The sequence below is a fragment of the Chelativorans sp. M5D2P16 genome (genome assembly GCF_034427935.1).
In the GTDB taxonomy this organism is placed as follows: domain Bacteria; phylum Pseudomonadota; class Alphaproteobacteria; order Rhizobiales; family Rhizobiaceae; genus Chelativorans.
Map to the genome: position 1 here is coordinate 109869 of NZ_JAXQNM010000003.1, position 55632 is coordinate 165500.

The 55632-nt window shown below is 65.7% G+C and carries 55 protein-coding genes (2 of these 55 running past the window's edge); 29 read left to right on the forward strand and 26 right to left on the reverse strand.

The window, feature by feature from the left end; all coding sequences use genetic code 11:
* Together SIN08_RS01355 and SIN08_RS01360 are read left to right on the forward strand one after the other, a co-directional pair.
* On the forward strand, window positions 1-247 hold the final stretch of the coding sequence (locus tag SIN08_RS01355) for a zinc-dependent alcohol dehydrogenase (RefSeq protein ID WP_322449683.1). Its footprint begins 947 nt before the window's first position; the window shows 247 of its 1194 coding nt (coding positions 948-1194); the start codon falls outside the window, past its left edge; the stop codon is at window positions 245-247.
* An 88-nt stretch (window positions 248-335) separates the two neighbouring features.
* A complete protein-coding gene (locus SIN08_RS01360) occupies window positions 336-536 on the forward strand; it encodes a DUF2905 domain-containing protein (protein WP_322449685.1) in 201 nt (66 codons plus the stop codon).
* 443 nt (window positions 537-979) lie between these two features.
* Here the strand turns inward: SIN08_RS01360 and SIN08_RS01365 are convergent, their stop codons facing one another.
* The 8 genes from SIN08_RS01365 to SIN08_RS01400 form a co-directional block, all read right to left on the reverse strand.
* Window positions 980-1984, reverse strand: coding sequence for a YeiH family protein (locus SIN08_RS01365; RefSeq protein ID WP_322449686.1), 1005 nt, complete (start codon window positions 1982-1984; stop codon window positions 980-982).
* Window positions 1985-2024: 40 nt separating this feature from the next.
* Window positions 2025-3026: an Ldh family oxidoreductase gene (locus SIN08_RS01370; protein WP_322449687.1), complete on the reverse strand. Its 1002-nt coding sequence runs from the start codon at window positions 3024-3026 to the stop codon at window positions 2025-2027.
* The gene (locus SIN08_RS01375) at window positions 3023-3955 is read right to left on the reverse strand and encodes a hydroxyacid dehydrogenase (protein ID WP_322449688.1); all 933 of its coding nucleotides are present in this window, start codon (window positions 3953-3955) and stop codon (window positions 3023-3025) included. The genes SIN08_RS01370 and SIN08_RS01375 overlap by 4 nt, the downstream gene beginning before the upstream one ends.
* 15 nt (window positions 3956-3970) lie before the next feature.
* Window positions 3971-4468 carry a tripartite tricarboxylate transporter TctB family protein gene (locus SIN08_RS01380; protein ID WP_322449689.1) on the reverse strand — a complete coding sequence of 166 codons (498 nt, stop codon included), beginning with the start codon at window positions 4466-4468 and terminating at the stop codon, window positions 3971-3973.
* Window positions 4465-5985, reverse strand: coding sequence for a tripartite tricarboxylate transporter permease (locus SIN08_RS01385; protein WP_322449690.1), 1521 nt, complete (start codon window positions 5983-5985; stop codon window positions 4465-4467). The genes SIN08_RS01380 and SIN08_RS01385 overlap by 4 nt, the downstream gene beginning before the upstream one ends.
* Before the next feature lie 66 nt (window positions 5986-6051).
* Complete coding sequence (locus SIN08_RS01390) at window positions 6052-7002, reverse strand: tripartite tricarboxylate transporter substrate binding protein (RefSeq protein WP_322449691.1); 951 nt, start codon at window positions 7000-7002, stop codon at window positions 6052-6054.
* A gap of 42 nt (window positions 7003-7044) precedes the next feature.
* Window positions 7045-8226 carry a UxaA family hydrolase gene (locus SIN08_RS01395; RefSeq protein WP_322449692.1) on the reverse strand — a complete coding sequence of 394 codons (1182 nt, stop codon included), beginning with the start codon at window positions 8224-8226 and terminating at the stop codon, window positions 7045-7047.
* Between the two features lie 19 nt (window positions 8227-8245).
* Window positions 8246-8533, reverse strand: a complete 288-nt coding sequence (locus SIN08_RS01400) for a UxaA family hydrolase (RefSeq protein ID WP_322449694.1) — start codon at window positions 8531-8533, stop codon at window positions 8246-8248.
* Between the two features lie 129 nt (window positions 8534-8662).
* On the opposite strand from SIN08_RS01400, the gene SIN08_RS01405 reads away from it, so the two are divergent.
* Window positions 8663-9397 (forward strand): GntR family transcriptional regulator, encoded by a 735-nt coding sequence (locus tag SIN08_RS01405; protein WP_322449695.1) that lies wholly within the window; start codon window positions 8663-8665, stop codon window positions 9395-9397.
* Between the two features lie 40 nt (window positions 9398-9437).
* On the opposite strand, the gene SIN08_RS01410 is transcribed toward SIN08_RS01405, so the two are convergent.
* Window positions 9438-10571, reverse strand: coding sequence for a mandelate racemase/muconate lactonizing enzyme family protein (locus SIN08_RS01410; protein WP_322449696.1), 1134 nt, complete (start codon window positions 10569-10571; stop codon window positions 9438-9440).
* 12 nt (window positions 10572-10583) lie between these two features.
* Window positions 10584-11573, reverse strand: coding sequence for a LacI family DNA-binding transcriptional regulator (locus SIN08_RS01415; RefSeq protein WP_322449697.1), 990 nt, complete (start codon window positions 11571-11573; stop codon window positions 10584-10586).
* A 278-nt stretch (window positions 11574-11851) separates the two neighbouring features.
* Between SIN08_RS01415 and SIN08_RS01420 the strand changes: the two genes are divergently transcribed.
* Genes SIN08_RS01420 through SIN08_RS01460 form a run of 9 tightly spaced genes read left to right on the forward strand, consistent with a single transcriptional unit; the run spans window position 11852 to window position 21196 of the window.
* Window positions 11852-13156 (forward strand): sugar ABC transporter substrate-binding protein, encoded by a 1305-nt coding sequence (locus tag SIN08_RS01420; protein WP_322449698.1) that lies wholly within the window; start codon window positions 11852-11854, stop codon window positions 13154-13156.
* Window positions 13157-13215: 59 nt separating this feature from the next.
* Window positions 13216-13953 (forward strand): SDR family NAD(P)-dependent oxidoreductase, encoded by a 738-nt coding sequence (locus tag SIN08_RS01425; RefSeq protein ID WP_322449699.1) that lies wholly within the window; start codon window positions 13216-13218, stop codon window positions 13951-13953.
* 14 nt (window positions 13954-13967) lie between these two features.
* A complete protein-coding gene (locus SIN08_RS01430) occupies window positions 13968-14837 on the forward strand; it encodes a sugar ABC transporter permease (protein WP_322449700.1) in 870 nt (289 codons plus the stop codon).
* Between the two features lie 10 nt (window positions 14838-14847).
* Window positions 14848-15675 (forward strand): carbohydrate ABC transporter permease, encoded by an 828-nt coding sequence (locus SIN08_RS01435; protein ID WP_322449701.1) that lies wholly within the window; start codon window positions 14848-14850, stop codon window positions 15673-15675.
* Between the two features lie 4 nt (window positions 15676-15679).
* Window positions 15680-16681 (forward strand): alcohol dehydrogenase catalytic domain-containing protein, encoded by a 1002-nt coding sequence (locus SIN08_RS01440; protein ID WP_322449702.1) that lies wholly within the window; start codon window positions 15680-15682, stop codon window positions 16679-16681.
* Window positions 16681-17760 carry a sn-glycerol-3-phosphate ABC transporter ATP-binding protein UgpC gene (locus SIN08_RS01445; protein ID WP_322449704.1) on the forward strand — a complete coding sequence of 360 codons (1080 nt, stop codon included), beginning with the start codon at window positions 16681-16683 and terminating at the stop codon, window positions 17758-17760. The genes SIN08_RS01440 and SIN08_RS01445 overlap by 1 nt, the downstream gene beginning before the upstream one ends.
* A 15-nt stretch (window positions 17761-17775) precedes the next feature.
* The gene (locus tag SIN08_RS01450; RefSeq protein ID WP_322449705.1) at window positions 17776-19236 is read left to right on the forward strand and encodes an NAD-dependent succinate-semialdehyde dehydrogenase; all 1461 of its coding nucleotides are present in this window, start codon (window positions 17776-17778) and stop codon (window positions 19234-19236) included.
* Window positions 19233-20162, forward strand: coding sequence for a PfkB family carbohydrate kinase (locus tag SIN08_RS01455; protein ID WP_322449706.1), 930 nt, complete (start codon window positions 19233-19235; stop codon window positions 20160-20162). Before SIN08_RS01450 ends, SIN08_RS01455 begins: the two co-directional genes overlap by 4 nt.
* Window positions 20159-21196: a tagatose 1,6-diphosphate aldolase gene (locus tag SIN08_RS01460; RefSeq protein WP_322449707.1), complete on the forward strand. Its 1038-nt coding sequence runs from the start codon at window positions 20159-20161 to the stop codon at window positions 21194-21196. Before SIN08_RS01455 ends, SIN08_RS01460 begins: the two co-directional genes overlap by 4 nt.
* 243 nt (window positions 21197-21439) lie before the next feature.
* Here the strand turns inward: SIN08_RS01460 and SIN08_RS01465 are convergent, their stop codons facing one another.
* Genes SIN08_RS01465 through SIN08_RS01485 form a run of 5 tightly spaced genes read right to left on the reverse strand, consistent with a single transcriptional unit; the run spans window position 21440 to window position 26298 of the window.
* A complete protein-coding gene (locus SIN08_RS01465; protein ID WP_322449708.1) occupies window positions 21440-22489 on the reverse strand; it encodes a DctP family TRAP transporter solute-binding subunit in 1050 nt (349 codons plus the stop codon).
* 47 nt (window positions 22490-22536) lie between these two features.
* Window positions 22537-23817 (reverse strand): TRAP transporter large permease, encoded by a 1281-nt coding sequence (locus SIN08_RS01470; RefSeq protein ID WP_322449709.1) that lies wholly within the window; start codon window positions 23815-23817, stop codon window positions 22537-22539.
* Window positions 23818-23820: 3 nt separating this feature from the next.
* The gene (locus SIN08_RS01475; RefSeq protein ID WP_322449710.1) at window positions 23821-24321 is read right to left on the reverse strand and encodes a TRAP transporter small permease; all 501 of its coding nucleotides are present in this window, start codon (window positions 24319-24321) and stop codon (window positions 23821-23823) included.
* A 25-nt stretch (window positions 24322-24346) separates the two neighbouring features.
* Entirely contained in the window at window positions 24347-25405 is a 1059-nt protein-coding gene (locus tag SIN08_RS01480) for a D-TA family PLP-dependent enzyme (protein WP_322449711.1), read from the reverse strand.
* A gap of 14 nt (window positions 25406-25419) precedes the next feature.
* A complete protein-coding gene (locus SIN08_RS01485; protein WP_322449712.1) occupies window positions 25420-26298 on the reverse strand; it encodes a MurR/RpiR family transcriptional regulator in 879 nt (292 codons plus the stop codon).
* A 169-nt stretch (window positions 26299-26467) separates the two neighbouring features.
* Here SIN08_RS01485 and SIN08_RS01490 point away from each other — a divergent pair, with 169 nt between their 5' ends.
* The 4 genes from SIN08_RS01490 to SIN08_RS01505 all read left to right on the forward strand — a co-directional run bounded on the left by SIN08_RS01490 (window position 26468) and on the right by SIN08_RS01505 (window position 30030).
* Window positions 26468-26830, forward strand: a complete 363-nt coding sequence (locus SIN08_RS01490) for a RidA family protein (protein WP_322449713.1) — start codon at window positions 26468-26470, stop codon at window positions 26828-26830.
* 61 nt (window positions 26831-26891) lie between these two features.
* A complete protein-coding gene (locus tag SIN08_RS01495) occupies window positions 26892-28028 on the forward strand; it encodes an amidohydrolase/deacetylase family metallohydrolase (protein ID WP_322449715.1) in 1137 nt (378 codons plus the stop codon).
* Window positions 28025-28819: a creatininase family protein gene (locus SIN08_RS01500; RefSeq protein ID WP_322449716.1), complete on the forward strand. Its 795-nt coding sequence runs from the start codon at window positions 28025-28027 to the stop codon at window positions 28817-28819. Before SIN08_RS01495 ends, SIN08_RS01500 begins: the two co-directional genes overlap by 4 nt.
* Window positions 28816-30030, forward strand: coding sequence for a threonine synthase (locus tag SIN08_RS01505; RefSeq protein WP_322449717.1), 1215 nt, complete (start codon window positions 28816-28818; stop codon window positions 30028-30030). Before SIN08_RS01500 ends, SIN08_RS01505 begins: the two co-directional genes overlap by 4 nt.
* 35 nt (window positions 30031-30065) lie before the next feature.
* On the opposite strand, the gene SIN08_RS01510 is transcribed toward SIN08_RS01505, so the two are convergent.
* The gene (locus SIN08_RS01510; protein ID WP_322449718.1) at window positions 30066-31229 is read right to left on the reverse strand and encodes a fumarylacetoacetate hydrolase family protein; all 1164 of its coding nucleotides are present in this window, start codon (window positions 31227-31229) and stop codon (window positions 30066-30068) included.
* A gap of 143 nt (window positions 31230-31372) precedes the next feature.
* Between SIN08_RS01510 and SIN08_RS01515 the strand changes: the two genes are divergently transcribed.
* Together SIN08_RS01515 and SIN08_RS01520 are read left to right on the forward strand one after the other, a co-directional pair.
* Window positions 31373-31498, forward strand: coding sequence for a hypothetical protein (locus SIN08_RS01515; protein ID WP_322449719.1), 126 nt, complete (start codon window positions 31373-31375; stop codon window positions 31496-31498).
* Window positions 31499-31631: 133 nt separating this feature from the next.
* Complete coding sequence (locus tag SIN08_RS01520) at window positions 31632-33179, forward strand: phospholipase D-like domain-containing protein (protein ID WP_322449720.1); 1548 nt, start codon at window positions 31632-31634, stop codon at window positions 33177-33179.
* Here the strand turns inward: SIN08_RS01520 and SIN08_RS01525 are convergent.
* Window positions 33095-34063, reverse strand: coding sequence for a lysylphosphatidylglycerol synthase domain-containing protein (locus SIN08_RS01525; RefSeq protein ID WP_322449721.1), 969 nt, complete (start codon window positions 34061-34063; stop codon window positions 33095-33097). The two genes, SIN08_RS01520 and SIN08_RS01525, sit on opposite strands and share 85 nt — an antisense overlap.
* 110 nt (window positions 34064-34173) lie before the next feature.
* On the opposite strand from SIN08_RS01525, the gene SIN08_RS01530 reads away from it, so the two are divergent.
* From SIN08_RS01530 to SIN08_RS01540, 3 genes are all read left to right on the forward strand, one after another.
* A complete protein-coding gene (locus SIN08_RS01530; RefSeq protein ID WP_322449722.1) occupies window positions 34174-34920 on the forward strand; it encodes an endonuclease/exonuclease/phosphatase family protein in 747 nt (248 codons plus the stop codon).
* Window positions 34921-35022: 102 nt separating this feature from the next.
* Window positions 35023-36573, forward strand: a complete 1551-nt coding sequence (locus tag SIN08_RS01535) for a CHAD domain-containing protein (RefSeq protein ID WP_322449723.1) — start codon at window positions 35023-35025, stop codon at window positions 36571-36573.
* A gap of 336 nt (window positions 36574-36909) precedes the next feature.
* Window positions 36910-37455 (forward strand): cytochrome P460 family protein, encoded by a 546-nt coding sequence (locus tag SIN08_RS01540; RefSeq protein WP_322449725.1) that lies wholly within the window; start codon window positions 36910-36912, stop codon window positions 37453-37455.
* Between the two features lie 34 nt (window positions 37456-37489).
* Here SIN08_RS01540 and SIN08_RS01545 read toward each other — a convergent pair whose 3' ends face one another.
* Window positions 37490-38848 carry an aspartate aminotransferase family protein gene (locus SIN08_RS01545; protein WP_322449726.1) on the reverse strand — a complete coding sequence of 453 codons (1359 nt, stop codon included), beginning with the start codon at window positions 38846-38848 and terminating at the stop codon, window positions 37490-37492.
* 1 nt (window position 38849) lies between these two features.
* Window positions 38850-39092 carry a hypothetical protein gene (locus SIN08_RS01550; protein ID WP_322449727.1) on the reverse strand — a complete coding sequence of 81 codons (243 nt, stop codon included), beginning with the start codon at window positions 39090-39092 and terminating at the stop codon, window positions 38850-38852.
* A gap of 304 nt (window positions 39093-39396) precedes the next feature.
* On the opposite strand from SIN08_RS01550, the gene SIN08_RS01555 reads away from it, so the two are divergent.
* From SIN08_RS01555 to SIN08_RS01565, 3 genes are read left to right on the forward strand one after another with little or no spacing between them, the layout of a single operon-like run.
* The gene (locus SIN08_RS01555; RefSeq protein ID WP_322449728.1) at window positions 39397-40137 is read left to right on the forward strand and encodes an ATP-binding cassette domain-containing protein; all 741 of its coding nucleotides are present in this window, start codon (window positions 39397-39399) and stop codon (window positions 40135-40137) included.
* 10 nt (window positions 40138-40147) lie between these two features.
* Window positions 40148-41164, forward strand: coding sequence for an ABC transporter permease (locus SIN08_RS01560; protein WP_322449729.1), 1017 nt, complete (start codon window positions 40148-40150; stop codon window positions 41162-41164).
* A 35-nt stretch (window positions 41165-41199) separates the two neighbouring features.
* Entirely contained in the window at window positions 41200-42198 is a 999-nt protein-coding gene (locus SIN08_RS01565) for a sugar-binding protein (protein WP_322449730.1), read from the forward strand.
* 146 nt (window positions 42199-42344) lie between these two features.
* On the opposite strand, the gene SIN08_RS01570 is transcribed toward SIN08_RS01565, so the two are convergent.
* The 4 genes from SIN08_RS01570 to SIN08_RS01585 form a co-directional block, all read right to left on the reverse strand.
* Complete coding sequence (locus SIN08_RS01570; RefSeq protein WP_322449731.1) at window positions 42345-42932, reverse strand: hypothetical protein; 588 nt, start codon at window positions 42930-42932, stop codon at window positions 42345-42347.
* A 172-nt stretch (window positions 42933-43104) separates the two neighbouring features.
* Window positions 43105-44142 (reverse strand): aldo/keto reductase, encoded by a 1038-nt coding sequence (locus tag SIN08_RS01575; RefSeq protein WP_322449732.1) that lies wholly within the window; start codon window positions 44140-44142, stop codon window positions 43105-43107.
* A 143-nt stretch (window positions 44143-44285) separates the two neighbouring features.
* The gene (locus SIN08_RS01580; RefSeq protein ID WP_322449733.1) at window positions 44286-46460 is read right to left on the reverse strand and encodes a TRAP transporter fused permease subunit; all 2175 of its coding nucleotides are present in this window, start codon (window positions 46458-46460) and stop codon (window positions 44286-44288) included.
* A gap of 89 nt (window positions 46461-46549) precedes the next feature.
* A complete protein-coding gene (locus tag SIN08_RS01585) occupies window positions 46550-47524 on the reverse strand; it encodes a TAXI family TRAP transporter solute-binding subunit (RefSeq protein WP_322449734.1) in 975 nt (324 codons plus the stop codon).
* Window positions 47525-47710: 186 nt separating this feature from the next.
* Between SIN08_RS01585 and SIN08_RS01590 the strand changes: the two genes are divergently transcribed.
* On the forward strand, window positions 47711-47965 hold the full coding sequence (locus tag SIN08_RS01590) for a glyoxalase superfamily protein (protein ID WP_322449735.1): 255 nt from the start codon (window positions 47711-47713) through the stop codon (window positions 47963-47965).
* 57 nt (window positions 47966-48022) lie between these two features.
* Here the strand turns inward: SIN08_RS01590 and SIN08_RS01595 are convergent, their stop codons facing one another.
* Window positions 48023-48805: a slipin family protein gene (locus SIN08_RS01595; protein WP_322449736.1), complete on the reverse strand. Its 783-nt coding sequence runs from the start codon at window positions 48803-48805 to the stop codon at window positions 48023-48025.
* Window positions 48802-50244, reverse strand: a complete 1443-nt coding sequence (locus SIN08_RS01600; RefSeq protein ID WP_416207993.1) for an NfeD family protein — start codon at window positions 50242-50244, stop codon at window positions 48802-48804. The genes SIN08_RS01595 and SIN08_RS01600 overlap by 4 nt, the downstream gene beginning before the upstream one ends.
* 190 nt (window positions 50245-50434) lie before the next feature.
* On the opposite strand from SIN08_RS01600, the gene SIN08_RS01605 reads away from it, so the two are divergent.
* On the forward strand, window positions 50435-50677 hold the full coding sequence (locus SIN08_RS01605) for a WGR domain-containing protein (RefSeq protein ID WP_322449737.1): 243 nt from the start codon (window positions 50435-50437) through the stop codon (window positions 50675-50677).
* Between the two features lie 72 nt (window positions 50678-50749).
* Here the strand turns inward: SIN08_RS01605 and SIN08_RS01610 are convergent, their stop codons facing one another.
* Window positions 50750-52234 (reverse strand): alanine/glycine:cation symporter family protein, encoded by a 1485-nt coding sequence (locus tag SIN08_RS01610; RefSeq protein ID WP_322449738.1) that lies wholly within the window; start codon window positions 52232-52234, stop codon window positions 50750-50752.
* 540 nt (window positions 52235-52774) lie between these two features.
* On the opposite strand from SIN08_RS01610, the gene SIN08_RS01615 reads away from it, so the two are divergent.
* The 3 genes from SIN08_RS01615 to SIN08_RS01625 all read left to right on the forward strand — a co-directional run.
* Window positions 52775-54403 (forward strand): ABC transporter substrate-binding protein, encoded by a 1629-nt coding sequence (locus SIN08_RS01615; protein WP_322449739.1) that lies wholly within the window; start codon window positions 52775-52777, stop codon window positions 54401-54403.
* A 106-nt stretch (window positions 54404-54509) separates the two neighbouring features.
* On the forward strand, window positions 54510-55523 hold the full coding sequence (locus tag SIN08_RS01620; protein WP_322449740.1) for an ABC transporter ATP-binding protein: 1014 nt from the start codon (window positions 54510-54512) through the stop codon (window positions 55521-55523).
* Window positions 55520-55632, forward strand: the beginning of a protein-coding gene (locus SIN08_RS01625) for an oligopeptide/dipeptide ABC transporter ATP-binding protein (protein WP_322449741.1). 868 nt of this gene lie beyond the right edge of the window; only the first 113 of its 981 coding nucleotides appear in the window; its start codon is at window positions 55520-55522; its stop codon lies beyond the right edge, outside the window. The genes SIN08_RS01620 and SIN08_RS01625 overlap by 4 nt, the downstream gene beginning before the upstream one ends.

Here is a 55632-nt window from a genome sequence, read left to right on the forward strand (position 1 = left end):
CGACAAGTTCCCCGTCGGCGCCTTCATGCAGAAGGGGCTCACCATGCGCACCGGCCAGACGCATGTGCAGAAATATCTGCCGATGCTGCTCGACATGATCCGCGAGGGCAAGATCGACACGACCTTCCTCATCAGCCATCGCATGCCGCTCGAAGACGCGGCGGAGGCCTACCGCAAGTTCGCCTATGAGCAGAACGAGACCACCAAGGTCATACTGAAACCGCGTTGGGAGCAGGAACATGGCTGACTGGCGCGGGCTGGTGCAGCGCCGTTCTTGAAATGGTCTTTCGACCGCTTACATCGCTGCTTGCAACTCGCACAGCGGCGGGACGGAGATGAGCAGGCTTCTGATCATTTTCGGTGTCATCTTGATCGCGGTCGGTCTCCTGTGGCCGTTCCTGCAGAAGATGGGCCTCGGCCGCCTGCCCGGCGACCTAGTCCTGGGACGCGAGAATTTCCGCGTCTACATCCCCATCACGACCTCGATCCTCGTCAGCATCGTGCTCAGCCTGATCCTGTGGCTGTTCAACCGCTGACCCGGAGCAGTTCCCGAAAGTGATATGAGCGGACTGATTCTTGACCGATGGGCAGCGCGTCGATCTTCAGGCATGGATCCTCGGGTCAAGCCCGAGGATGACGAAGTGGAGATGCCACTGCAACTCTCCAACGTCGGCGAAAGGCAGGCATGATCCATGCCTGAACGGTGCCCCTGCCCCGGCGGACAATGTTAAGCCGCGCGACCTCCCGAACCGGAACGCTGCTCGGCGCGCGTGGCGTCCTGCACGTCCCTGAGCTCATCGCGCTTGTTCTCGGGATAGGAATCCGGATCCGCTTCCTGTCGAGGAAGTCCACGAGCCTTTCCTTCGCATTGTCTGCCATCGTTGCCTCTTCTTTCGGGTTCGCATTCAAGGGTCCCAATCATCCGTGTCCCGGGAGGTGCCGGCCGAGCACCGCAGATTGCAAAGCGGTTCCCGGCGCGTCAGACAAGCACGGAGAGGCCGAGGGCGAGTGCCATCAGGAAGAGGGTGATGGAGACGACCACGTTGATGTGGCCGGCGCCCAGCGCGAACATTTCCTTCAGCGCCGTCTTCATGCCGAGCGCGGAGATCGCCACCACCAGCAGCCAGCGCGATATCTCCGACAACGCGGCGGCAGCCACTGCCGGGATGGCACCGATACTGTTGGCCACGACGAGAGCGGCGAACAGCACCACGAACGACGGCAGAGACACGCCCCTTGCGCCCTCCCCGCGTCTGGCGAAAAGCATGATCGAGATCACCACGACCGGGAGCAATGACACGCGCAGGAGCTTCACGAAGGTCGCCGTGTCGCCCGCCTCCTCGGAGACGGCGTAGCCCGCGCCGACCACCTGCGCGACATCATGGATGGTGGCGCCGATCATGACGCCGATCTCCCGGTCGTCGAAGCCGAGCGCGGTAAACAGGATCGGGTAGGCGATCATCGCGATAGTGGAAAGCCCGGTCACCGCGATGACGGTGAAGAGCGTGTCCTTTTCACGCTCCGGCCGGTTCGGCAGCACGGCAGAAATGGCGAGCGCGGCCGAAGCGCCGCAGATCGCCACCGCGCCGCCGGTCAACATGCCGAACGTCCAGTGCCTGCGAAAAAGCCGCGCCATGAGGAGGCCGAAGCCGATCGTGGCAGTGACGGAAACGAGCACCAAGAGGATCGGCCCGAAGCCGAGCGCGCCGATCTTCTCGAAGGTAATGCGGGCGCCCAGAAGCCCGACGCCGAGGCGCAGCAGCGTTTTCGAGGCGAAGTCGATTCCGGCGGCACAGCGCGGCTCGTCCCAGAGGAAATGAAAGGCCATGCCCAGCAGAAGCGCGAACAGCATGACCGGCGCACCGTAGTGCTCGGACAGAAAGGTCGCCGCAAGCGCGATGAGGACCGCCAGCATGACGCCGGGCGCCAGGCCCTTCAGCCTGTCCGGCTGCAGCAGACGGATCGCCGGCAGGAATGTGCTCATGGCAGCGCGGTGAATAACAGCAATGCGGGGATCACGTCTTTCACCGGCCGATCGCCTCGATCTCACGCAGGAGCTTCGGATCGGCGGGAATGCCCCCGTGCGCCAGCTCCCGTTTCAGGGCCTGGCGGCGGCGGCCGGGCAGGCGCACGCCCTCCATGTCCTCGATGAGCCGGGCCATCTCGGCAAAGCGTGCGCCCGCGCCCGGACCGAACGCCGCCGGATCGACGGCGATCAGCGTCTGTCCGGTGCCGGGGGGCGTGCCCTCGGCCTCGAAGAAGGAGGTGGCCTCATAGGCATAGTTGGCACCGGTGAGCCCGGCGCACAGCATCTCCACCATCAGCGCGAGCGCGGTGCCCTTGACGTCGCCCATGGGCACCATGGTGCCGGCGAGCGCGGCCTCGGGATCCGTCGTGGGGCGGCCCTCGGCGTCCAGCGCCCAGCCTTCCGGAATCGCCTCCCCCTTCTGCTTGGCCGCCATGATCTTGCCGCGCGCCACCTTGGAGAGGGAGATGTCGATGACGAGCGGTTCGGCCCCTACCAATGGTGCCGCAAATGCGATCGGGTTGGTGCCGAAGAGCGCCCGCTTTCCACCCCAGGGCGCCATGGCCGCCGGCGAGTTCGCGACCATCAGGCCGATGATGCCGGCCTCCGCCAGCCGTTCCACGAACAGGCCGGTCACGCCGCAATGGTGCGAGCGGCGAAGGCCGGCAATGGCCACGCCTTGCCTGCGCGCCGCATCCGGCAGCCAGTCGAGCGCCAGCTCGAGAGCGGGATAGGCAAAGCCATGGGCGGCATCGACCGCCAGCGCGCCCGGCCTCGTCTCGGCGGCTTGCGGCACCGCCATGCCGTCAACCTTGCCGCTCAGCGCCTGCGCGCAATAAGACGGCATGCGCCGCAGGCCGTGACCCGCCTGACCGGCCAACTCGGCGCCGACGAGCGCGCGGGCCACGGCCTCGGCGTTGGGCCGCGACGTCTTGCAGCGCAGGAGGGTTTCGACGACGAGGGCGGTCGCCTCTTCGATCGACAATCGGGTGTCGCTCATGCCTTGGCTCTCAGATGCTTCAGAACGGTGTGCGCCGTCTTGTGGCTGACGCGCACGTTGGATTCACGGGTCACGCCGGCGATGTGGGGCGTCAGCACGAGGTTCTTGAGCCCCTGGAACCGGGCGCCCGTCTCGGCGCCGAGCGGCTCTTCCTCGAAAACGTCGAGTGCGGCGCCGGCGATCCGCTCCTCGCGCAGCGCCGCGCAGAGCGCCTCCTCGTCGACAATGCCGCCGCGCGCCGCATTGACGAGCACGGCGTCCTTCTTCATGCGGCCGATGGCGGCGGCATCGATCATGTGGCGCGTGTCCGGCGTCAGCGGCGTGTGCAGGCTGACGACATCCGCCTCGGCCAGGAGCCGGTCGAGCGTGACGCTGCGCGCACCGTTCCAGGCGGGATGATCGGTCGGCAGGAAGGGATCGTAGGCGATCACGGCCATGCCGAGCGCTTCGGCCCTTTGTGCCACCTCACGGGCAATGGCGCCAAAGCCGACGAGCCCCAGCGTCCTGCCGGAGGCCTCGCCGCCGATCAGGGCCTGCCGTGGCCATTCGCCCGCGGCGACGGCGGTGCTGGAGACATAGGCGCCGCGCAGGAGAACGAGCGCCGTCGTGATCACATATTCGGCGACGGCGAGATCGTTGGCTCCGGTGGCGGGATAGACCGCGACGTCGCGTGCCGCGCAGGCCTCCGTGTCGATGTTGTCGAGGCCGACGCCGAGGCGGCCGATGCACTCGAGCGCCGGCGCGGCATCCAGCAGGGGCGCCCTCACCTGCGTGCGGTTGCGCACGACGAGCGCGCGCGCCTTCTGCAGGGCGTCCGCCAGATCCGCCGGCCGGTCCACGAGCGACGGGTCATAGAGCGTGTCGAAGTTCTCGCGCAGGCGCGCGACGGCGGCTTCGTCCATGAACTCGCTGATGACGATATCGGGCATGTGAATCGTGTTTCCTTAGAAGGTCAAACCGCGCGGCATGGGAATGTTCAGCACGTTGGACATGAGAAGGTAGAAGAAGACCACCATGACGAAGACCACCGCCAGATAGATCGACAGGCGCAGGGACGTCGGACGCCCGAAGGTGCCGGTGAACATGAGGCCGATGCAGGCCAGAAAGCTGGTCACGAAGATCCCGATCACGGGAAACAGGAACGCCCAGCCAACCATGATGGCGACGAGAGAGAGGCGCCGGCCGAGCCCGTCGGCCTGCGCGCGCACGCCGTCGCCCGCCTCCAAGGATCTGCCGCTGCGGCCGGTCAGGGAAGCCACGACCTGCAGGACGGAAAGGACTGCCATCGCCGCACCGATCGTGCGCGGGAACATAGCAGCCATCGGCGACATGGCGAAGCTGGTGAGGAAAACATAAACGCCGACGGCCGCGAACAGCACGGAGCCGGCGGCACCGGCCCAGTCCCGCCCGCCCCGCACGGCCGGTTCGGAATTCTGGCTCATGGACGGGCCTCCTTCGGCTTGCGGGCGCCGGCGCGCAGCTGCCTGATGATCGGCACGCAAAGGGTGATCAGGATCAGGGCGACGATGCCCCAGCTGATCGGCCGGTCGAAAAGAAGCTGGCCGCCGAAATTGTCCTGCGCCCTGCCGATGAGATAGGCCCGCATGAAGCCCTGCTCGGCGATCTGCCCGAGGACGAGGCCTAGCACGATCGGCGACGGCCCGTAGCCGGCGAGCCCCAGCAGCCAGCCGACGACGCCCATGATGACCATGATCGCCACGTCGTGGGGATTGGCATGGATGGCATAGCTGCCGACCACCGTCATGTAGGCGATGAGCGGCACCAGCAGCGCCTTGGGCGTGTTGACGATGAAGCGGTAGGCGTAGCGCCCGATCAGGAGCCCCACGGGCAGCATCATGAGCGTGGCGATCAACAGCCCGAACATGAAGACATAGACGATGCCGCTTTGCTGGGTGAAGAGCTCGGGGCCGATGCGGATGCCCTGCACCAGGAGCGCGCCGAGAATGACGGCATCGGGCGGCGTGCCCGGAATGCCGAGCACGAGCGTGGGAATGAAGCCGCCGCCCACCGTGGCGTTGTTGGCGCTTTCGGTGGCGAGCAGCCCGCCCGGCTCACCCTTGCCGAAACGTTCCGGATGGCGGCTCGCGCGGCGCGCCTCCGAATAGGAGACCAGCGAGGCGATGGAGCCGCCAGCGCCCGGCAGGATGCCCACCAGAGTGCCGATGATCGAAGAGCGGGCGAGATTGAAGGCGTTCCTGGCGCAATGGCCGAGCGCCTCGAAGAAACGGATGCCGCGACCAAGCGGGGCCGGCTCGAGGTGCCGGTCCGGACGGGCCACCATGTCGATCAGCACCGGGATGCAGTAAAGGCCGATGAGGGCCGAGACGATGTCGATGCCGCCGAGCAGGACGGAGGAGCCGAAGGTGTAGCGCGTGTCGCCGCCGATGACGGCGACGCCGATCATCGACAGGACGAGACCGAAGCTGGCGCCGATCAGGCCCTTCAGCACATTGCCGCTCGACAGGCTCGCGACCAGGGTGAGGCCGAGGATCGCCAGCCAGAAATATTCGCTCGAATGAAAGGCGAGCGCCACCTGGGCCAGGACTGGCGCCAGCGTCATCAGAAGCACGGCACCGACCACGCCGCCGGTCACGCTGGCCAGTGTCGCGAGCGTCATGGCCAGGTCGCCGTTGCCGCTCTTGGCCATCGGATAGCCGTCGAAGGTGGTTGCGATGGCGGACGGCGTGCCGGGGGTATTGACGAGGATCGCCGCATAGGCGCCGCCATAGATCGCCCCGGTGTAGATGGCGCCCAGCATGATGAGGCCGGAGGCCGGGTCCATGGTGAAGGTGAAGGGCACGAGCACGGCGATCGCCATGGTGGCCGAAAGGCCGGGAAGCGCGCCGATGACCGTGCCCAGCACCACGCCGGTAAGCGCAAGCGCGAGATTGAACGGGCTGAAGGCCTGGGCGAGGATGAAGCCGAAATCGATCTCCATGGCCTGGCTCCCTGATTGCGGACGGCCGCCGGCGGCAGACCGCCGGCGGCCGGCTAATAGTTCACGCTACTGGGCGGCTTCGAGCTGCTTGGCGATCTCGCCGTAGGTCTTCTTCCGCTCTGCCATGAAGGCGTCCATCTCCTCGTAAGGCACGTCCAGCATGGCGAAGCCGGCCGCCTCCATCCTCTCGATGAACTCCGGATCGGCATTGATCTTGCCGATGATGTCGGAAAGCTCCTTGCGGATGTCCTCCGGTGTCGACTTCGGCACGGCGATGCCGCGATAGGCGCCGCCCACCATATCGATGCCGAGCTCCTTGAAGGTGGGCACGTCGGGGAAAAGCGGATGACGCTCCTCTTGGGCGACGGCCAGCATGCGCACCTCGTCGCCCTGGCCGGCGGCGATGGTGGTGTAGCCCCACAGCACGTTGACCTCGCCGCCAAGCAGCGCGGGAACGCTGGCGCCCGTGCCGGTAAACGGAATGTAGGTCAGTTCGGCGCCCGTCTCGTTGGCGAAGAGCTGGTTGGCGATGTGGTTGGCGGAGTTGGTGGCCGAGCCGCCCGCCAGAAGCTGCCCCGGCGCCTCCTTGGCCGCGTCGATCACCTGCTGCACGGTCTCGAACTCGCTGTCGGCGCGCACGATCAGCGCGTCCGGCGTGAAGTGGAACATATAGACGTTGGTGAGGTCGTCGGTCTCGTAGCCCGGATCCTGGATGAGCGGCTGCAACACGATGTGCGGCAGGTTGGTGCCCATGATGGTGTGGCCGTCGCCCGGCTGGTCGTTGAGCACGGACCAGGCCTGGGCGCCGCCGGCCCCCGCCTGGTACTGGATGATCACGTCCTGTCCGGTGACCTTTTTGAAGAAGGGCTGCTGGAGACGGGCGGAGACGTCGCTTTCACCGCCCGGATTGAATGGGATGATGTAGTTCACCGGCTTGTCGGGGAAGGCCATGGCGGCTCCCGACAAGAAGGTGAAGGCCGCGGCAGCAGCCCAGAGACTGACTTTCCTGAACACCATAACGTCCTCCCTTGTCTGGTGTCTTTAACTGCAGCGCCCCGATCAGGCGCTGCGATAGAGCTTCGTCATGACGAATTCGCGATGACCGAGCGCCTCGGCCGCCGTGTTGCGGCCGCTCGCCGTGCGCACGATCATGTCGATCAGCGCGTCGCCGGCATCGTCGAGCGTCATCTCGCGGCGCAGGATTCCGGACACGTCGACGTCGATGTGCTCGCCCATGGTGCGGACGGTGCGCGGATTGGCGGAAATCTTGATGACCGGGACGATCGGATTGCCGATGACGTTGCCCTGGCCGGTGGGGAAGGTGTGGACCACATAGCCGCCCGCCGCCATCAGGGTGACGCATTCGGCCGCGGCGGAAGACGAATCCATGAAATAAAGGCCCGCTCCGGACTTCGGCGCCTCGGCCGGCTCGAGAATGTCGATATAGCGCGAGGTGCGGCCGATCTTCTCCAGATTGCCGAGCGCCTTTTCCTCGATGGTCGTCAATCCGCCTTCGATGTTGCCCTTGGTCGGCTGGCTCTCGGAAAGATCGTTGGTCTTATGCGCTTCGATCACCTCGTCCTGGTACGCCTTCCACATCCTGTACCAGCGCTCGCCGACCTCCGGATTGATGGCGCGCGCCTTGGCGATGTGCTCGGCACCGGTGATCTCCGAGGTCTCGCCGAAGCATCCATAGATGCCTTCCGGCAGGAGCTTGTCGTACATATTGCCCACGGTCGGGCAGGAACCCAATCCGGTGGTGGTGTCGCTTTCGCCACACTTGGTGGAGACCCACAACTCGGAGACGGAGCACTCCTCCCGCTGCAGTTCGGTGGCGTAGTGGACGAACTCCTTCGCCCTGCGGGAAGCGTCCATAATGGTCTTGTGATCGCCGTTCTGCTCGATCGAGAAGCCCGCGACCGGCTTTCCGGTCTCGGCTATGCCGTCGACGATCTTCTGCGTCCATCCGGGCTCGATGCCGATGACCACGACGGCGGCGACGTTGGGGTTCGCACCGGTGCCGATCATCGTGCGGAAATGCAGGTCGAGGTCGGCGCCGAATTGCAGACGCCCATAGGCGTGCGGCAGGGCGAGCGTGCCCTTAATGTTGTTGGCGACCGCCTCGCAAGCCGCGTTGGAGATGTCGTCGACCGGCAGGATGACCACGTGGTTGCGCACGCCGACACGGCCGTTGTCGCGGCGATAGCCCTTGAAGGTGAGATTGGAGTATTTGGATGCCATCGGAGCTGCCCTTCCCGGCTTACCAGCGCTTGGTCTTGAGATTGTGGACGTGCACGTGTCCGCCCTTTTCGACGTCGGCGACGAACTTGCCGATATCTTCGCCGTATTTGATCGCCGTGTCGCCCTCTTTCAGATCCTTCAGCGCCACCTTGTGGCCGATCGGCACGTCGGCCCTGGCCGTGAGCTTGAAGCTCGAATTGTCGGCGGTGACAACGCACAGCATGTCCGTGCCCCCCGTAAGGCCCTCCACGACGACGACGCCGACATTGTCCTTGTGATCATGCACGAGAAGGTGCGGACTTTGCATTTTCGCTCTCGCCTCTATCTTATATAAAAGGTCTTATATAAGATATAAGTCATAGGCCTATAGCCATGTCAATCACCGGACGATAAAAAGACCCGGAATGTTTTCGTCCCCAGCAGGATCGCGACGCCCATGACCGAGGTCACACAAGCCAGAGCTTTCGGGTTTAGGCCCCTTTATCTCCAGGTGAAGGAAAGCCTTGTCCGGCGCCTCATCGAGGGGAGCTGGCAGCCCGGCCAGATCATTCCCTCGGAGATGGAGCTGGCGCGCGAACTCGGCGTCAGCCAGGGCACGGTGCGCAAGGCGCTCGACGCCATGACGGGTGAAAACCTGCTCATCCGCCGCCAGGGGCGCGGCACCTATGTGGCCGAGCCGGAGGAAAGCCGCATCCTGTTCCAGTTCTTCCGCCTCGTCCCCGACAGCGGCGAGCGCTCCTTTCCCGACTCGCGCGTGCTGCGCTCGAAACAGGCCAGCGCGAGCAGGGAAGAGGCCGAGAGGCTCAAGATCCCGGCCGGCGCGGAGGTCTGGCGGATCGAACGCCTGCGCACACTCGAGGGGGCTCCGCTCCTCGTCGAAACGGTCACGCTGCCCGCCGCCCGTTTCCCGGGCTTCGAGGCACTGACGGAAATTCCCAACAACGTCTATCGCCTCTATTCGCAGCGCTGGGGCATCACCATCGCCGGCGCCGCCGAGAAGCTGAAAGCCGTCGGCGCAAGCGCGCGGGACGCGCGTGTGCTCGACTGCGCACCCGGTACGCCGCTGCTTCACATCTCGCGCACCGCCCTCGACCTGGCGCAGGAGCCGGTCGAATTGCGCGTCTCCCGCTGCCTGACCGAACGGGCGCATTATCTCGCCGATCTGAGATAGGGCGAAGCGAGCCGGGCGAGACGCGTGCCCGGCCGCGGCGCTACAAGGCGACCCGGTAGCGCGAAAGCGCATCCAGATCGGGCACCACGCCCAGGCCGGGGCCGGGCGGGACGTACATGTTTCCGGCCGCAATCCCGGGGAAACCGAGAATGAAACGCTCGCGCAGGGGATTCGGGTTCGAATCGACCTCAAGCATCCCGTCACCGCCGACCGCGGCCAGGAAATGCAGAGAGGCCATGAGGCCGATCCCACCGCCGAGCCAATGCGGGCAAAGGCCGATCCCGTGCTCCAGTGCCCGGTGGCCGATTGCCACACACCGGCTGAAGCCGCCCCACTTGCCGATATCGGGTTGCAGGACGGCGATGCCGGCCGACTCCATCATTTCCGTGAACGCCGCATCCCCGCGCAGATTCTCGCCCAGGGCGATGGGCACGGGCGAGGTGCGCGTCAGCCGCTGCCAGTCCGCCAGAGGGATGTCGGCGCGCAGCGGCTCTTCGAGCCAGGCCGGCCCATGCGGCGCAAGGGCGGCGCTCATCGCGGCCGCCTCGTCGAGGCTCCATGCCTGGTTGGCGTCGACCATGATCGGGGTCTCCGGCCCGAACGCCTCCCGCAACACACGCAGACTGCGCACATCGCGCTCCCGCCCGAAACCGACCTTGAGCTTGAACCGGCGATAGCCTTCCGCATGCTTTTCCTGCGCGAGAACTTCCGGCCGGTCTGCGTTGAGGCCGCTGGCGTAAGCCGGCACCGCCCCGACCTCTTCGTCGCGAAACATTCGGTAGAGTGGCTTGCGCGCCCGTCTGGCAACCAGATCCCACAGGGCGATGTCGAGACCGGCAATTGCCTGCGCTATGGGGCCGGGCTCGCCGCTCTGAATGGCGAGCACTTCCGTCGCGGCGGTGAGCAGGCGGAAGGCTTCGGAGGGGTGATCGAAGCGCCTGGACTTACACAAGGGTGCCAGCACCGACCGGATCAGCCGGGCACGATGTTCGGCGCCGACGGACGGAAAATTGCACCACACCTCGCCCCAGCCTTCCGCGCCGTCGGAGCCCCGCACCGCGATGAAAAGAGCCGGGCGGTCCCGCATCTCTCCGAAGGAGGTCACCACGGGTGTTTCGATCGGCACCCGAAAGACATGCGGCGTGATCTCGGCGATTTCTAAGGATAGGTCCATGGCCGAGGCGCCTCAGCTTCCGGCCGGCGGAGCGGTCGATTCGCGGACCACCAGCGAGAAGTCGATCTCGCGATGCATGATCCCCGACGCACCCACGAGATGCTCGACCAGATACTCGCCGGCCTTGACCCAGATCTCGTCGGTCGGCATGTGGATCGTCGTCAGGCTGGGCTGCAGATGCCGGCTCCATTCGAGATCGTCGAAGCCGACCACGGAAAGCTGCCGCGGCACGGCGATGCCGAGCTTCTGGGCCTCCAGCATCACGCCATAGGCGATGACGTCGTTGCCGCAGACCAATGCCGTCGGACGGTCGCCGTCCGCCAGGATGTAGCGTGCCGCCTGGCGCGCATCGTCGAGATTGTAGTTGACCTGGACCATCCAGCGCTCGGGCGGCGCGCTGCCGTGCTCCTCCAGAATCTGGAGAACGCCGGCAAGGCGCGCCTGCGCACGGTCGTTGTTCCTCTGCATCGCGGCGACGATGCCCACGTGTCTGTGCCCGAGTTCCATCAGGTGCTGCGTGATGCGCCGCCCCGCTGCCGCATTGTCCACCCCGACGCTGGGATAGGGCTTGTCCGGCTCGTAGACGCCGACATTCACGAAGGGAATCTTCTGCGACAGAAGGAGCCTGCGAAGCTCCTCGTGCCGCTTGTCCCCGCGCAGAATGAGCCCGTCGATGCCGCGGCTGACAAGGTTGCGCGCCTGCTTGAGCTCGATGTCGAGATCGTATTCGTTGGTGGAAAGAAGAAGCAGATAGTCCTGAGTGGCAAGATAGGATTGCAACGCCTGCAGGCCGCGCGCGAACATGGCATTGTCGATGGTCGGCACGATGGCGCCGATCGTGCGTGTCCGCCGGCTGGAGAGCGCGCGGGCGGAAGCATCCGGGATGTAACCGATTTCGTCGATAACCGTATTGATGCGCGCGCGAAGCCCGGTGCTCACCGACTCAGGGTTGTTGAGCGCCCGGGAAACGGTCGCGGTCGAGACACCCGCCCGCTTTGCCACTTCGCGGATTCCTACGGATTTCGCCTCTTTTAGAAGCGTGGTTGTCGGTTTTTCAGAAATCGGTTTCATGTTGATTCACGCACGGTATACATACGACCTTGTGCAACAACTTGACCGGAAATGCAATCATTCTGCGACTTCCAGCGCGGCACGTACGCATTTGCCCGCTCCGGATTGACATGGCTGGGCATGAGAGATATGTAACCGGTTACAGTGAAATCGCTCACTGTTCCGCGCTGCCCTTGCAGGTCGCGGATCCAGACCAGGGAGGATTCATCGTGCGATCACCACTGAAACCACTGCCGGCACTCGCCGCGGCGCTGCTGCTGTCCGCTGCCTGGGGCACCGCCGCCACGGCGCAGGACTTCAACTGGAAAGCGCATGAAGGCGAGACGATCACCTTTCTCGCCAACAACAACCCGTGGGCGACGGCCGTCCTGGAACACAAGGACGCGTTCGAGGCGCTGACGGGCATCACGTTGCGCGTCGACACCTATCAGGAGCAGCAGATGCGACAGCGCCTGCTGACCGTCATGAACGCGCGCAGCGACGAGGTCGACATCTTCATGACCCTGCCGTCCCGCGAAGGCATGCAGTTCGCCGCCGCCGGCTGGTACGAGGACCTTCTGCCCTACGCCCAGGAAAACACCGCGCCCGAGTACGATTTCGAGGGCTTCAGTCCCGCGCTCGTGGAAGCGGCCACCTTCGACGGCGCGCTGACGGGCGTTCCCCTGAACATCGAAGGGCCGCTGCTTTACTACCGCACCGACGTGTTCGAGGAGTGCGGCCTCAATCCCCCCGAAAATCTGTCGGGGCTCTCCGAGGTCGCGGCACAGATCGAGGAGTGCAAGCCCGACATGACCGCCTTCGCTTCGCGAGGTCTGGCGCCGGCGCTCCCCTACACCTTCAGCAATTTCCTGCACAACATGGGCGGAAGCTACATGGCGGACGGGAAGTCAAACCTGTGCTCCGAGGAGGGCAAGGCGGCGATCTCGCTCTACGCGTCCCTGTTGAAGGATTACGGCCCGCCCGGCGTGGTCAACTACTCCTTCTATCAGCTCACCTCGCTCTACCGCGAGGGCCGCTCGGCCATGTCGTTCCAGTCCTCGAACGAGTTCCCCGCCGTGATGGAGGGCGGTGCGCGTCTCGAAGACACGGCGATCGTGCCGCTGCCGCCCGGCGACGGCGGCTCGCATCCCACGACCATCGGCTGGGCGCTGGCCGTCTCGCAGTTCAGTTCCAATCCGGAAGCCGCGTGGTATTTCGTCCAATGGGCGAGCAGCCCCGAAATGCAGGCGAAACTGGCGCTCGAAGGCATCGCCCCGCCACGCAACGCCGTTGCTTCCGACCCCGACTACCAGGCCTGGCTCGAAGAGCAGCCGGTCCGCCAAGAATGGCAGGCGGCTCTCGAACATCTTGCCGACAAGGGCACCTCGGAGGTCGGCTATCCGATTGTCCAGAACCCGGAATCGCGTGAATATATCGGCCAGGCGGCCAATGCCGTCCTCCTCGGCACGAGCACGGTCGAAGAGGCTTGCGCTGCCGCCGACGAGGAGCTCAACGCGCTGATCGCGCGCGAGTAGCCGTAACCCCGTGCAACGGGCCGCCCCAACGCGGGCGGTCCCAACTCGGATCTGCCCGAATGCCCAGCAATCCATTCGCATTGACGCCGGGATTCCGCGCCGTCGTGATCGGCGGCGCCGGCGGTATCGGAACGGCCATCGTCCGGCTGTTTCTCGACCTCGGCGCGGAGGTAAGCGCGACCGGTGTGAGCGAGGACGAAACCACCCGTCTTGCGCTGGACGCGCACCCGCACCTGTCGTGTGAATGTCTCGACGTGACCGACGACGAAGCGGTCTGCCGTTATGCCAACCGCTTCGACACGATCGATGCGCTCGTCAATTGCGCCGGTATTCTGCGGCGGGACGAGGAGTATGATCGCGAGACCTTCCGCAAGGTGATCGAGGTCAATCTGACCGGCACCTTCAGCACGTGCCTCGCCTTCCGGGCCGCCCTTGCGGCCAGAAAGGGGGCCGTCATCAACATCGCTTCCATGAACGCCTTCACCGCTCTGCCGCGCATCCCCGCCTATTGCGCGAGCAAGGCCGGCGTCGTGATGCTCACCAAATCGCTTGCCCATGCCTGGGCCGCGGAAGGCATCCGCGTCAACGCGGTGGCCCCCGGCTACATCGAAACCGCGATCAACGCCGAAGGCCGCAAGGACAGGGTGCTTTACGAGCGGATCGCCGAGCGCACGGCCCTGAAGCGCTGGGGGCAGCCGGAGGATCTGGCGGGCACGGTCGCCTATCTCGCCATGCCAGCCTCTTCCTACGTCACCGGCAGCGTCTTCGCCGTCGATGGCGGTTATCTCGCAGGTTGAACCCGGAGCGCCTGATGGACACGTCGAACTCTCAGAAGGCTCAGCTCGCCGCGCTTTCCGCACCGTCGGTGATCTTCACCGTGGCGATGATCGCATTCCCGTTCTGCTACACGATCTGGATCAGCTTCCAGGCGGTCTCGGCCACCGGCATGATGCGCTTCGACGGCCCGGCGAACTATGTGCGCATGGTCAACGACGCGCAGTTCTGGAACGGCCTGTGGATCACGATCTATCTCTACGTCCTGTCCTTGACGCTGCAGCTCGTGTGCGGCACCGCGCTGGCGCTGCTTCTTTTCCGGGCGCGCAGGCTGCCGGGCATCATCCGTTCGCTCTTCATATCGCCCTTCATGCTGCCGCCGGTGGTGGCGGGCATGATGTGGCTGATCATCCTCGATCCCTCGCTGGGTGCGGCCAACTACATCCTCACCTCGCTCGGCCTGCCGCCGTCGAACTGGCTGGCCTCCCCTGCCCTGGTCATCCCCACGCTGGCGCTCGTCGACACCTGGCAGTGGACACCTTACGTCGCGCTGATCGTGCTCGGCGGGCTGCAATCGCTGCCGCCCAGCGTCTACGAGGCCGCCGAGATCGACGGCGCGTCCCGCACGAAGACGCTTTTCCGCATCACGCTGCCGCTTCTCCTGCCGACACTGGTGACGGCGATGGTGCTGCGCAGCGTCGATCTCCTGCGTTTCTTCGACCTCATCTACATCACCACACAAGGGGGCCCGGCCAATGCGTCGACGACGCTCAACATCTACGGCTTCAGGACCGGTTTCGAGTTCTTCCAGCTCGGCTATGCCGGGGCGCTGATGATCACGCTGTCGGTTATGGTGCTCGGCGTGGTGCTGGCGCTCAACCGGCTCCGCAACGCGGTCGCCTGGTAGGAGGACGGACATGAACACCACTGCTTCCACCGACCGTTGGCTGGGCTATCTCAATGCGGTGCTCCTGGTGCTGGCCGGCATCATCGTCGTCGCGCCCACGTTGTGGATGGTGATGTCGTCCTTCAAGTACTCGCACGAGGTGACGGCCTATCCGCCGACGCTGTTCTTCACGCCGACCTTTTCAAACTACGTCTCGCTTTCGGAGACGACGCCTTTCGTCCAGTACGGCATCAACAGCGTGATCGTCACCTCCGCTTCAACGGCGCTCGGCCTCCTGTTCGGCGCGCCGGCGGCCTTCGTGGTCTCGTGGACGCGGATCACCTGGCCGGCCATCGTGACGCTGGTGGCGCGCATGGCGCCGGGCACGCTGTTTCTCCTGCCGTGGTACGTGATGTTCCGCCAGGTCGACATGATCGGCAGCTATTGGGCGCTGATCCTCACCCACGCGGTCATCACCATGCCGATCGTCATCTGGGTGCTCATGCCCTTCTTCGACAACATCCCGCGCAGCATCTTCGAGGCAGCGCAGGTGGACGGCTGCTCGACATTCCGCGTCTTCTACCGCATCGCCCTGCCGCTCGTGAGCGCCGGCCTTTCCGTCTCGGCCATTCTCGCCTTCGTGTTTTCCTGGAACTACTTCCTCTTCGCGCTCGTGCTGTCCAACTCCGACACGAAGACGCTGATCGCCGCTTCCTTCAACTTCATCGGCGAGGGATCGACCAACTGGGGAGCGCTCATGGCCGCGGCCACGATGATCGCCCTGCCGCCCCTCGTCCTCGCCGTCATCGTCCAGCGCTGGCTCGTCTCGGGCCTGACGCTGGGCGCCGTCAAAGGGTGATGTCATGCCGAATGCACCGACCATGCGCATAGCCGATTTCCGCGGCGACGACCGGATCACGATAGAAGAAAGGCCCATGCCCGTTCCGGCAGAGGGCGAGGCGCTGGTGCGGATCTTGCGCACCGCACTCTGCGGCTCCGACTTCAAGCTGTGGCACAAGGGTGCCGAACACATTGCCGGCCACGAGATCTTCGGGCGAGTCGAGCACCCCGGCCACGCCATGGATGGCAAGCGCTGCGCCGTCTATATCCCGCTTCATTGCGGCGCGTGTGCGGCCTGCCGGGCCGGCGACACGCAGATGTGCCTCACGGTCTCTTCGCTCATCGGCTGGAACCGGGACGGCGGCTACTGCGAATATGTGGCCGTGCCCGACAACTGCCTGCTGCCGGTTCCCGACGACATCGAGGACGATCTGGGACCGCTGCTTCTCGACACGATCGGCACGTCTGCCCATGCCGTTAGGGAGGCGCGCCGGATCGTACCGGCCGAGAAGAACCCGGACGTGCTGGTGACCGGCGCCGGCCCCGTCGGCCTCGGCGTCATCCTGGCGCTGAAGGCGCTCGGCTTCGCCAATGTCTTTGTCTCCGACCCCAACGATGAGCGGCTGGCGATCGCCACCGGCTTCGGTGCCGTCGCGCATCCCGTGGGAAGCCGCGAAAAGTGCTTTGCCATGATTGTCGAGTGCTCGGGCGCGCATGCAGCGCGCAATCTCGCTATCGAGCTCGTCCTGCCCAAGGGCGTGATTGTGCTTGTGGGCGAGAACGCCGAACCCTGGACCATCACGGAAGACAAGGTGTTCCGGCGCAAGGATTTCATGATGCTCAGGACCTTCTATTTCCCCAAGCGGGAGTTCCCGGCGAACCTGGAACTCCTACGCGCCAACAAGAAGCGGTACGCCCGCCTGGTGGACGAGCGGTTCGGCCTCGACGCCCTGCCGGAGCGCTTCGCGCATTTCGCCCGCGGCCGCTCGATCAAGCCCGTTCTCGCTTTCGAGGAGTCCCGCTGATGGCTTCCATACGCATCCGGAACCTGGTCAAGCGCTTCGGCAACGTGACCGTCATTCCCGATCTGAGCCTCGACATTCCCGACCATGAATTCGTGGTCCTGGTCGGCCCGTCCGGCTGCGGAAAATCCACCCTCCTGCGCATCCTTGCCGGACTGGAGTCGGTGAACGAAGGCGACGTCCACATCGGCGATGAACGCGTCAACACCGTGCCTGCCGCCAAGCGCGATATCGCCATGGTGTTCCAGGACTATGCCCTCTATCCGCACATGACCGTGCGGCAGAACATGGCCTTCGCGCTCGAGATGCGCGGCATGGGCAAGGCCGAGATAGAGGAGCGCGTGCAAAAGGCGGCGACGCTTCTGCACATCGATGGCTTGCTCGACCGCCGGCCGAAGGCGCTTTCGGGCGGCCAGCGCCAGCGGGTGGCGATGGGACGCGCGATCGTGCGCGATCCCAAGGTCTTCCTCTTCGACGAGCCCCTGTCGAACCTGGATGCCAAGCTGCGCGCGCAGGTGCGCGCCGAGATCAAGGCGCTGTCGCAGCAGTTGCGCACCACGATGGTGTTCGTCACCCACGACCAGATCGAGGCGATGACCATGGCGGACCGCATCGTCGTAATGAAGTCCGGCGTGGTCCAGCAGGTGGGCAGCCCCGAGGAGGTCTACGAAAAGCCGGCCAACCTGTTCGTCGCCGGCTTCATCGGCTCGCCTTCGATGAACTTCATCCCGGCGCGTGTTTCCGACAGCGAAATCCGCCTTGAGGACGGAGGGGCTTTCCAGGCGGCACGCCTGTTCGACGAGCGCCCAGGCGGCATGAAGGATGGCGAAGCGCTGATGCTCGGCGTGCGCCCGGAGCACTTCCTGTTCAGGCCCGACGACCCGGCCGCCTTGAAGGCGCAGGTGAGCCTTGTCGAGCCGCTGGGCTCCGACACGCTGGTTCACTTCAAGGCCGGCGGCATCGACGCGATCGCCCGCGTCTCCCCCGATCTGCGGCCCAAGCCCGGCGACACGCTTCCGCTGATTCCCGCCCCCAACAAGACGCATCTGTTCGCGCCGGAGACCGGCGAAGCCATCCGCTGACACGAAGGACCATCGATGAGCGATCTCGGACTGACCGACAAGAGCCTCCTCACCAATGCGTGCCCGGTGGCGGGTGAGTGGATCCAGCCGGAGGGCGACACCGGCATCGCCGTGACGAACCCCGCCGACGGCACGCTGGTTACGACCGTGCCGAGCCTCGGCACGGAGGCGGTCCGCCGGGCCGTCGACGCGGCCCATGCGGTCCGTCGCGAATGGGCCGCGAGGACCGCGAAGGATCGTGCCGCGCTTCTGCGCCGCTGGTACGAACTGATCGTTCAGAACGCCGACGACCTGGCGCGGATCCTGACCGCCGAGCAGGGCAAGCCGCTCGCCGAGGCCAGGGGCGAAATCGTCGCCAACGCCGCCTATCTGGAATGGTTCGCCGAGGAGGCCAAGCGTGTCTACGGCGACATCGTCCCGTCGCCGGGGGCGGACCGGCGCGTGCTCGTCATCAAGCAGCCGGTCGGCGTCTGTGCGGCGATCACGCCCTGGAACTTTCCCAACGGCATGATCACCCGCAAGGCCGGGCCGGCGCTTGCGGCAGGCTGCCCGATCATCGTCAAACCGGCCTCCCAGACGCCGCTTTCGGCACTCGCGCTCGGCGTGCTTGCCGAAAGCGCCGGCATTCCCGCAGGCGTCTTCCAGGTCGTGACGGGCAAGGCGCGCGAGATCGGCACCGAATTCTGCAAGAACCGCAAGGTGGCCAAGATCAGCTTTACCGGCTCGACGGAGGTGGGCCGCTGGCTCATCCGCGAAAGCGCGGACGACATCAAGCGCCTGTCTCTGGAACTCGGCGGCAACGCCCCCTTCATCGTCTTCGAGGATGCGGACCTGGATGCCGCGGTCGCCGGCGCCATGATCGCGAAGTTCCGCAATTCCGGACAGACCTGCGTATGCGCGAACCGGATCTATGTGCACGAGAGCCTCGCCGACGCGTTCGCCGGCAAGCTCGCCGAGGCGGCGGCGCGGCTGAAGGTGGGCCGCGGCGATGCCGAAGGCGTGGAGCAGGGTCCGCTGATCGACGAGCCGGCGGCGCGCAAGATGGAGGAGCATGTCAGGGACGCGCTCGACAAGGGCGCGCAGCTTCTCCTCGGCGGCAAGCGACACGCGGAGGGCGGCACCTTCTTCGAGCCCACCGTGATCACCAACGTTTCCCAGGAGATGCTGGTGGCATGCGAAGAAACGTTCGCGCCGCTCGCCCCGATCATTCCCTTCAGCGACGAGGCCGACGTCGTCGAGAAGGCGAACGATACGGAATTCGGCCTGGCCGGCTACTTCTACACGCGCGATCTCGCCCGCATGTTCCGCGTGGCCGAAGCGCTCGAATGCGGCATTGTCGGCGTCAATTCCGGCCTCATCGCCAACGAGATGGCGCCGTTCGGAGGCTACAAGCAGTCGGGTCTCGGCCGAGAAGGCTCCAAATACGGGATCGAGGACTATCTCGAGATCAAATATATCTGCGTTGCCGGCCTATGACCCGCTTTCCGCCCCAATGGTGCGAAAGCACCCCCGACCTCGTCTGCCTCGGCCTGTCGGCGCTCGACTATATCTGGACGGTCGACCGCTTTGCCGGTCCGGCCGGCGGTAAGGTGCGTGCATCCGAATTCGCGACGATCGGCGGCGGCATGGCGGCGACGGCCGCCGTCACGGCGGCGCGGCTCGGCGCCCGTGTGCAGTTCTGGGGGCGCGCCGGCGACGATCATGAAGGCCGGCTCATGCGGGGCGATCTTGAGGCCGAGAACGTGGGCGTGGCGCATTTCCGGCTCTTTCCCGGTGCCCGCTCCTCCATTTCAGGCGTCATCGTCGATGCCGCGGGGGAGCGCCAGATCGTCAATTTCCGCGGCGCCGATCAACCGTCCGACGCGGGATGGCTGCCGATCTCGGAGATCGGCAAGGCAGGCGCGGTCCTGGCCGACCCGCGCTGGCCGGAAGGGGCGGCAGCAGCCTTTTCCGCCGCACGCGCGAAAGGCGTTCCCACGGTGCTCGATGCCGACGTGGCGGACCCGGAGGTCTTCGCCCTTCTCCTGCCGCTGACGGACCACGCCGTCTTCTCCAAACCGGCTCTCGAAGCCTTCGCCGGCAAGGGGCCCGAGCCGCTGGCCTCGATCGGCGCCTTCGGGTGCAAGGTCGCGGCGGTGACGGAAGGCGGCGAGGGCGTGCGGTGGCGCCAGGACGGCCTCGCCCATCACCAGCCGGCTTTCCCCGTGCGCTCCGTCGACACGACCGGGGCCGGCGATGTCTTCCACGGCGCCTATGCCTTTGCCGTCGCGGTCGGCGCGCCGGTCGCCGAGGCTTTCACCTTCGCCGCCGCCGCCGCGGCCCTGAAATGCACCAGGGCCGGCGGGCGCAGCGGAATCCCTACCCTGGACGAAACTCTGCACCTATGGAGAACATGCGCATGAGCACGATCGGAAAGAGCCGCGGCCTCACCCGGCTGGCCGACGAGGACGGATACTTCACGATGGTGGCGCTGGACCAGCGCCCGCCGCTGATCGCTGCCATCGCGAAGGCGAAGTCCATCGCGCCGGAAGCCGTGACGTTCGCCGACATGCTTTCGGTAAAGCGCCTGCTCGTGAAGGCGCTCGCCGAAGACGCGAGCTCCATGCTCCTCGACCCGAATTTCGCGATTCCGGCGGCGATCGACATTCTGCCGTCGAAGACCGGCTTCATCGTGACGCTCGAAGATCACCGGTTCGAGGAGACGCCGGCCGGCCGCAGGTCGCGGGCGATCGACAATTGGAGCGTCGAGAAGATTCGGCGGGTCGGCGGCGACGCCGTCAAGGTGCTCGCCTGGTATCGCCCGGATGCCGGCCGGGACGTCATCGCCCACCAGCAGGCTTTCGTGCGCACCGTCGGCGCGGAGTGCCGCCGCTACGACATCCCCTACGTACTCGAACTCCTGGTCTATCCCTTCCCCGACAACGCCGCACACACGACCGACTACGTGGAATCGCCCGACAAGAAGGCGGAGCTCGTCATCGAGAGCGTTCGCGAATTCGCCAAGCCTGACTATGGCGTCGATCTCTTCAAGCTGGAAACGCCCATGCCCGCCGCTTCGCTGCCGGCAATGGACGGAAGCGGCGCCGCGCAAGGCGCCGCTGCAGCATTCGCCGAGATCGGCGGTATCTGCCGGAAGGCGGGTATTCCCTGGGTGCTGCTCTCGGGCGGCGCCACGCCGGCACAGTTCGACCGCGTGCTCGGCTACTCCTACGCGGCGGGCGCGCAAGGGTTTCTGGCGGGCCGGACGATCTGGCTCGACGCGGTCCAGAACCATTTCCCCGACGAGGATGCCGTGCTGTCCGCGCTCGATCAGGATGGCCGAAAGCGGCTCAGGGATCTGACGGTTCTAACACGGGAGAAGGCGAAGCCGTGGAGTGGGAACTTCAGAACCGCGGACTTCGCCTTCGAGGGCGATTTCGCGGCGCGCTACGCCTGACACCGGCGGCCCTGATTCTCGACCGATGGCGGCGTATCGATGTTCCGGCATGGATCCTCGGGCTTGACCCGAGGATCCATGCCGGAACGATGCCGCCTCGCCGGTGGACAATGTTAGGGGTCGGATGACTCCGGCACAGCCTGCCATCCGCCCGAGCAAAAGCCAAGGCCGGGTCCGTTCCGCAACCATGTTCCGAAACGGACCCCGACCGCATTTCACCGTTTTAGCCGAAGCTGCCTCCCGCTATTCGAGGTAGCCGGACCCGTTGGCGGCCGCCGCTTCCTTCTTGAACAGTTCCAGAAGCTCCACGGCCTCCCCGCCGTATTCCTTTTCGATATGCGCCTCGAAGGCGGGCTGGGTCGCTTCGCGCATCGCTTCGCGCTGTTCGGGCGAAAGGGCCGACACTTCCATCTTTTCCCGAAGGCCCGCAATGCCGCGGTCGGAAGCCTCGATGATGCGCGCCAGGCCGCGCGAGGCGGCGACGCAGGACTGCGCGGCGTAGCGCACCACCTTCTGCTGTTCCTCGCTCAATCCGTCCCAGAACGCCTTCGACAGGAGGAAGATGTAGGGCGAGAACAGGTGGTTGGTGAGCGCGAGATGCCCCTGCACCTCGGCGAAGTTCGAGAACGAGATGATCGGCACCGGATTCATCTGGCCGTCGATGACGCCGGTCTGCAGCGCCGAATAGACCTCGCCCCAGGCGAGCGGATAGGCCTCCGCCCCGAGCGCGTTCATGACGACCTGGTGCGAGGAAAGGGTCATGGTGCGCAGCCTGACGCCCTTGAAATCCTCCAGGTCCTCGATCGGCGTGTCGGCCGTGGTAACGGCGAAGAAGCCGCCGGTGTCGGGAAAGCCGAGGATCTCCACGTCGCCGAGATCCGCTTCGATGTCGGCCTTGAGCGCCTTGCCGAAGCTGCCGTCAAAAGCCTCGTAGGTCGCGGCATTGTCGGCAAAGGCGAAGGGAAGGTTCAGAACGTCGATCTTCGGATAGTATGACGCCAGCGAGCCGGTCGATGAGATGGTCGCCTGGATGACACCGTCGCGGACCATCTGCACCTGCTCGGCATTGGTGCCGATCTGGTCGTTGGGATAGATCTCGACCTCGATCTCGCCGTTGGTGTCGGACGTCACGATATTGGCGAAGACCGCCGCACAGGCGTGTCCGGGGTTGTCGAACGGATCGGGATTGTTGTCATGCGCGAGCTTCAGGACATGTTCCTGTGCGGCCACGGGGACGGCGGCCGTGGAGGCGACCAGCAGGGCGGCGAAGCCGCGGATCAAGGTGTTCTTCATAAGTCCACTCCTTCGGTTTCGTTCTTGGTTTGCGACGAGCGCGCGGGTCAGGCAAAGCCCAGCCAGCGCGGCACGAAGAGCGCCACGTCCTCCCAGAATGCGAACACGATGAGGATGGCGACCTCGGCGATCAGGAAAGGCCAGAGCTTGAGCGCGATCCGTTCCAGCCTTTCGCCGGTCACGGACGACAGGACGAACAAGCAGGCGCCGACCGGCGGTGTCATCAGCGATATGTTGAGCGCCAGGATGAAGATGATGCCGGCGTGGATGGGCTCGAGCCCGATCTGACTGGCGATCGGCACCAGGACCGGCGTGAGGATGATGAGGATCGCGGTGATGTCCATCACCATGCCGATGGCGAGCAGGAGCGCGATAATCAGAAGGATGACGACATAGCGGTTGTCGGATATGGCGAGCACGGCCTCGGCGATCGCCTGCGGCACGCGGTTGAAGCTCATCCACCAGCCAAGCAGGCTGGCAAAAGCGATGATGACGAAGATGACGCCGCTGATGATGGCGGTGCGCAAAAGCATCCGGCAGAGCGCGGCGAAATCGATGTTGCGGTAGACGAAGACGCCGAGAAGAAGCGCATAGGCGACGGCGACGGATGCCGCCTCGGTCGGCGTGACGATGCCGCCGAGGATCCCGCCGAGAATGATGAAGGGCATCGCCAGGGCGGCGATCGAATGCAGGAAGCTCTTGAGCACTTCCCGGACGGTCGCCCGCTTTTCCGCCTTCGGCAGGCCGTTGCGCGCGGCACCGAGCGCAATCACGGCCATGCAGACGAGACAGATGACGAGACCCGGCAGAATGCCCGCCGCGAAGAGGCCGCCGATGGAGACGCCCATCAGCGATCCGTAGACGACCATGATGCCCGAGGGCGGGATGGTCGGGCCTATGATCGATCCCGCGGCGGTGACGGCGCAGGCGTAATCGCGGCGGTAGCCCTGCCGGACCATCTCCGGCACCAGCGTCTTGCCGAAGGCCGCGGCATCGGCAGTCGCGGCCCCGGTAAGCCCGGCGAACATGACCGAGGCGACCATGTTGGCATGCGCCAGCCCGCCGCGGAAATGGCCGACCAGGATATGCGCGAAGCGCATCAGGCGCTGGGTGATGCCGATGTGGTTCATGATCTCGCCGGCCAGGATGAAGAAGGGCATGGCCAGAAAGGGAAAGATGTCGAGGCTGTTGAACATCCGGCTCGGGCCCATTGCCAGGAAATGGCTACCGCCCATGCCGACCATCCCGGCCAGCCCCGCCATGCCGATGGCGAAACCGATCGGCGTCCCGATCAGAAGCAGCGCGAAGAAGATGACGGCGACGAGCATCGCTCAGATCTCCGCCTGTTCTTCGAGGTGCTGGCCCCCGAGGTCGCGCAAAAGCACGAGGAGGAGTTGCACGGCGGCAAAACCCGCCGCCACGGGAACGGCCGCGTAGGCCGGCCCCAGGCTGAGACCGAAGATCATCGCCTGCCGGGTCTGTCCCGACGCTGCGAAGCCGATGCCGAACCAGAAGAGATAGGCAAAGAGCGCGAATGCGAGGAGGTCGGAGAGGATCACCGCGGCGCGCCGGAAGCGTTCCGGCAAATGATCGATGAGAACGGTCAGCCCGATATGCTCGCGCCGGACGATGCCGCTCGAGATCGCCAGCAGCACCGTCCAGATCATGAGATAGCGCGCGAGCGGTTCGGGCCAATTGAACTGCCAGTGGAAATAATAGCGGTCGGCGACCCCGATCCACACGTCGACGACGAGCGCCGCCATCAACAGGATGAGGACGATTTCAACCCCTCGGTTGAGGTAGTCGCTGAGCCTCGCCGCTAGCTGCCTCATCTCGCCTCCCTTGTCTGTCGGGCCTTCAATCGACACGCCCGCGCGCGGCGACCGGCACGCGCTCGACCGCGCCGTCGCGTGAAATCAGATGCACGCGATCGAACAGATTGGTGACCACGCAGGCGTGGTTCGGAATGATGGAGAGGCGCTCGCCGATCAGCGGCTTGCGCGCACAGGCCGCGACGTCGACGACGCCGTGCTCCTCGCTCAGCATGGTGATCTCGGCCTCGGGATACTCCGTCACGAGCCCGAAGCCCGTGAGCCCCAGCGTGTCGCTCGATAATGTCTTGGAACCGGCATCGATGACGATACGCTCGGCCGTAGGCGCGGAGACGACGGTGGCGAGCACGCTCAGTGCGCAATCCTCAAGGCTGCACGTGCCCCGGGCGACGAGCGAGCGGTCCATGTAGATATAGGTCCCGATGCGATATTCGGTGACGAGCCGGTTCTCATGGGCGGACCACATGTCGGGCGTGCCACCGCTCGAGACAGACGGCACCTCGACGCCGGCCGAGGCGAACGCCTCCAGCGCGGCAGCCAGCCACTTGGCGGCCTCTTCCTGCCTGCCGGCGGCGGGATAGGTCATCAGGCCGCCGAAGGCGAGCCCGCCTGCTTCTTCGATGCGGCGCGCCAGCGCCAGGGCTTCCTCCGGCGACTGGACGCCGCAGCGCCCCATGCCGGTGTCGCACTCGACGAGAACCCGAAAAGGGCGCGACGCATCCGCGAAGGCCGCCGCGTAACCCTCGACGGTGTGTGCGTTGTCGGCCGTCGCGGCGAGCGTGATCCTGTCCGCCAGGCGCCGCAGGCGCTCAAGCTTTGCTTCGCCCAGGATGTTGTAGGTCAAAAGGATGTCGTCGAGCCCGGCATCGGTCATCACCTCGGCCTCGCCGAGCTTCTGGCAGGTGATGCCCCGGGCGCCGAGCTCCACCTGCCGGCGGGCGAATTGCGGCAGCTTGTGCGTCTTGATGTGCGGGCGCAGGGCCAGCCCGTGAGCATCCGCATGGTCCTGCGCCTTGCGCAGATTGGCCTCGACGCGATCGCGGTCGATCACAACGGCCGGGGTCTCGATCTCGTCAACGGTCATGGAATGCACCCTCCTTAGTCGCCGATAGGCCGCCCCGGATCGCTCATGTTGAGGCCCGAGAGGCTGACGCGGATCCGCCGCAGGCCCTCGAGCACGCTCGGGCCGATCGATTCGGCCACCGTCATGGCGATGAGATCGACCAGGAACAGAAGCGCGTAACGCCCTGAGGTCGGCTTGTAGAGCTGCGTGTCCGGGGGGATCACGAACGGCAGGCAGATCTCCGCCTCCTTCGCCAGCACAGATTCGGGATGGGTGATGGCGACGGTGCGCGCGCCGTACTGCCGCGCCACGCGCACGGATTCGATGGTCGACGCCGCCGCGCCCGAAGCGGAAATGGCAAAGACGACGGAATGCCCGTCGCAGACCGCGGCGGACATGCGCTGCATCTGCCCGTCCGTGTGCGCAACGATGGAAAGGCCGAGGCGGAAGAGCCGGTTCTGCATCTCCACCGCACCCATGGAGGAGACGCCGCCGGAGCCGAAGACGTAGATCTGGCGGGCTTTCATCACCAGTTCCGCGACGTCGTTGACGGTTCCCATGTCGATGGCGTCGCGCACGCGCTGCATGGCGTTCGTGGCGCCGTCGGCGATAGCGTCGACGATGCGCGCGTCGCGCTCGTCCCGCACCAGCGGCTCGGGAAAGAGATAGAGCCCGCCGATCGCCAGAACCTGCGCCAGCTTGAACTTGAAATCGCGCACGCCGTCGCATCCGAGCGCACGGCAGAAGCGCGTCACCGTCGGCTCGCTGACGCCCGCCCGCAGGGCAAGATCGGCGATCGGCGCCCTGGAGGCGTATTCGATGTCGGCGAGAATGACCTCCGCCAGCCGCCGCTCGGCCTTGCTGCCGTCGGCGGCCCAGATACGCAACCGGTTGACGATATCGGTCGTGGTCAAGCGACGCGCTCCCCGATCTGTTCCCCATGGCCTTTGTGGCCTTTGTTGATGGCAGCTTGACAGCGAAAATGTAAAAAAGCAACATGAAATTACCGTTATATCCGGCGCTTTCCTTGGAACTAAACGGGAATTTGTCGGAAAATTTCATGCTTAGAGGGAAATTCGGCTCATGAAAGAAACCTTCGGATCCTCGCACGTGCCGCTGTCGCCCGCCGTGCGCGCGGGTGACTTCGTCTTCGTGTCGGGCCAGGTGCCTGCGCGCCCGGACGGGTCGATCGTCTCGGGCGGGATCGAGGAACAGACGCGGCAGGTCATGGACAATCTCAAAGCCGCGCTGGCCCTTGCGGACGCCGAGTTGCCGGACGTCGTCAAGACCACCGTATGGCTGGTCGATGCGCGCGACTTCGGCGGCTTCAACAAGGTCTACGGCAGCTATTTCGAGTCCGCCCCTCCGGCGCGCACGACGGTGGAATCGCGGCTGATGATCGACATCAAGATTGAAATCGAGGCGGTCGCCTATAAGCCCCGCTGACCGTCCTTCAACCCGCGACGCCGCACCGGTGTACCGGAACCAACCAACAGGACCGAACCATATGAATCTGGATCTCGTGCTCACCGGCGGCCGTGTCGTCGACCCGTCCCGCAACATCGACCGCATCACCGATGTCGGCTTCGCCGATGGCCAGGTGGCGGCAGTGGGGGACGGGCTGGCCGCGCGCGCCGCCGACGTACGGGACGTTTCGGGCAAAATCGTCACGCCGGGGCTGATCGACCTGCACACCCATGTCTATTGGGGCGGGACATCGCTCGGCATCGACGCGGAGGACTTCGCCCGCACGAGCGCCGTGACCACCTGCATAGACACCGGCAGCGCCGGCCCGGGCAATTTTCCCGGTTTCCGCAAGCATGTCATCGAGCCGTCCCAGACGCGCATCCTCGTCTACCTGCATGTGTCCTTCGCCGGCATATACGGCTTCGCGCCGGATCTGATGGTGGGGGAAAGCCACGACTTCCGCCTGATGGCGCCGAAATACGCCGCCAAGGTCATCGATGCCAACCGGGACGTGATCGTCGGCATCAAGGTGCGGATCGGCCGTCACGCCAGCGGCCCGCAGGGCATTGCGCCGCTCGACGTGGCGCTGGGCCTGTCGGACGAGACCGGCCTGCCCGTCATGTGCCATATCGACGAGCCGCCGCCCTCCTACGAGACCGTGGTCTCGAAACTGCGCAAGGGCGACGTTCTCACCCACTGCTTCCGCCCCTTCCCCAATGCGCCGGTCAAGGGCGACGGCACGATCAAGGAGGCGGTGCTCGAAGCGCGCGAGCGCGGGGTCTATTTCGACATCGGCCACGGCATGGGCTCGTTCTCCTACCGCACGGCGCGGGCGATGCTGTCAGGCGGCTTCCCGCCCGACACGATCTCCTCCGACGTGCACGCCTTCTGCGTTGAGGGACCGGCCTATGACCAGCTCACCACGATGAGCAAGTTCCTCGGCCTCGGCATGCCGCTCGGCGAGGTGATCGCCCGCTCGACGGTGAAGGCCGCCGAGGCCATCCAGCGCCCCGAGCTCGGCACCTTCCGCGAGGGCGCCGTCGGCGACGCGTCGGTGCTGTCGCTGACCGACGGCGCGTTCGCGCTGGAGGATGTCGAGGGCGAGGTGCTGCGGGTCGGCGAACGGCTCCAGGCCGAAGGCGTCGTCATCGCCGGGCGATGGTGGCACCCGCAATGAAATGGGAAGAGCTGACGACGCAGGAGATCGATGAGATCGACCGGCAAACGGTCGTCGTCCTGCCCATCGCCGCGGTCGAGCAGCACGGCGCGCATCTGCCGCTGTCGACCGACTGCACCATCGGCATGCACCTTCTCGAAACGGCGGAGCGCCGTTGCGGCGCGGATATCCTGATCCTGCCGCAGATCAAGGTGTGCTGTTCCGACCACCACATGGATTTTCCAGGTACGCTGTCGGTGCGCCACGAGACCTTCCTCGCCTATGCCGAGGACATCCTGCGCTCCGTCATGGCGCACGGGTTCACCACCATCCTCGTCTTCAACAGCCATGGCGGCAATCAGGCGATCGCCCGCGTGCTCGTCGACAAGCTCGGCAACGAGAACCGCCATTGCCGGATCGCGCTTCTGACCTGGTGGACGCTCGCCGCCCCGGAACTGGCGGCGGTGCGCGAGAGTGCTCCCAGCGGCGTCAACCACGCCTGCGAGTTCGAGACCTCGCTCATGCTCCACGCCGCGCCCGGCACCGTGCGGACGGACCTGATCGGCGGCATGTCCATCGCGCCGACGGCGGATTGGGCCGAAGAGGACATGCTGAGACCAGCCCGGGGGACGCTGTTCCGGACCATGAAGGAAAAATCCGGTGGCAGCGGCACGGTCGGCGACCCTTCCCTTGCCACGGAAGCGAAAGGCGCGGCGATCACCGCTGCCGTGGTCGATGCGCTCGAAAGAGTGATCTCGGACCTGCGGCGAATGCCGCGCGGCCGATGGACAAGGGAGGAGAAAGCGCCTTGAGCACAACCGATTTCCTGCGCTGCGTGGCTTGTGGAAACGACGTTTCCATCGATGTGGTCCCCTCCACCTGCCCTGCCTGCGGCGGCATTCTCGACCTGCATCTGGCGGAAGGCCCGCCGCAGGAAGCCGCGGACGACCTTACGAGCCTGTGGCAATGGGCCGAATTCCTGCCGCGCTGCGCGCCAAAAAACCGGGTGACCCTGGGCGAGGCGCGCTCGCCGCTGCTTCACTGTCCGCGCCTGGGCGAACGGGCCGGCCTTGCCGATCTCTGGATCAAGAACGATTCCGTCATGCCGACCGGCTCGTTCAAGGACCGGGCGATCGCGCTCGCCACGTCGCTCGCGAAGGAATACGGGCGCGGGGGTCTCGTTCTGTCATCGAGCGGCAATGCGGGGGCGTCGGCAGCCGCCTATGCGGCGCGGGCCGGTCTGCCGATCGTCGTTCTCGTGCCGGCGACCGCGCCCGGGGCCAAGCTCCGGCAAATCGCCGCCGCCGGTGCCACGCTGATCCCGGTCGACGGCCGCACCAGCGACTGCTGCCGCCTGGCCGACCGGCTGGCGCGCGAGCGCGGCTGGGTGAACCTGACGACGACCTATCACAACCCCTACGGCGTGGACGCCTATGCGACGATCGCTTACGAACTCGCCCGCATCGATGCCGAAGTGGTGCTTCTGCCGATCTCCAGCGGGCCTCTGCTGGCGGGCATCATGAAGGGATTTCAAACCATGCTCGCGCGCGGCCGCATCAAGCGCGTGCCGCGCCCGATCGCCGTCCAGGCCGAAGCCTGCGCCCCGATCGCCCGTGCCTACCGGGAAGGGGTTTCCATACACCCATGGCCGCACCAGGCGACCGTGGCCTCCGCTCTCAACGACACGCTGGAAGGCTATGAGCGCGACGGCGATTATACGCTCGACTGGATCCGCCGCTTCGACGGCGCGGCCGTCGCGGTCGATGACCAAACGATCCTGAAGGGCGCGCGAACGCTCGCCGAAACGGAGGGCATCCTGGCCGAGCCGAGCGCGGCCGTGCCGATCGCGGCTCTGGACCTGCTTCGCAATGAGGGCCTGGTCCGCCCGGACGACCGCGTGATCGCCGTGGCCACCGGGCACGGGCTGAAGGACCTCAGCTGGATCCAGTCGAACCCGGCGAGCACACCGCTCAGGCCGGACTTTGCGGCCCTCGCGCGCGTGCTGGAAACGGTGCGGCTGTAGATCGGTGCCGGGCGCCAGGGCCTTGGCCCGAGGGTTCACCCAAGCAGTCCTCGGCTCGCCAGATTGCCCATCAGCGCGCCGATGCCGAAATCCCAAGGCGGACACTCGGTCGAAAGATTCACGCGGTTCCTGAGGACGCCAAGCCCCGGGGCGCTGATCTCCACCACGTCGCCGATCTTGTGGGTGAAGCCCTCGCCGGGCGCGTCGCGGTCCTGGGTGGGCGCGAACAGCGTGCCGAGGAAGAGCACGAAACCGTCGGGATACTGGTGGTGCCGGCCGATGGTCTGGGCCACGAGGTCGAGCGGATCGCGGCTGATCCGGGCCATGGAGCTGTGCCCGCGCAGCACGAAGCCGTCCGGACCGGTGACGGTCAGTTCGAGCTCGGCCGTGCGGACATTATCGAGGCTGTAGCCGTCGTCCCAAAGCCGCAGCATCGGCCCGATGGCGCAGGAGGCGTTGTTGTCCTTCGATTTGCCGAGCAGCAATGCCGAGCGGCCCTCCAGGTCGCGCAGGTTGACGTCATTGCCGAGGGCGGCCCCCTTCACGCGGCCCTTGCTGTCGACGGCGAGCACGATCTCCGGTTCGGGATTGTTCCAGGTGGAGGCGGGCAGCAGGCCGATATCCGCGCCCCAGCCGACCGAGGACAGGACCGGGCTCTTGGTGAAGACCTCGGCATCCGGGCCGATGCCCACTTCCAGATACTGGCTCCACATGCCCTCCTCGATCAACGCCTGCTTCACACGCGCCGCCTCGGGCGAGCCGGCCTTGATGTCGGTGAGACTGGTGCCGATGAGCTCCACGACGCGGCGGCGGATGGCGCCCGCCTTGTCGGGGTCGCCCTCGGCCTGTTCCTCGATCACCCGTTCGACCATGGATTGCGCGAAAGTCACGCCGCAGGCCTTGATCACCTGCAGGTCGCACGGCGCCAACAGTGAGGGGCGCGCGGGATCCTGCCGGCCCGCCTCGCTGTTGGCGGTGATCTCCTCGAGCGTCCCGACCGCCTCGCCTTGCGCCCCCTTTGCTGCGGCCGCCGGATCGTCCTCCTCCAGGAGCGCGCTCAGCGTCGGATGCGCGCGCGAGGTAATATCCACCAGCACGCCTTCGCGCAACACCACTACCGACGGGCCGGAAAGCTCCGGCCGCAGAACGCGGCCGACGAAGGTACCCGATGGGTCGAGGTCGATTGGCAATCCGGTCATGTCTGCTCCCCTTTGTCGAATCCGCCGCAAGATAACGGCGAAGATACTGCGCCGATAGTCCGCATGCGCCGGGCCCTTGGAACATCAACCGCGCGTGATTGTTACCCTAGGACGGGCACAAAGCGGAAAACAGGGAAGGACCGATGACCAGAAACGTGATCGTGGCCGCAATCGTCGTAGCGGTCGTCGTGGTGGCCCTGTTCTTCTTCCTCTGGCCCGAGGGCATCGAGAACCCGGATGAGATGCCGCCCCACGCTACGACCGACTAACGTCCCAGCACCGACGCCAGGCGCATGCCGTTGGCGCCGCGCTCCCATTCAAGCCAGGAAACGAAAGCCTCAGCCGCGCGTTGTGCGTGTACGATCGCGCTGACGATTGACGCGAAACGGAGGGCAGGTCGGCATGCAGAGCGAACCAGAGGCGCCCGGGACAGCGGGGGCGGCGCACAAGAGCGGAAACATCCTCATTCCCGGCAGAAACTGCTTTGCCGTCGAGACCGCCCGGCGCGCCGCTCTGCTCATCGACGCCGAAGCCTATTTCGCCACGCTCGATCAGGTCCTGCGCAAGGCGACGCGCTCGATCGTCATCATCGGCTGGGATTTCGACGCGCGCATACGCCTGTGCCCCCAGGACGGCGACGACGCGCCGCGACTGGGGGAGCTTCTGCGCTCGCTGGTGGAGGAACGGCCGGAACTCGAAGTCCGTATTCTCATCTGGAGCCTTGCCGCCGTGCATGCGCCGGGCGCCGCGCTGCCCCTGATCCTGGGCGAGAAATGGCAGGACCATCCGCGCATCCACCTGAGCCTGGATACCAACCACCCCTTCCATGCCGCGCATCACCAGAAGCTCGTCATCATCGACGATTCGCTGGCTTTCGTCGGCGGGATGGACCTGACGCTGGAGCGCTGGGACACGACACGCCACGAGGCCCAAGATCCCTTGCGCCGGCACCCCGACGGCACGCCCTACGATCCGGTCCACGACCTCCAGCTCGTCGTCGACGGCCCCGTCGTGCGGCCGATCGTCGAGGTAGCGCGGGAGCGCTGGCGGGACGCCGTCGGCGAGGATATCCCGCCGCAACCCGCCGCGGAACGCTGGCCGGTGGAACTGGCGCCCGACTTCACCGATGTGCCCGTCGGCGTCGCCCGGACGCTTCCGCGCCTCAATGGGGAGATTGCAGTCGAGGAATCCGCCCGCCTGACCGAAGACGTGCTGCGCTCGGCCAGTCGGACAATCTACATCGAGGCGCAATATTTCACCGCCAAGCGCCTGCGCCGGATCCTCGGCGATATCCTGCAGCGTCCAGACGGGCCGGAAGTCGTGGTGGTGTGCACGCAAAAGGCCAACGGTATCATCGAGCGCTTCATCATGGGCGCCAACCGCGAGCGGCTGCTGCGCAGCCTGAAGCGACTCGACCGCGATAACCGCCTGCACGTCTACCATCCCACCATTCCCGAAGACGGCGGCGACCACCGGCTGCTGGTGCACGCGAAGCTCATCATCATCGACGACACGCTGCTGCGCATCGGCTCGTCCAACCTCAACAACCGCTCTGTCGGCCTCGATTCCGAATGCGACCTGGCGGTCGAGGCGGACCGGCCGGAAACACGGGCGGCGATACTGGGCTGCCGCGACCGGTTGGTGGCCGAGCATCTCGATGTCGACCCGGCGCTGGTGCGGGCGGCCACACGCCGCGAAGGCGGCTTGAGCAGGGCCATCGACCGGCTGAACCGGCATCCCCGCGGGCTGCGGACCATGGATGTCGGACCCGGACCGACCCACTCCTTCCCCGGCACGCGGCTGCTCGACCCGGAGCGGCCCTTCCGGCTGGTGGAAAGGCTTCGCCGCTTGCTGGGCCGCATTTTTCATCGCCGGCGGCCACGGCCCCAAAGCACCACCTCCGAAAAGCCCAACAGCAGGCTGCCGAGAGCCAGGGGCAGAAGGAAATAGACAAAGCGGAAGACGAGCACCGCTCCAATCAGCTCCGCGCGGGGGAGAAGATAAAGCACCACGCTCTCGATGACACCGAGCCCGCCCGGCACATGGGTGATCAGCGTCGCCACATTTGCGGACACGTAGACGGCCGCCACCTCGAGATAAGGCACGTCGGCCAGCGCGGCGATCGTCTGATGCAGCGCGCCGGCGACGAAGGCAAAGTTCACGGTCCCGAGGATCACCTGGCCGAGCGCCAGTTTGAAGCCAGGCATGGCCAGAGTCATGCCGCGGAAGCGCAGCGGCCGCTCGACCGTCGCCGCGAGCACAAGATAAAGGGCCGGCCAGAGAAGGCAGATCACCGCCACCAGGGTGACGAGGGAGGACGGTATGCCCATGACGTCGATGGCGAGGTCCGGATGGACGAGCAGGCCGACGCCGCCGAGGATCGACAGACCGAGCCCGACGGTAACGCCGCAAAAGACGATCACCTTTGCGACCTCCCCCGCACCCAGCCCCCAGCGCGAATAGAAGCGGTAGCGGATGGCGCCGCTCGAGAGCGCGGCGAGACCGATATTGTGACCAATCGACAGGCTGCAGAAGGAGGCCAGTGCCGCCCGCCGGTAGGCAAGCGGGTGGCCGGCATATTTGAGCGCCAGAAAGTCGAAGCCGGTCAGGGTGAGATAGCTGGCCGCCGTGAAGCCGATCGCCAGCAGCATGTGATAGAGCGAGACCGCTGTGACAGCGGAGACCAGTTCCGGCCAGTCATATTGCGAAAGGGTCCGGTAGAGAAGGAAAGCGGCCAGCGCGACCGCCGCCACGGCGACGGTGTAGCCGAGATAGCGCCGGAACGGCCCGGCGTGCTTGGCCGGGTGTGCTGCGGCCCCGCTGTGGGAGGTCAAGGCAGGTATCCTCTCGTCATTGTCGTGAAGCGACAACGCGCCAAGGGGAATTGCGATCCGGCAACCCCGAAAACCCGTCAACGATCCCGCCGCTCATGCGTTCAGCAGACATGGAACCGCCAGACACCCCGCAGACGGATGAAACAGAGCAGGCCGGCGCGGTCGCTAAGGTCCGCACCATGACGTGGAACATCCACGGCGGGGTGGGCCCGGACCGCCGTCGCGACCTGCAGCGCGTGGTGGAGATCGTACGCCGCCACGAACCCGACATCGTCGCCCTGCAGGAGATCGACTCGCGGCGCTCGGCGGAAGCGGCCGACGCCTTCGCCTTCCTCGCCACCGCGCTTGGCGGCAATTCGCGGGAAAGCCGATTGATCACCGCGCCGGACGGCGATTACGGTCACGCCGTCATCAGCCGCTGGCCGATGTCGGGCACCACCTGGCATGACATCTCCTACCGCCGGCGCGAGCCGCGCGCGGCGATCGAAACCCACGTGCACACGCCTTTCGGTCCCCTCCACCTGGTCGCCGCGCATCTGGGCCTGAGTCTGGGTGAGCGCCGGCACCAGGCGCGGCTCATCGCCGAGATCTGCCGGCAGAGTCCGGAACGGACGGTCATCCTCGGCGACTTCAACGACTGGATCTGGCGCGGCTCGGTGCAGACCACACTCAACCGCCTCTTCCCCGGCCACAGCCACATGAAGACCTACCCCGCCTTCCGCCCCCTCTTCGCGCTGGACCGCGTCTACTGCCGCCCGTCCGAAATGCTGCGCGAAAGCTGGACGGATCCGGAGGCACGCAAGGCGTCGGACCATCTGCCGGTGATCGCGGAGCTCGCGATGGAGAGACAGGGTTAGGTTGCCGTGCCCGGCTCACCGGGTGACGCCTCTCAACCTGCCCCCTTGCTGCAACCCGCAGGTGTGGATAAGACTGTAGCAAAATCGAAACGAAACCGTCACATGAGCGAAATCGAGTTAAAGTTCCTGCTCGACCAGCAGAGGTCGCGTGAAATTTGGGCGCGCTTGGCGGCGTCGAATCTCGCCAACGGCACCCGCGCAACCAAGACCCTCAGAAGCGTCTATCTGGATACGCCTGAACATGCGTTGAAAAAGGCGGGCATCGCGCTGAGGCTGCGGCGCGATGGGCGGCGGTGGATACAGACCGTCAAGACCCGGGGAGGATTGCACGGCGGCCTCTCCCAGGCCGGCGAGGTCGAAAACCCGGCGCCCGGCGGGCGCGTGTGTCTCGATGCAATTCCTGAATTGTCCGTCCGCGAATCGGTCGTCCGACACATCAACGGCACCTCGCTCGAGCCCATTTGCGAAACGGTCATCAAGCGCACGACGAGCGAGCTCGTCCTTGAGGACGGCACGCGGGCGGAGATCGCCGTCGATGTCGGGGAAGTCCGGGCAGGCGAGCGCTCGGCCGCGCTGTCGGAGGTGGAGATCGAACTTCTCGCCGGCAACCCGTCGGGGCTGTTCGATATCGCCCATATACTGTTTCCCGAAGGCGGCATTCGCTTCTCCCGGCTTTCCAAAGCGGCGCGCGGCTATCTGCTGGCCAAGGAGGGGCAGATCGACGCGCCGCTGGCCCCGCGCAAAGCCTTGAACCTGGCGCTCGATCAGACGCAGACCGCCGAACAGGCCGCGCGCGACACGCTGCGCGAATGCCTCGATCAGATCGCTACCAACGTGCTGGTGATCCGGCAGATGGACGATCCGGAGGGGCCACACCAGTTGCGGATCGGCCTGCGCCGCCTGCGCAGCGCGTTTTCCGTCTATGGCCCGGTGCTGCAAAGCCCGGATATGGAGCGGCTCAACGCCGAGGCGCGCTGGCTCGGCCAGGAGGTCGGGGGCCTCAGGGATCTCGACGTGCTGGCGGACGAGAAATTGCGCCGGGAAGCCGAAACCCATCCCGGCGAGCCGGTACTGGCGGCCCTCGCGGAGACGGTCGCACAGCAGGCAGCGGAACGGCGCGAACGGCTGCGCCAGCTTCTCACCGCTTCCCGCGTGCAGGCGTTCCTCATCGATCTGGCCCGATTCGTGGAAACGCGCGGATGGCTTGTGCCCCAGGATTTCGGCCAGACCGGACGGCTGGCGGCACCCGTCCGGGAACTGGCCGTCCATGCGCTCGACAAGCGCTGGAAAAAGGCCGTCAAGCGCGCGCGCGGGCTGGAGCACCTGACGGTGGAAGAGCGTCACGAATTGCGCAAGGAGCTGAAGAAACTGCGCTATGCCGCCGAGTTCTTCTCCTCGCTTTTTCCGGCGAAGCGTGTCGGTCCGTTCCTCAAGCGACTGAAGAAACTGCAGACGGTCTTCGGCGACCTGAACGATGCGGCCACGGTGAGGGCCATGTTCACCGGGACGGAGGTGCCCGGTGCCGGCGATCCCCTTGCGCAACGCGCCATGGGCTGGATGATCGGGGCCAGCGAGGCGCGCGCCGAATTCCGCTGGACCGGCGCCAAGGCCCTGTGGCGGGACCTCAGGCAAACCCGCCTGTTCTGGCAGTGAGCGGCGAGGCTGGACCGGGGTGCGGATGACCTCCCCCATCGCTTAAGATCGCGCTGAAGCGTCCCGGCCTGTTCTCTGCCTGCCGGTCATCTCGGACAGAATTGCCGTGGTCTTGGCAGGAACCATCAGGCAGCGCACGAGTTGGCCTTATGGGTTGCAGGCCATGCACACCGTCTGGACGAAAGCAGCCCGGACGGGGCATCGAAAGCCGACGGCTGCCGACTGCGGCGCGGGAACACCGACCTGCGTCAGATGGCGTCCGGTCAACATCGTTTCAGGAAGCGTGCCGTATCGACAGCCGATCCCACCCATCCAGGCAAGGAGGAGGCACTGGACATGATCGGCACTCGGACACTTACGCTCTACGCAGCAGTCGCTGCGCTTTTGCTCGTTCAGCCCGCGCTCGGTCAGGAGCAGGCACCGCCTTTCGGCGGCCCGGATCAGGTCGACTTCGCCGAAGAGCTTTGGCAAGCGCTGGAAGAAAGGAGCATTGTCGGTGAGGATGCCATCCAGACCCACCCCTATGCCGGCACCTCGATGCACGGGCCGGTTATCCAGTACCTGTCCGGCAAGGTGACGGTCGCCGACCATACCGGCACATTCATCCTCAAGCGCAACTACCGCGGAGAGGACCTGTCGGTGGAGGAGACCTTCAGGAATCCCTTGCAGAACTTCGATTCAATGGGCGTGATGTTCCGCCGCGAGGAGGGCTACGCTCCCGATAGCGGCAATTGGTTCTGGGTGAAATTCATGCCCGACGGAGCCGTGGCCACGACGCCAGACGGCGCCAACATGGCCGGCAGAGTCGCTCCCTGCATCGGCTGCCACCAGCCGGCAGAGGGCGGTGATTTCGTCTTCAGCCACGACCGCTTCGCCCAGTGACGCGGCGTTCACCGGTGCGAGAACCGGGTCGCCGTCACACGCCAACCTCCCGCGACACTTCCGCAATCGCCGCCTCGGCGATGTCGAACATCTCGTCGATCTCCTTCTCCGAGATGATGAGCGGCGGGCAGAAGGCGAGCGCATCGCCCATGTTGCGGGAGATCAGGCCGTGCGCATGCATGGCCTGGTTGACGCGCGCGCCGAGGGCGCCGGGGATCTCGGCAAGCGTTTCGTGGAAGACCTCCACCGCGCCGATCAGGCCGATGCCGCGCGCCTCGACGGCGAGCGGGAGGTCCTGAAGCGCCTTCAGCCGCGCCAGAAAGCGCGGGCTGACGCGGCGCGCGTGGGCGACGAGGTCGCGTTCCTCCATGATCTTCAGGTTTTCGAGCGCCACCGCCGCGGCAACCGGGTGGCCACTGCCGGTAAAGCCGTGGCCAAAGGTGCCGATGCGGTTCGATTCGTCGGCGACCGGCCGATAGACCTTCTCGTTCACGAGCAGCGCCGAGATCGGCATGTAGGAGGAGGAGAGCTGCTTCGACAGGACCATGATGTCGGGCTCCAGCCGATAGGTCGTGGTGCCGAACAACTCGCCCGTGCGGCCGAAGCCGCAGATCACCTCGTCGGCGACGAAAAGGATGTCGTATTTCTTCAGGACCGGCTGCACCGCCTCCCAATAGCCTTCCGGCGGCACGATGACGCCGCCCGCCCCCATCACCGGCTCGGCGAAAAAGGCGGCGATGGTCTCCGGGCCCTCGGCCAGGATGAGGTCTTCGAGATCGCGTGCACAGCGCGCGGCGAACTCCCGCTCGCTTTCGCCCTCGGCCTTCATGGTGCGGTAGTGTGGGCAGGTGGTGTGCAGTACGCCGGCAATGGGCAGGTCGAAGGAACGGTGGTTGTTCGGCAGGCCGGTCAGGCTGGCCGAGGCGATGGTGACGCCGTGGTAGCCTTTCACGCGAGAGATGATCTTCTTTCTCTGCGGCTCGCCGAGCGCGTTCGAACGGTACCAGATGAGCTTGATGGCGGTGTCGTTGGCCTCCGAGCCGGAATTGGTGAAATAGGCCTTGGACATGGGCACCGGCGCCATGCCGACCAGCTTCTCCGCAAGCTCGACGGAGGGCCCGTGCGACTTGTGCGTGAAGGTGTGGTAATAGGGCAGCTTCTCCATCTGCCGCGCGGCGGCCTCGGCCAAGCGCTTTTCTCCGAAGCCCAGCGCCACGCTCCACAGGCCCGCCATGCCCTCGATATAGCGCTTGCCGTTGTTGTCGTAGACGTGGATTCCCTCGCCGCGTTCGATGACGAGGGGTCCGGTCTCCTCGTGCCGGCGCGCATCCGTGTAGGAATGGAGCTGGTAAGCGACGTCGCGGGCTTCGATGGAATTGGGCAGTCGGCTCATGTCAGACCTCTCGATTGTCCCTGGCGCGTTCTTCGCGGCCGGCCGTCAGGAAGTTTCCGCATTGCATCCGGCAAACGGCAGCGGCGGTGCCCGAGACGCGCGTCGGCTCGGCACCAGGGCGGTTGCGCTTGCCCGGCTCGCGGGTCACAATGGCGCGCGCGGCCTGCCCGGGATGCGAAGGAAAGGTGCAGCAACGGCGCTGCGGCTGGTGGAGAAGCCGCCGATCGTCGAAGATGCTTTTCATCCGCGCCCGCCGTCTGCTCGTGTTTCGGGTCCGCCGGCCGCCATCGGCCGCGCCTCACCGGCCGACGGATCGAGGGAAGCGCCCGCACCGGTCCTTCGGGAATGGCCGAAAAGGGCCGCAAACACAAGAGGCAGGCGCGCACCGGCCAAAGGGCTGAAGGCCGGCGGGCCTTTCCTGTTGCGCACCGCTGTTTGCAGACTAACGGTTCAGACAAAAAATATTGCCAGCGTGCCGCCTCTTCGCTTAAGCTGCCCTCATCAAACAGCATCATAAGCTGTGGGGTATAAAGGGAGGAGGATGTCGCATGGCGGTTCTCGAACTGCAGCGCGTATCCAAGAGTTTCGGAGCGATCCGGGCGCTGGAAGCGGTCGACTTGAAGATCGAGGAAGGCGAGGTGGTCGGCCTGATGGGCGACAACGGGGCCGGCAAATCCACCCTCGTCAAGATCATCGCCGGCAATTTCCCGCCCACCGCAGGCACCATGCTGATCGACGGCCAGGAGGTGCACTTTTCCAAGCCGGTCGAAGCGCGGCGCAAGGGTATCGAGATCGTCTATCAGGATCTGGCGCTGTGCAACAATCTGTCCGCCGCGGCGAATGTCTTCCTCGGCCGGGAGATCAAGCGCCGGCTCGGGCCCATCCGCTATCTCGATCACAAGGCCATGTATGAGCGCGCTGGCGAGATCTTCGGCGAGCTGAAGTCGGAAACGCGCCCGCGCGACCTCGTCCACCGCATGTCGGGCGGCCAGCGGCAGGCCGTCGCCATCGCCCGCACGCGGCTCAGCGACCCCAAGCTGGTGCTGATGGACGAGCCCACGGCGGCCATCAGCGTGCGCCAGGTGGCCGAGGTGCTCGACCTGATCCGCAGGCTCAAGGAAACCGGCCATGCCGTCGTCCTGATCTCGCACCGTATGCCGGATGTCTTCGCCGTCTGCGAGCGGGTGGCGGTCCTGCGGCGCGGCAAGAAGGTCGCCGACAAGCCCGTCGCCGATTCCTCGCCGGAGGAAGTCACCGCCCTGATCACCGGGGCGCTCCATGAGGCATGAGGGGGAAACGATGAGCGAAAGCGCGGAGCGCCGATCCGTGACCGATATCTCGGATGTGACGAGCCAGCAGTCGAGCACGGGCCTTCAACGCATCATCAACACCCAGCCCTTTTGGGTGTTCGTGGCCCTCATCATCATCTGCGTCTTCATGGGAACAATCAGCGATACGTTTCTGAGCGAGCGCAACCTTTTCACCACCACACGCAACTTCGCCTTCATGGCCATCGTCGCGCTGGGCATGACGACGGTGATCGTCACCGGCGGCATCGATCTTTCGGTCGGCTCGGTCATGGGGCTTTCGGGCATCATGGCCGGCATCACGCTCGCCGCCGGCTATCCGTTGTGGCTCGGGCTTGCCGCCTGCCTCTTGTCCGCAATGGCGGCGGGTGCGGTGAACGGTTTTCTCATCGCCTATCTCAGAATGTCCCCCTTCGTGGTGACGCTCGGCATGCTGGCGATAGCGCGCTCGCTCGCGCTGGTCGTCTCCAACAACCGAATGTTCTACCAATTCGGCCCCGACGAGGGCCTGTTCCTGGCCATTGGCGGCGGACGTCTGATGGGGCTTGCCAATCCCGTCTGGGCGCTGATCGTGCTGACCCTCGTGTTCATGTGGCTTTACCGCTATTCCACTTGGGGCCGGCACGTCTTCGCCATCGGCGGCAACATGGAGGCGGCCAAGTTGAGCGGCATACCCGTCGAGCGCGTTTTAATGTCGGTCTACATGGTCTCCGGGCTGATGGCGGGCATCGCCTCCTTCCTCATGGTCGGCTGGCTCGGATCGGTGACGAATGCGCTCGGACAGACCTACGAATTGCAGGTTATCGCGGCAACGGTGATCGGCGGCGCCAATCTGATGGGCGGCTCCGGCTACGCCATCGGCGCGCCGATCGGCGCCGCCCTGGTGGAAGTGATCCGCAACAGCCTGCTCCTGGCGGGCGTGGACCCCTACTGGCAGGGAACATTCCTCGGCGGCTTCATCATACTCGCCGTGCTGCTCGAAAAGATCCGCGGAAGACGGATGGAGTGAGAAGACCAAACCGCAAACTCGGGAGGACTACTAACATGAAACTCAAATACAGCCTGCTTGCCGGCATTGCCGCGGTCGTGGCCACGGGGCTGACCGCCGAGGCACAGGAAGAATACCGCTTCGCCCTGGTGCCGAAGGCCATGAACAACCCCTTCTTCGACCTCGCCCGCGACGGCTGCAAGGCCGCCGAGGAAGAGATGGAAGGCGTCTCGTGCTACTATATCGGCCCCAGCGAGCATACCGAGCAGGAGCAGATCCAGATCATCCAGGACCTGATCACGCAGGGTGTGGACGGCATCGCCGTTTCGCCTTCGAACGCGCCGGCTGCGGCCCGCGCGCTTAAGGCAGCCAACGAGGCCGGCATTCCCACCATGACCTGGGACGCCGATCTTCTGGAGGAGGACAAGGAGGTCCGCGCCACCTATGTCGGCACGCTGAACTACGACATCGGCGTGAACCTCGCCAAGCTCGCCCAGGAGATGAAGCCGGAGGGTGGCTCCATCTGTCTGCAGTCGGGTGGCGCGGCCGCGGCCAACCACAACGAGCGCCTTCAGGGCATTCGCGACACGCTGGCCGGTACCGAAGGCACGGAACCGCCCGGCGAGCGGCTTTCCGGCGACAATGGCTGGACCGAGGTGGAGGGCTGCCCGCTGTTTACCGACGACGACAGCGCCAAGGCCGTGCAACAACTCTCCGACATCATGAACCGGCATCAGGATCTCGACGTCTTCATCTCCACCGGGGCCTTCACGCAATGGTCGGACAATGCCTACCGGCAGGCGATCGAGCCCTACAAGAGCAAGCTGGAGTCCGGTGAGCTCATCGTGCTCGTTGCCGATACGCTCCCCATGCAGATGGGACAGCTGAAAGACGGCCTGAGCCACGGCCAGGTGGGCCAGCGCCCCTACGAGATGGGGTACCAGGCAATGCACATCCTGAAGGACCTAGCGGAAGGCAATGAGGTGGAAGACCCCATCTATACGGGTCTGGACGTCTGCACGCAGGAAAACGCCGAGGAGTGCCTGCAGCAGTAACCGAGTCATCCCGCCCAGCTCAGCCGAGCGGGGGTTGTCCGGAATGCCACGATGGATCCCGGCAACGCTCCGCTCGACTGGGATGACCTGCAGCAGGGCCGGCCCGGCGTGCGTTCATCGGCGGGCCACCTTGCCGCATACCCGGATCAGCAGGGCTTGTCGGCCTCGGCCGCAGCCGTCGGCTCGCCTTCCTGCTGAGCCTCGGCGTCCTGCTGTGACGTAGCTATCTGCTCGCCGGATTCATCGCTCTCGCCGCTGGCCAGCGGCATCGTTCCGCCTTCCTTCTGCACGAGGTCCTGGCGATCTTCCGCTCTGCCGGCATCTTGCGCTTGCCGCTCGGCATCACCCGGTTCAACTTCGAGCGGGGCCGTGCTGCCGTCCTTCTCGATGGGCGGCGTCCCGACGAAATCCGACTCCGATGTCGATGCAGTCGTCTCGGTATCGATGTCGGCCTCGGCCGCAGCAGTGGGCTCGCCTTCCTGCTGGGCCTCGACATCCTGCTGTGACGTCGCGATCCGCTCACCGTATTCATCCTCCTCACTGGAGGATAGCGGCATTGTGCCGCCGTCCTTCTGCACGAGGACCTCGCGGTCTTCCGGCCCGGTGGCATCCTGTGCTTGCTGCCCGGTGGAGTCCCGCGGTTCGGGCTCGAGCGGAGCGTTGCTGCCGTCCTTCTCTATGGGCGGCGTCTTGACGGCCTCCGAGGAGGTCTCGGTTGACGCGGTCTCTTGCATGTCCACGCAATCGGCGAAGGCAAAACCGCCAGACAGCGCCAGAACGGCGCTGGCGGTCGTAAGTTTTGCTAACACGTTCATGGCTTGGTTCCTTTCATCGCTGACGCAAGAAACGAAGCCTGACGGTATTGGTTCCCTCCATTTTCAGCAGCCGTCGCCAGCGGCCTTACGCTCAATCGCCGGGCGTCGGCGCGTCCCGTCGCAAGAGGCCGGCGCTCTTGAGGTCGGACCAGAGTGCGGCCGGGGTCGGCCGGGCGAGAAGATCGATATTGGCTTGCACCTCTGCCGCGGTCACCGCGCCGGGGATGACCGTCTTGACTGCCGGATGGCCGAGCACGAACTGCAACGCCGCCTCGATCAGCCGCACGCCGTGGTCGGTGCACACCGCCTCGATCCTGCGCACCCGCTCCAGGATCTCCGGCGGGGCGAGATCGTAGTTGTAGCGCGCGCCCTCGACGGCGCCCGTCGCCAGAATACCGGAATTGAACGGCCCACCGATAACGATGCCGACGTCCCGCTCGACGCAGCGCGGCAGGAAAGTGTCGAGCGCCTCCTGCTCCAGAAGCGTATAGCGGCCGGCGAGCAGGAATCCGTCGAATTCGCCGAGGTCCAGCAGCTTCTCGCATACCTGCCACTCGTTCACACCGGCGCCGATCGCCTTGACGCGGCCGGCCGCCTTCAGCTCCTCGAGCGCGCGATAGCCGCCGCCATCGAACAGCTCGCGCACCTTCCGGTCGCTCGCCTCGCGGCTGCCGTGGGTGAAGACGTCGACGTCGTGCACGAGCAGGAGATCGACCGTTTCCACGCCGAGCCGCGCAAGGCTCGCCTCATGGCTCTTCATCACCCCGTCATAGGTGTAGTCGTAGACGAAGCGCTTCTGCGGAACGTCGACAAAGGCGGCGGGCGTCACCTCCTCCGGCGCGCAATCTTCCAGAAGCCGCCCCACCTTCGTCGACAGGGTCACGCCGTCCCGCCCGAAGCGGGCGACGGCGCGGCCGACGCGCCCCTCGGAAAGGCCGAGCCCGTATTGGGGCGCGGTGTCGAAATAGCGCACGCCGCCGTCATAGGCCGCTTGCAGCGCCGCCTGCGCGTCCTCTTCCTCGACGCGGCGATAAAGGTTGCCGATCGGCGCTCCGCCGAAGCCGAGCCGGGTGAGCGTAACGGGCCTGGCCGCCTCTTCTTGCAACGTGACTTTATCGGATGCCTGCACGGATCGTCCTCCCTTCACCGCTATCGCCCGGCAGTCTCGCCACCGGGACGGCGCTGTCAACAGGGACGGCTCGGACTCGCGAGGGCTGGTTGTTGATGCCTGCGCCCCTTCGTGAAGGGGCGCAGCGTTCACAACCGTCCCGGCTACTCCGCCTGCCGTGGCACCGCTCGCGCACCGACGAAGCGCCACTGGTAAAGGAAAAGCGCGGTACCGATGACGACGCCGAGCAGGTCGGTCAGCCAGCCGCCCTTGATCATGCAGAGCGCCGCCACCAGAAGCACCCCGCGGAAGGCGATGTTCATCGGCCCGAAGAACCAGCCCTGAACGGCGGCGGCCAGGAGGTAGATGCCGATGCATGCCGTCACGAAGACGTGCAGGATGTCGAGCCACGGACCCTGCATGAGCAGCGCCTGCGAATAGAAGAACATGAAAGGCACGACGAAGGCGGCGAGCCCGAAGCGGAAGCTTTCCACCGAGGTGCGCATGGGGTCGGAGCCCGACAGCGCCGCCCCCGCATAGGCCGCCAGCGCCACCGGCGGCGTGATGGCCGACATGACCGCGAAATAGAAGACGAAGAAATGTGCCGTCAGGACCGGTATGCCGAGCGCCACGAGGCCGGGCGCCACCACCGCGGCGGCCACGGCATAGGCGGCGGTCGTCGGCATCCCCATGCCCAGGACGATGGAGATGCACATGGCGAAGAACAGCGCGAGAAGCTGGTTCTGGGCAGCGATCGCCAGGAGCAGGCTGGAAAAGCGCGCGCCGACGCCCGTCAGTGCGATGACACCAACGATGATGCCCGCGCAGGCGCACACCGCCACGAGCTGCAGCGACATCCGCGCCGCCAGGTTCAACGCCCGCAATACGGACCGCACGCCCATGCGGTGCGGCGTGAGCCAGCTTACCACCGCCGCCGCCGCCATGGCCAGCGTGCCGGCGCGGATAACCGAGTAGCCGGCAAACAACGCATAGATCAGGATGACGATGGGAATGAAGAGATAGACCTGCTTTAAAAGCTCCTTGAAGACCGGAAGCTCCTTGCCGGGCAGGCCCTTCATGCCGAGCCTGGTCGCCTGCAGGTCGACCATGAAATAGACCGAGGCGAAATAGAGGATCGAAGGAATGATGGCCGCGATGACGATCTCGGTATAGGGAATGCCCGTCACCTCGGCCATGATGAAGGCGCCGGCCCCCATGATGGGCGGCATGATCTGCCCGCCGGAGGAGGCTGCCGCCTCGATGGCGGCGGAGCTGCGCGCGGGATACCCGACCTTCTTCATGAGCGGGATGGTAAGCGAGCCGGTGGAAACGACGTTGCCGGCGGACGTGCCGTTGATCATGCCCATCAGGCCGGAGGCGAAGACGGCCACCTTGGCCGGCCCGCCGCGCGCCCGCCCGGCGGCCGCGAAGGCGAAGTTGACGAAATAGTCACCCACCTTGGAGGCCTGCAGGAACGCGGCGAAGGTGATGAACAGGATGATATAGGTCGAGGAGACCGCGATCGGCGCGCTGAGAATGCCCTGGTCGGTGAAGATGTAGGTGAAGAAGCGCTGCGCATCGTAGCCGCGATGGGCGAGGAAGCCCGGCAGATAGGGCCCGATGAAGGAATAGAGAATGAACACCGTGGCGATGATGACGAGGGCGAGGCCGGCCGCGCGGCGGGTGATCTCGAGGATGAGCAGCACGCCGGCAAGCGCCGCATAGAAGTCGGCCGGCTGGGCCATCGCCGTGCCCGCCCTGAGCCTCAGAGCCCCGACATTGAAGAGGATATAGCCGAGAACGGCGATCGTGGCCGCGCCGAGTACATAGTCCGACCAGGGAACGCGCCGGTCGCTGCGCTCGGGGAAGAACCAGCCGGCCAGAATGGCGGCGATCGTGCCGACCACGAGCGGGATGCCGTAGGTGGAAAAGACGAAACCGGGCGGAAGCGCGATGCCGGCGATCCACCAACCGCCCCAGGCATAGGCGATCATTCCCAGGCCGTAGCTCACGCCGGCGATGCCGACCACCATCAGCGGCCATTCGAGCGCACTGCGCCGGCCGGCCTCCAGGCTCTCGCGAACCACGTCGCTCGAGGAATAAACGAGGAATCCCAGGACGAGCCCGCCGCACAGGTGGAGCATGCGGTAGGTCCACGGCTCCAGCGGATAGAAATTCATCACGATGATGTGGAAGGCGGCGTAGACGACGCTCAGCGTCACCACCGCCAGGCGCAGCCGGCCTTCGTGGCTGCGCTGGTTGCCCGCCAGCACCTCCTCGTCGACGCCCCTGGCGAGAAGCTGGTCGGTGCTGGCCGATTGGTCTGCGGCATTGGACATTGTGTTGAGCCTCGTGGTCCCGGACGCTCGCCCGAAGCGCCGGTGAGAGCGGCGGACGCCTCTGCGCCCGCCGCACGGATCGGAACGCCTTATTCGGGCTTCAGCTCGTCGGGAATGGTGACGCCGGCCTCTTCATAATAACGCACCGCGCCCGGATGAAATGTCATGAACGTGTTCTTGTCGACATTCTCCGGCACCGTCTCCTTCGCGCTGGCATGGATCGAGCGCATGCGGTCGTTGTTCTCCATCACCAGCTTGGTGATTTCGTAGGCGAGGCTTTCGGGCATGTCCTCGTGGGCGATGGCGAAGTTCCACATGGCCACGGTCTGCTGCGGGTCGGGGAAGCCCTCGTAGAGCCCGCCCGGCACCTCGAAGGGCGACACCGGATGCGCCTCGACGATCTGCTCCTGCTGTTCGGGCGTGAAGCCGAAGATGTTGACGTCGTTTTCCGCCGCGATCTGCGCGAAAGCCGAGATCGGAACGCCGGCGGCGAAGGCGAAGGCATCGATCAGGCCGTCCTTGACCTGCCCCACCGCGTCGTTGGCACCGGAATAGCTGATCTCCGGGCTTACGCCGAGCGTCTCGAAATAACGCGGCCAGTAGGTGGCGGCGGTGCCGCCGGCCGGGCCGACGGAGACGCGCTTGCCGTCGAGATCGGTCACGTTTTCGATGCCGGACGAAGCCAGCGCGACGACCTGGAAGGGCGTCTGGTACATCGGAAACAGAGCGCGCAGGCTCTGGTGCTCGACGCCCGGCGCCAGCTCGCTCTCACCGGTCCAGGCCTCGTGGGCCGGGCCCATGGTGACGAGCCCGAGCTGGTGGTCGCCGGTTTCGACCAGCGTCGCGTTCTGCACCGGGCCGCCCGTCACCTCGGCCGAGGCGTTGACGTCGAGTTCCTGGGAAATGAGATTGGCAAGGCCCGTGCCGTAGATGAAATAGGTTCCGCCCTGGCTGGCCGTGCCGACGGTCATGCTGGATGGCCAGTCTTCGCGATCCTGAGCGATGGCCGGGCCGGCAAGACAGAGCGCCGCGGCGTTCAACGCGGCCATAACGAACATGCGCATGGCAATCCTCCCTATAATGTATCAAACGTGTTCCACCGGCGCGCGAAACCGTTCGCGCGGGCGGTGAGCGACGCCCTATAGCTGCCGCCCCGCGCAGCATTTTCAACGCTCTCCCTCGGAAAACATGGCTTTTTTTCCGGGTCGCCGCAATGCGATGTGTGGAATCGGTGACAAAGCGGCCGGGCGGTGTTTCGAAACCCACCCATCGGGTCGGGACAGCTTCCTTCCCCCGGCTGCCATTCCGAGCACGCGGGAGACGCAACGCCCGGCGGGAACATGTGCGTCTATATGAAGGGCATTCGTGAACTTCACCGGGAACTCACGGCCAAGGAGTACCGCTACATGAAACCCGGACTAGAGGACGCGGGAACGCGGCTGGAGCTCCAGGTCATCGACCCGTTCAACAACCGCATCCGCTTCATGGAGCTCAAAGACGGCTGAACCGGACTGCCATGCGTGTCGTGAGCCCGGCTCAATTCACCATGTCGCGTCCGCCGCCTACTCGCCCTTTTCCCTGGTCAGCTTTGACAGGCCGGGCACGATGCTGGCCATTTCCATCGGGAAGGGGAAGACGATGGTGGAGTTCTTTTCGGCCGCCACCACGTTGAGCGAACTCAGATAGCGAAGCTGCATGGCCTCCGGCTGGCGGGCCAGGATTTCGGCCGCCTCGAGCAGCTTCTGGGCGGCCTGCTGCTCGCCCTCCGCGTTGATGACCTTGGCGCGCCGCTCGCGCTCGGCCTCGGCCTGGCGGGCGATGGCGCGCACCATGGATTCGTCGATGTCGACATGCTTGATCTCGACATTGGCCACCTTGATGCCCCAGGCGTCCGTCTGCCGGTCGAGGATCTCCTGGATGTCGGCATTGAGCTTGTCGCGCTCGGCCAGCATCTCGTCGAGGTCGTGCTTGCCGAGAACCGAACGCAGCGTCGTCTGGGCGAGCTGGCTGGTCGCCATCATGAAATCCTCCACCTGGATCGTCGCCCTTTCGGCGTCGATGATGCGGAAATAGAGCACCGCGTTCACCCGCACCGAAACGTTGTCGCGGGAGATGACGTCCTGGCCCGGCACGTCGAGCACCAGCGTGCGCAGGTCGGCGCGGACCATCTGCTGGACGAAGGGAATGAGCAGGATAAGCCCCGGCCCCTTGGTTGCGGTGAAGCGGCCGAGCGTGAAGACGACACCGCGCTCGTATTCGCGCAGGATCTTGATCGCCGAGGCGAGCAGCGCCACCAGCAGGACGATCAGCACCGCATAAAAGGTAAAGCCGCCGAAAAGATTCATGGGTTTTCTCCTCTCCCGTTCTTCTCCTGCGCGTCCGTCGCGACATGCAGCAAGAGCCCGTCGCGGCCGGTCACGCGGATCGGTGTGTCCGCGTCGAGCGGCTCGGCCGAGGTTGCCTTCCAGCGTTCCCCGAGCACGAACACATAGCCCTGTGTTCCATTCCAGTCATGCACGGTGCCCGTCGCGCCGATGAGTTGGTCCTCGCCGGTGACGACGCCGCGCCGGTGCGACGTCCAGGCAAGCCTTATGATGAGGAAGGTGAGCGCGAGGCTGACCGCGCCGACGGCGGCGACCACCTGCCAGGAAAGCTGCAGTCCGGGCACGTCGGTGTCGAACAGGATCGTGGCGCCGAGCACCAGCGCCACCGTCCCGCCGATGCCGAGTATGCCGAAGGAAGGGGCGAAGGCTTCCGCCGCGATCAGGCCGATGCCGAGCAGCATCAGCCCGGCTCCGGCATAGGTGACCGGCAGCACCGCCAGGGCGTAGAGCCCCGTGAGCAGGCTGATCGCGCCCACGGTGCCGGGCAGCATGGCCCCGGGATTGAGGAACTCGAAGATCAGCCCGTAGATGCCGATCATCATCAGGATGAGCGCCACATTGGGATTGGTGATGACGGCGAGAAGCTGCGTGCGCCAGTCGGGCTCTATCTCCTCGACGGCGATGCCGGCGGTCTCAAGCCTGATCTCCCGGTCGGCGAAGGAGATCGTGCGCCCGTCGATTTCGGCGAGAAGCGCCTCGACGTTGCGGGCGACGACATCGATCACGCCTTCTTCGAGCGCGGCGGAGGATGACAGGCTCTCCGCGCGGCGGACCGCGCGCTCGGCCCATTCGGCATTGCGGCCGCGCAGCTCGGCAAGGCCGCGGATATAGGCGACGGCGTCGTTGATCGCCTTCGCCTCGGAGGCGTCTTGCGGCGCTTGCGCCTCGCCCTCGGCACCTTCGTCCGCCTGCTGCTCCTCGTCGCTTGCCGGCTCCTGTTCCTCGCCGCCGCCGAAGGGCAATCCCCCTCCTCCGCCGATGGCGACCGGCGTGGCCGCGCCCAGATTGGTGCCCGGCGCCATGGCGGCCACGTGGCTGGCATACATGATGTAGGTGCCGGCGCTCGCCGCGCGCGCCCCCGAGGGGGCGACGAAGCTGGCCACCGGCACGGGCGAGGCGAGGATGGCGCGGATGATGTCGCGCATGGAGGTGTCGAGGCCGCCGGGCGTGTCCATCCGCAGGATCGCGATTTCCGCCCCGCGCTCCTCCGCTTCCTCCAGGCCGCGTATCACGTAGTCCGCCGTGGCCGGCCCCACGGCGCCGTCGAGCCTCAGAAGAAGCGCCGTGCGCCCCTCCTGGGACGACAGCGGAAGAACGAGGCCGACAAACCCCGCCATGAGAAGAAGCAACGAGACCGCCACCCGCAGGGGAGACGGTACGGACATCGACCGCGCGCGCATGCTTTGAACCCACATGTCGAAAAATATAGGTGCTATGCGCGAGAAAAACAGCCGCGCCAGCACGCATGGATTGCGCCCGCCTCCGTCGCACCGCCCCGGCGCGCCATCCATCAGCCGCGTGAATCGCTGCTGGCCGACCGATTCGAATTAGTCATTGGACCCTGGTGCGCCCGCCGGCGATGATTCGGGCATGACGAGCGCCGACCAACCCCTCCTGCTCAAACGCATCGATCCCCGCCGCAACATGGCGCGATTCTATCTGCTGTCGATCGAGCCGACCCTGTTCGGTCCGGTCGCGCTCAGGCGCAATTGGGGGCGCCTCGGCACGTGGGGTCGCCAGCGGCTCGAACTGCACGAGGACGAAGCAGCGGCACGCAACGCGCAGGCCCGGCTTCTCGCCCGCAAGCTGAAGAAAGGATACGAGCGTGCCTGACGACCTGCCCGCGGCCGAACCGCACGGCGGGTCACAAACGTCGCATCGGCATTTCCGCTCCCGCCATCCGCGTCAGGCGCGCGGCGGGACCGGGACCGTTGCCTCCCCCGGAGCCGTTGCTTCTGCGGCCGCGCGCGTCGCGTACGACCAGGCGCTGTGGTCGAGATCGAGCTCGGGGAACTTCCGCGGATCGAGAACCGGGCGTGCGATGCCCGCCTTCAGCTGCGCACGGAAGTCGTTGAGGATGCGCAAGGCGACCGGGAACAGCATCATGATGGCCATCAGGTTGACGAGTGCCAGCACACCCATCAGCGGATCCGAGAAGAAGAACACCGCCGTGGCGCCCGGTGCCGTCGCCCCGAGGAATACAATGGCGATGATGGCAACGCGCAGCACGTGCAGCGCCGCCTGGCTGCCGGTCATGACGCGCAGGGCCGTCTCGCCGAGATAGTAGTTGTAGATGATCGAGCTGAAGGCGAAGAGCAGGATCGCGAACGTCAGGAAATACTGCACCCACTCCCCGAACTGGCTGACCAGGGACTGCTGCGTGAGCGCGATGCCGTCGATTCCCTCGTTGCCCGGCACGTAAACCGGGCTGAGCAGGATCATGAGCGCCGTGCAGGAACAGATGATGATGGTGTCGATGAAGACGGAAAACGATTGGGTGATACCCTGGCTGATCGGATGACGGACGTCGGCGGTGGCCGCGACGTTGGGCGCGGAGCCCAGCCCCGCCTCATTGGAAAACAGGCCCCGCCGCAGGCCCTGCGCCAGCGCGGCGCCGACGCCGCCGCTCACCGCTTCCTCGAGCCCGAACGCATTGGCGACGATGCTCCACAGCGCGCCGGGAACGGCGGTTATGTTGAAAGCGATGACCAGAAGCGCAAGAGCGATGTAGCCGAACGCCATGACCGGGATGATGAGGTCGGCGGCCCTGGCGATGCGCCGGATGCCGCCGTAGACGATGAAGCCGGTAATCACCGCCAGAAGCAGCCCACTCCACACGCGCCCGACCCCGAGGCTGTCGTTCGCTGCCCCCGCAAACGTATTGCCCTGGAAGGCGTTGAAGCCGAAGGCAAACGCGGCCATCAGGCAGACGGCGTAGAGAACCGCCAGCCAGCGGTACTGGGCGCCCAGCCCGTGAATGATGTAGCTCGCCGGACCGCCGGTATAGGTGCCGTCGCCGTTGGAACGCTTGTAGAGCTGGGCGAGGGACGATTCGACCAGGCTCGTCGCCATGCCGATCAGGGCGATGACCCACATCCAGAACACCGCGCCCGGCCCGCCGAGCGTGATCGCCACCGCGACGCCGGCGATGTTGCCGCCGCCCACCCGGCCACCGACGGAGACGAGAAGCGCCTGGCGCGCGCTGATCGCATTCGGGTCGCCGCTCTGGTTCTTGGACGAAAGAACCCGGAACATCCGCCCGAAATACTCGAACTGAACGAACCCGCTCATCAGGGTGATGAAGACGCCGAAGATGACCAGGATGGGGATCAGCGACCATCCCCAGGTCAGGTCCTCGACCAAACCGAAAAGGCTTCTGATCATATCCATCGGCTTCTCACCTCCTCAAAAGTGCCACCTTCCGCAGGCCCGCCCGTGCAATGATTTCAACTATCCATTGAAACCGGCAGGAATGACAAGCGCCAACCAGGTTTTGCACCGACTTTGCGTGCGAGAACCGGACCACCAAGGCGTCACATGAATGTTACGTCGGTGACCTAACGATGCCGCGCTATCCGCTCTTCAGGCTTCGACGAAAGGCGGCGGCCGACCGCCTCATCTCCGATTGTGGCGCTCTCATTGCCCGCGCTGAATCCGTCGGAAATCCACGCGGCGACGTGAACAGCTTTCGCAGTGCGGGCTGTCGGGAGCAGCAGGCACGCCGCGCCCAAGGAAATTCCGGTTATCAACCTGTAGAGTACTTCTCTTGTACTCTAACGATACTTTGGTGCTTATTATACCACGGCAAACACAACAGTGGATGTCACGAATTTTTCACGCGAATATTATCAAAGTGTCACACCACCAAACCTAATTTGCGGCACATATCGATTCCGGCCAGCCCTTGGCCAGCAGAAAGGAGAATCCGACATGTTTTCACTCAATCGACGGCACGCGCTCGGCTTGCTCGGCGCGACCGCCGGCAGCATTGCCCTGCCCCGTTTCGCCATCGGCCAGACGGCCCGTCCGTCCGTCACCATCGCGGTGCAGAAGATCACCAACAACAACACCCTCGACATCTGGAACGAGCAGTCCAATGTCGGCGAGCGGGTCTTCTTCCCGAACCTCTGGGAGGGGCTGATCCTGCGCGACTGGATGGGCAATCAGGGGCCCGTCCCGGGGCTCGCGACCGAGTGGACGCGCATCGACGACAAGACCCTCGAACTCAAGCTGCGCCAGGGCGTAAAGTTCCACAACGGCGAAGAGCTCACCGCCGACGACGTGGTGTTCAGCTTCTCCGCCGAGCGCGTCTTCGGCGACACGCAGCCGGTGGGCGGCGAGACCATCTTCGAGGCCGACCACAAGCCGACGACGGCGAAGGAGCTCCCGGCCTCCGTGCCCGGTATCGGCCGCCGCCTGTGGCCGGCGCTCGCCGGCGTCGAGGCGGTGGACAAGTACACGGTGCGCTTCCACAACGCGACACCGGACGTGACGCTCGAGGGTCGCCTTTATGCCTTCGGCAGCCAGATCGCCAGCCGCCGGGCCTGGGACGAAGCCTCCTCCTACGCCGAGTGGGCGCAGAAACCCGTCACCACCGGACCTTACATGGTCGGTGAGTTCCGGCCCGACGTGTCGCTGACGCTCGTCGCCTTCGACGATTATTGGGGCGGTCGTCCGCCGCTCGAACAGATCCGCTTTGTCGAGGTTCCGGAGGTCTCCTCCCGCGTCAACGGCCTTCTGTCCGGCGAGTACGACTTCGCCTGCGACCTGCCGCCCGACCAGATCGCCGCCGTCCAGGCCGCGGAAGGCCTGGAGGTGCAGAGCTCGACCATCTGGAATCACCGCGTTTCGGTCTTCAACACCCAGAACGCCATCCTGGCCGACCCGCTGGTGCGCCGCGCCATGACGCACGCCATCGACCGGCAGGCGATCGTCGATTCGCTCTGGGCCGGCCAGACCGTGATCCCAGCCGGCCTGCAGTTCAAGTCCTACGGCGACATGTTCGTCGAAGGATGGACGGTTCCGGAGTTCGATCCGCAGCTCGCCCGCGACCTCTTGAAGCAGGCGAACTACAAGGGCGACGCGATCCCCTACCGCCTGCTCAACAACTACTACACCAACCAGACCTCCACCGCGCAGGTCATGGTGGAGATGTGGCGCCAGGTCGGCCTCAACGTCGAGATCGAGATGAAGGAGAACTGGGGCCAGATCCACGATCCGCAGGGCGTAAAGGGGGTGCGCGACTGGTCGGCATCGAACCTCATCAACGACCCGATCACGCCGATGGTGGTCCAGTTCGGCCCGAACGGCGAGGTCCAGCAGAAAAAGGACTGGACCAACGCGGAGGTCAACGAGCTCTCGGTGGTGTTGGAGACCAGCACGGACCGGGCTGTGCGCAGGAAGGCTTTCGCCCGCATGCTGGAGATCTGCGAGCGCGAGGATCCGGTCTACCAGCTCCTCCACCAGAACGCGGTGTTCACCGGCATGAAATCGTCGCTGAACTGGAAGGCGGCACCGGCCTTCGCGATGGACTTCCGCGCCTCCAACTGGACGAGCTGAGCTTCCCGTCTTCGGCCCCGGCGGTTTTGGCCGCCGGGGTTTTTCACGCCCGCCGCGTCCGCGGCCGGCGGTATGGGAGCATGGCTAAGACAATCGCGGGTGAAACATGAGCGCGGAAACATCCAGCCTGGTGGAAATGCGTGACCTGAAGGTCGCCTTCGACGGCGTCGAGGTGCTGCACGGGATCGATCTCGACGTGGCCCATGGCGAGGCGCTCGGCCTCGTCGGGGAATCGGGCTGCGGGAAATCGGTCACATGGCTGGCCGCACTCGGCCTCTTGCCGGGCAAGGCCAGCGTCACCGGCACCGTCCGCCTCGAGGGGCAGGATCTCTCGGCGGCACCGAGGACCGTGCTCGAGACGGTGCGCGGCAAGCGCATCGCCATGATCTTCCAGGATCCGTCGAGCTCGCTCAATCCGGTGCTGCGCATCGGCCGCCAGATCACCGAGGCACTGACCATCCATCGCGGCCTGACGGGTGCGGCGGCGAAGGCCGAGGCCTTGCGGCTGATGGACATGGTCGGGATTCCCGATCCGCGCCGCCGTTTCGATCAATATGCGCATGAATTCTCCGGCGGGCAGTGCCAGCGGCTGATGATCGCCGTTGCGCTCGCCGGCGAGCCCGAGCTGCTGATCGCCGACGAGCCGACGACGGCGCTGGACGCGACGATCCAGGCGCAGATCCTCGATCTTCTCGGCACGCTGCAGGCGGAAACGGGCATGGCGCTCGTCTTCATCAGCCACGATCTGGGCGCCGTCTCGCAGGTGTGCGAGCGGGTCTGCGTGATGTATGCCGGGCGCATCGTCGAGCAAGGAACGGTCGATCAGCTGTTCTCCGCGCCGCGCCACCCCTATACGCGCGGCCTCTTCGACGCCATTCCCCAGATCGACGGCCCGCGCCGGCGGCTGATCCCCATTCCCGGCACCGTTCCGCACCCGCGGGAACTGCCGCAGGGATGTGCCTTCTCGCCACGCTGCGCAAACGCGACCCGATTCTGCGAGACCAAGCGCCCCCGGCTGCTTCTGCAGCCCGACGGCCGCAGCCTTGCCTGCGTGCATCCGGTCGAACCGGCCGCCGACGGCACCCACCGCACAGAAATCTTCGAAGACACGATGCAATGAAACCACTGATCGAGGCCAGAAACCTCGTGCGCATCTACGAGATGCGCAAGAAGCTGTTCGGCGATGCGCTGCCGGTGCGTGCCGTGGACGGCGTGTCCCTGTCCGTCCT

Excerpts from the sequence above, each read along its gene's own strand:
- SIN08_RS01445 (WP_322449704.1), top strand. The coding sequence starts at position 16,681 with ATGGCTTCCATACGCATCCGGAACCTGGTCAAGCGCTTCGGCAACGTG.
- SIN08_RS01405 (WP_322449695.1), top strand. The coding sequence starts at position 8,663 with ATGACCGAGGTCACACAAGCCAGAGCTTTCGGGTTTAGGCCCCTTTAT.
- SIN08_RS01535 (WP_322449723.1), top strand. The coding sequence starts at position 35,023 with ATGAGCGAAATCGAGTTAAAGTTCCTGCTCGACCAGCAGAGGTCGCGT.
- SIN08_RS01530 (WP_322449722.1), top strand. The coding sequence starts at position 34,174 with ATGGAACCGCCAGACACCCCGCAGACGGATGAAACAGAGCAGGCCGGC.
- SIN08_RS01620 (WP_322449740.1), top strand. The coding sequence starts at position 54,510 with ATGAGCGCGGAAACATCCAGCCTGGTGGAAATGCGTGACCTGAAGGTC.
- SIN08_RS01545 (WP_322449726.1), bottom strand. The coding sequence starts at position 38,848 with ATGAGCCGACTGCCCAATTCCATCGAAGCCCGCGACGTCGCTTACCAG.
- SIN08_RS01600 (WP_416207993.1), bottom strand. The coding sequence starts at position 50,244 with ATGCGCGCGCGGTCGATGTCCGTACCGTCTCCCCTGCGGGTGGCGGTC.
- SIN08_RS01580 (WP_322449733.1), bottom strand. The coding sequence starts at position 46,460 with ATGTCCAATGCCGCAGACCAATCGGCCAGCACCGACCAGCTTCTCGCC.
- SIN08_RS01370 (WP_322449687.1), bottom strand. The coding sequence starts at position 3,026 with ATGAGCGACACCCGATTGTCGATCGAAGAGGCGACCGCCCTCGTCGTC.
- SIN08_RS01395 (WP_322449692.1), bottom strand. The coding sequence starts at position 8,226 with ATGGCATCCAAATACTCCAATCTCACCTTCAAGGGCTATCGCCGCGAC.
- SIN08_RS01470 (WP_322449709.1), bottom strand. The coding sequence starts at position 23,817 with ATGCTCGTCGCCGTCATCTTCTTCGCGCTGCTTCTGATCGGGACGCCG.
- SIN08_RS01435 (WP_322449701.1), top strand. The coding sequence starts at position 14,848 with ATGAACACCACTGCTTCCACCGACCGTTGGCTGGGCTATCTCAATGCG.
- SIN08_RS01425 (WP_322449699.1), top strand. The coding sequence starts at position 13,216 with ATGCCCAGCAATCCATTCGCATTGACGCCGGGATTCCGCGCCGTCGTG.
- SIN08_RS01605 (WP_322449737.1), top strand. The coding sequence starts at position 50,435 with ATGACGAGCGCCGACCAACCCCTCCTGCTCAAACGCATCGATCCCCGC.
- SIN08_RS01480 (WP_322449711.1), bottom strand. The coding sequence starts at position 25,405 with ATGACCGTTGACGAGATCGAGACCCCGGCCGTTGTGATCGACCGCGAT.
- SIN08_RS01495 (WP_322449715.1), top strand. The coding sequence starts at position 26,892 with ATGAATCTGGATCTCGTGCTCACCGGCGGCCGTGTCGTCGACCCGTCC.
- SIN08_RS01500 (WP_322449716.1), top strand. The coding sequence starts at position 28,025 with ATGAAATGGGAAGAGCTGACGACGCAGGAGATCGATGAGATCGACCGG.
- SIN08_RS01490 (WP_322449713.1), top strand. The coding sequence starts at position 26,468 with ATGAAAGAAACCTTCGGATCCTCGCACGTGCCGCTGTCGCCCGCCGTG.
- SIN08_RS01560 (WP_322449729.1), top strand. The coding sequence starts at position 40,148 with ATGAGCGAAAGCGCGGAGCGCCGATCCGTGACCGATATCTCGGATGTG.
- SIN08_RS01390 (WP_322449691.1), bottom strand. The coding sequence starts at position 7,002 with ATGGTGTTCAGGAAAGTCAGTCTCTGGGCTGCTGCCGCGGCCTTCACC.
- SIN08_RS01430 (WP_322449700.1), top strand. The coding sequence starts at position 13,968 with ATGGACACGTCGAACTCTCAGAAGGCTCAGCTCGCCGCGCTTTCCGCA.
- SIN08_RS01595 (WP_322449736.1), bottom strand. The coding sequence starts at position 48,805 with ATGAATCTTTTCGGCGGCTTTACCTTTTATGCGGTGCTGATCGTCCTG.
- SIN08_RS01385 (WP_322449690.1), bottom strand. The coding sequence starts at position 5,985 with ATGGAGATCGATTTCGGCTTCATCCTCGCCCAGGCCTTCAGCCCGTTC.
- SIN08_RS01550 (WP_322449727.1), bottom strand. The coding sequence starts at position 39,092 with ATGAAAAGCATCTTCGACGATCGGCGGCTTCTCCACCAGCCGCAGCGC.
- SIN08_RS01375 (WP_322449688.1), bottom strand. The coding sequence starts at position 3,955 with ATGCCCGATATCGTCATCAGCGAGTTCATGGACGAAGCCGCCGTCGCG.
- SIN08_RS01360 (WP_322449685.1), top strand. The coding sequence starts at position 336 with ATGAGCAGGCTTCTGATCATTTTCGGTGTCATCTTGATCGCGGTCGGT.
- SIN08_RS01475 (WP_322449710.1), bottom strand. The coding sequence starts at position 24,321 with ATGAGGCAGCTAGCGGCGAGGCTCAGCGACTACCTCAACCGAGGGGTT.
- SIN08_RS01515 (WP_322449719.1), top strand. The coding sequence starts at position 31,373 with ATGACCAGAAACGTGATCGTGGCCGCAATCGTCGTAGCGGTCGTCGTG.
- SIN08_RS01400 (WP_322449694.1), bottom strand. The coding sequence starts at position 8,533 with ATGCAAAGTCCGCACCTTCTCGTGCATGATCACAAGGACAATGTCGGC.
- SIN08_RS01520 (WP_322449720.1), top strand. The coding sequence starts at position 31,632 with ATGCAGAGCGAACCAGAGGCGCCCGGGACAGCGGGGGCGGCGCACAAG.
- SIN08_RS01585 (WP_322449734.1), bottom strand. The coding sequence starts at position 47,524 with ATGCGCATGTTCGTTATGGCCGCGTTGAACGCCGCGGCGCTCTGTCTT.
- SIN08_RS01450 (WP_322449705.1), top strand. The coding sequence starts at position 17,776 with ATGAGCGATCTCGGACTGACCGACAAGAGCCTCCTCACCAATGCGTGC.
- SIN08_RS01380 (WP_322449689.1), bottom strand. The coding sequence starts at position 4,468 with ATGAGCCAGAATTCCGAACCGGCCGTGCGGGGCGGGCGGGACTGGGCC.
- SIN08_RS01440 (WP_322449702.1), top strand. The coding sequence starts at position 15,680 with ATGCCGAATGCACCGACCATGCGCATAGCCGATTTCCGCGGCGACGAC.
- SIN08_RS01455 (WP_322449706.1), top strand. The coding sequence starts at position 19,233 with ATGACCCGCTTTCCGCCCCAATGGTGCGAAAGCACCCCCGACCTCGTC.
- SIN08_RS01540 (WP_322449725.1), top strand. The coding sequence starts at position 36,910 with ATGATCGGCACTCGGACACTTACGCTCTACGCAGCAGTCGCTGCGCTT.
- SIN08_RS01465 (WP_322449708.1), bottom strand. The coding sequence starts at position 22,489 with ATGAAGAACACCTTGATCCGCGGCTTCGCCGCCCTGCTGGTCGCCTCC.
- SIN08_RS01510 (WP_322449718.1), bottom strand. The coding sequence starts at position 31,229 with ATGACCGGATTGCCAATCGACCTCGACCCATCGGGTACCTTCGTCGGC.
- SIN08_RS01610 (WP_322449738.1), bottom strand. The coding sequence starts at position 52,234 with ATGGATATGATCAGAAGCCTTTTCGGTTTGGTCGAGGACCTGACCTGG.
- SIN08_RS01410 (WP_322449696.1), bottom strand. The coding sequence starts at position 10,571 with ATGGACCTATCCTTAGAAATCGCCGAGATCACGCCGCATGTCTTTCGG.
- SIN08_RS01460 (WP_322449707.1), top strand. The coding sequence starts at position 20,159 with ATGAGCACGATCGGAAAGAGCCGCGGCCTCACCCGGCTGGCCGACGAG.
- SIN08_RS01570 (WP_322449731.1), bottom strand. The coding sequence starts at position 42,932 with ATGCAAGAGACCGCGTCAACCGAGACCTCCTCGGAGGCCGTCAAGACG.
- SIN08_RS01555 (WP_322449728.1), top strand. The coding sequence starts at position 39,397 with ATGGCGGTTCTCGAACTGCAGCGCGTATCCAAGAGTTTCGGAGCGATC.
- SIN08_RS01565 (WP_322449730.1), top strand. The coding sequence starts at position 41,200 with ATGAAACTCAAATACAGCCTGCTTGCCGGCATTGCCGCGGTCGTGGCC.
- SIN08_RS01615 (WP_322449739.1), top strand. The coding sequence starts at position 52,775 with ATGTTTTCACTCAATCGACGGCACGCGCTCGGCTTGCTCGGCGCGACC.
- SIN08_RS01365 (WP_322449686.1), bottom strand. The coding sequence starts at position 1,984 with ATGAGCACATTCCTGCCGGCGATCCGTCTGCTGCAGCCGGACAGGCTG.